This window comes from Shimwellia pseudoproteus (assembly GCF_016415625.1).
Lineage (GTDB): Bacteria > Pseudomonadota > Gammaproteobacteria > Enterobacterales > Enterobacteriaceae > Shimwellia > Shimwellia pseudoproteus.
Map to the genome: position 1 here is coordinate 1 of NZ_WBXP01000010.1, position 57,671 is coordinate 57,671.

The 57,671-nt window shown below is 57.5% G+C and carries 50 protein-coding genes, 1 tRNA gene and 2 pseudogenes (1 of these 53 running past the window's edge); 27 read left to right on the top strand and 26 right to left on the bottom strand.

The features are described from left to right. Positions 1-400: 400 nt before the first annotated feature. From F9C28_RS06350 to F9C28_RS06360, 3 genes are read left to right on the top strand one after another with little or no spacing between them, the layout of a single operon-like run. A complete protein-coding gene (locus tag F9C28_RS06350; RefSeq protein ID WP_199014486.1) occupies positions 401-1,540 on the top strand; it encodes a tyramine oxidase subunit B in 1,140 nt (379 codons plus the stop codon). A 34-nt stretch (positions 1,541-1,574) separates the two neighbouring features. Then, positions 1,575-1,991, top strand: a complete 417-nt coding sequence (locus F9C28_RS06355) for a Rid family hydrolase (protein WP_199014401.1) — start codon at positions 1,575-1,577, stop codon at positions 1,989-1,991. Positions 1,992-2,051: 60 nt separating this feature from the next. Then, positions 2,052-3,344, top strand: a complete 1,293-nt coding sequence (locus tag F9C28_RS06360; protein ID WP_199014402.1) for an NAD(P)/FAD-dependent oxidoreductase — start codon at positions 2,052-2,054, stop codon at positions 3,342-3,344. A 144-nt stretch (positions 3,345-3,488) separates the two neighbouring features. Here the strand turns inward: F9C28_RS06360 and F9C28_RS06365 are convergent, their stop codons facing one another. Beyond that, positions 3,489-4,229, bottom strand: a complete 741-nt coding sequence (locus F9C28_RS06365) for an NADPH-dependent oxidoreductase (protein WP_199014403.1) — start codon at positions 4,227-4,229, stop codon at positions 3,489-3,491. Positions 4,230-4,494: 265 nt separating this feature from the next. On the opposite strand from F9C28_RS06365, the gene F9C28_RS06370 reads away from it, so the two are divergent. The 5 genes and pseudogenes from F9C28_RS06370 (at position 4,495) to F9C28_RS06390 (ending at position 11,770) form a co-directional block, all read left to right on the top strand. Continuing rightward, positions 4,495-5,514, top strand: coding sequence for an alpha/beta fold hydrolase (locus F9C28_RS06370; protein WP_199014404.1), 1,020 nt, complete (start codon positions 4,495-4,497; stop codon positions 5,512-5,514). 90 nt (positions 5,515-5,604) lie between these two features. Continuing rightward, positions 5,605-6,498, top strand: a complete 894-nt coding sequence (locus F9C28_RS06375; protein WP_199014405.1) for a LysR family transcriptional regulator — start codon at positions 5,605-5,607, stop codon at positions 6,496-6,498. Positions 6,499-6,835: 337 nt separating this feature from the next. Then, positions 6,836-7,903 carry an HlyD family secretion protein gene (locus tag F9C28_RS06380; protein ID WP_199014406.1) on the top strand — a complete coding sequence of 356 codons (1,068 nt, stop codon included), beginning with the start codon at positions 6,836-6,838 and terminating at the stop codon, positions 7,901-7,903. Continuing rightward, entirely contained in the window at positions 7,900-10,647 is a 2,748-nt protein-coding gene (gene rbbA / locus F9C28_RS06385) for a ribosome-associated ATPase/putative transporter RbbA (protein WP_199014407.1), read from the top strand. Before F9C28_RS06380 ends, rbbA begins: the two co-directional genes overlap by 4 nt. Further along, positions 10,647-11,770 (top strand): annotated as a pseudogene (locus F9C28_RS06390) (ABC transporter permease). The gene rbbA and the pseudogene F9C28_RS06390 overlap by 1 nt, the downstream one beginning before the upstream one ends. Positions 11,771-11,796: 26 nt before the next feature. Here the strand turns inward: F9C28_RS06390 and F9C28_RS06395 are convergent. The 12 genes from F9C28_RS06395 to F9C28_RS06450 form a co-directional block, all read right to left on the bottom strand. After that, positions 11,797-11,889 carry a YoaK family small membrane protein gene (locus F9C28_RS06395; protein ID WP_199014408.1) on the bottom strand — a complete coding sequence of 31 codons (93 nt, stop codon included), beginning with the start codon at positions 11,887-11,889 and terminating at the stop codon, positions 11,797-11,799. Positions 11,890-11,998: 109 nt separating this feature from the next. Continuing rightward, complete coding sequence (locus F9C28_RS06400) at positions 11,999-12,934, bottom strand: alpha/beta hydrolase (protein ID WP_199014409.1); 936 nt, start codon at positions 12,932-12,934, stop codon at positions 11,999-12,001. 148 nt (positions 12,935-13,082) lie between these two features. Next, complete coding sequence (locus tag F9C28_RS06405) at positions 13,083-13,526, bottom strand: MarR family winged helix-turn-helix transcriptional regulator (protein WP_199014410.1); 444 nt, start codon at positions 13,524-13,526, stop codon at positions 13,083-13,085. 51 nt (positions 13,527-13,577) lie between these two features. Continuing rightward, positions 13,578-14,333, bottom strand: coding sequence for a maleate cis-trans isomerase family protein (locus F9C28_RS06410; RefSeq protein ID WP_269846414.1), 756 nt, complete (start codon positions 14,331-14,333; stop codon positions 13,578-13,580). Further along, on the bottom strand, positions 14,333-15,361 hold the full coding sequence (locus F9C28_RS06415) for a carbon-nitrogen hydrolase family protein (protein ID WP_199014411.1): 1,029 nt from the start codon (positions 15,359-15,361) through the stop codon (positions 14,333-14,335). The genes F9C28_RS06410 and F9C28_RS06415 overlap by 1 nt, the downstream gene beginning before the upstream one ends. A gap of 10 nt (positions 15,362-15,371) precedes the next feature. Then, complete coding sequence (locus F9C28_RS06420; protein WP_199014412.1) at positions 15,372-16,283, bottom strand: fumarylacetoacetate hydrolase family protein; 912 nt, start codon at positions 16,281-16,283, stop codon at positions 15,372-15,374. Next, the gene (locus F9C28_RS06425) at positions 16,283-17,413 is read right to left on the bottom strand and encodes a cupin domain-containing protein (RefSeq protein ID WP_199014413.1); all 1,131 of its coding nucleotides are present in this window, start codon (positions 17,411-17,413) and stop codon (positions 16,283-16,285) included. The genes F9C28_RS06420 and F9C28_RS06425 overlap by 1 nt, the downstream gene beginning before the upstream one ends. After that, positions 17,410-19,707, bottom strand: a complete 2,298-nt coding sequence (locus F9C28_RS06430; protein WP_199014414.1) for a bifunctional salicylyl-CoA 5-hydroxylase/oxidoreductase — start codon at positions 19,705-19,707, stop codon at positions 17,410-17,412. Before F9C28_RS06430 ends, F9C28_RS06425 begins: the two co-directional genes overlap by 4 nt. Beyond that, positions 19,704-20,129, bottom strand: coding sequence for an acyl-CoA thioesterase (locus F9C28_RS06435; RefSeq protein ID WP_199014415.1), 426 nt, complete (start codon positions 20,127-20,129; stop codon positions 19,704-19,706). Before F9C28_RS06435 ends, F9C28_RS06430 begins: the two co-directional genes overlap by 4 nt. A 9-nt stretch (positions 20,130-20,138) precedes the next feature. Beyond that, positions 20,139-21,623 carry an indolepyruvate oxidoreductase subunit beta family protein gene (locus tag F9C28_RS06440; protein ID WP_199014416.1) on the bottom strand — a complete coding sequence of 495 codons (1,485 nt, stop codon included), beginning with the start codon at positions 21,621-21,623 and terminating at the stop codon, positions 20,139-20,141. Positions 21,624-21,635: 12 nt separating this feature from the next. Continuing rightward, positions 21,636-23,813, bottom strand: a complete 2,178-nt coding sequence (locus F9C28_RS06445; protein ID WP_199014417.1) for a thiamine pyrophosphate-dependent enzyme — start codon at positions 23,811-23,813, stop codon at positions 21,636-21,638. Positions 23,814-23,981: 168 nt separating this feature from the next. After that, complete coding sequence (locus F9C28_RS06450) at positions 23,982-25,262, bottom strand: MFS transporter (protein WP_199014418.1); 1,281 nt, start codon at positions 25,260-25,262, stop codon at positions 23,982-23,984. A gap of 338 nt (positions 25,263-25,600) precedes the next feature. On the opposite strand from F9C28_RS06450, the gene F9C28_RS06455 reads away from it, so the two are divergent. Next, positions 25,601-26,608, top strand: coding sequence for an AraC family transcriptional regulator (locus F9C28_RS06455; protein WP_199014419.1), 1,008 nt, complete (start codon positions 25,601-25,603; stop codon positions 26,606-26,608). A 16-nt stretch (positions 26,609-26,624) separates the two neighbouring features. Here F9C28_RS06455 and F9C28_RS06460 read toward each other — a convergent pair whose 3' ends face one another. Together F9C28_RS06460 and F9C28_RS06465 are read right to left on the bottom strand one after the other, a co-directional pair. Then, positions 26,625-27,410 (bottom strand): cyclase family protein, encoded by a 786-nt coding sequence (locus F9C28_RS06460; protein ID WP_199014420.1) that lies wholly within the window; start codon positions 27,408-27,410, stop codon positions 26,625-26,627. A 116-nt stretch (positions 27,411-27,526) separates the two neighbouring features. Next, positions 27,527-28,003, bottom strand: a complete 477-nt coding sequence (locus tag F9C28_RS06465) for a MarR family winged helix-turn-helix transcriptional regulator (RefSeq protein WP_199014421.1) — start codon at positions 28,001-28,003, stop codon at positions 27,527-27,529. A gap of 194 nt (positions 28,004-28,197) precedes the next feature. On the opposite strand from F9C28_RS06465, the gene F9C28_RS06470 reads away from it, so the two are divergent. From F9C28_RS06470 to F9C28_RS06480, 3 genes are all read left to right on the top strand, one after another. Further along, on the top strand, positions 28,198-29,349 hold the full coding sequence (locus F9C28_RS06470) for an LLM class flavin-dependent oxidoreductase (RefSeq protein ID WP_199014422.1): 1,152 nt from the start codon (positions 28,198-28,200) through the stop codon (positions 29,347-29,349). Beyond that, positions 29,346-29,846, top strand: a complete 501-nt coding sequence (locus tag F9C28_RS06475) for a flavin reductase family protein (RefSeq protein WP_199014423.1) — start codon at positions 29,346-29,348, stop codon at positions 29,844-29,846. Before F9C28_RS06470 ends, F9C28_RS06475 begins: the two co-directional genes overlap by 4 nt. A gap of 140 nt (positions 29,847-29,986) precedes the next feature. After that, positions 29,987-30,238 (top strand): hypothetical protein, encoded by a 252-nt coding sequence (locus tag F9C28_RS06480; RefSeq protein WP_199014424.1) that lies wholly within the window; start codon positions 29,987-29,989, stop codon positions 30,236-30,238. Between the two features lie 7 nt (positions 30,239-30,245). Here F9C28_RS06480 and F9C28_RS06485 read toward each other — a convergent pair whose 3' ends face one another. Both F9C28_RS06485 and F9C28_RS06490 read right to left on the bottom strand, forming a co-directional pair. Next, positions 30,246-30,584 carry a DUF1869 domain-containing protein gene (locus F9C28_RS06485; RefSeq protein WP_199014425.1) on the bottom strand — a complete coding sequence of 113 codons (339 nt, stop codon included), beginning with the start codon at positions 30,582-30,584 and terminating at the stop codon, positions 30,246-30,248. A gap of 14 nt (positions 30,585-30,598) precedes the next feature. Beyond that, positions 30,599-30,928 (bottom strand): DUF1971 domain-containing protein, encoded by a 330-nt coding sequence (locus F9C28_RS06490; protein WP_199014426.1) that lies wholly within the window; start codon positions 30,926-30,928, stop codon positions 30,599-30,601. A gap of 416 nt (positions 30,929-31,344) precedes the next feature. Between F9C28_RS06490 and F9C28_RS06495 the strand changes: the two are divergent. The 3 genes and pseudogenes from F9C28_RS06495 to cadA form a co-directional block, all read left to right on the top strand. Beyond that, positions 31,345-32,178, top strand: a pseudogene (locus F9C28_RS06495) (class I SAM-dependent methyltransferase); the annotation flags it as partial. Between the two features lie 575 nt (positions 32,179-32,753). Continuing rightward, positions 32,754-34,061 carry a cadaverine/lysine antiporter gene (cadB, locus tag F9C28_RS06500; RefSeq protein ID WP_199014428.1) on the top strand — a complete coding sequence of 436 codons (1,308 nt, stop codon included), beginning with the start codon at positions 32,754-32,756 and terminating at the stop codon, positions 34,059-34,061. 81 nt (positions 34,062-34,142) lie between these two features. Then, positions 34,143-36,356, top strand: coding sequence for a lysine decarboxylase (gene cadA, locus F9C28_RS06505; protein ID WP_199014429.1), 2,214 nt, complete (start codon positions 34,143-34,145; stop codon positions 36,354-36,356). Positions 36,357-36,482: 126 nt separating this feature from the next. On the opposite strand, the gene F9C28_RS06510 is transcribed toward cadA, so the two are convergent. The 5 genes from F9C28_RS06510 to F9C28_RS06530 form a co-directional block, all read right to left on the bottom strand. Further along, positions 36,483-36,836 carry a YcgJ family protein gene (locus F9C28_RS06510; RefSeq protein WP_332909403.1) on the bottom strand — a complete coding sequence of 118 codons (354 nt, stop codon included), beginning with the start codon at positions 36,834-36,836 and terminating at the stop codon, positions 36,483-36,485. A 40-nt stretch (positions 36,837-36,876) separates the two neighbouring features. After that, the gene (locus F9C28_RS06515) at positions 36,877-38,730 is read right to left on the bottom strand and encodes a DUF3413 domain-containing protein (protein WP_233148951.1); all 1,854 of its coding nucleotides are present in this window, start codon (positions 38,728-38,730) and stop codon (positions 36,877-36,879) included. A gap of 323 nt (positions 38,731-39,053) precedes the next feature. After that, positions 39,054-40,256 carry an amino acid permease gene (locus tag F9C28_RS06520; protein ID WP_233148954.1) on the bottom strand — a complete coding sequence of 401 codons (1,203 nt, stop codon included), beginning with the start codon at positions 40,254-40,256 and terminating at the stop codon, positions 39,054-39,056. Positions 40,257-40,741: 485 nt separating this feature from the next. Further along, positions 40,742-41,107: a hypothetical protein gene (locus F9C28_RS06525; RefSeq protein WP_199014432.1), complete on the bottom strand. Its 366-nt coding sequence runs from the start codon at positions 41,105-41,107 to the stop codon at positions 40,742-40,744. A gap of 322 nt (positions 41,108-41,429) precedes the next feature. Further along, positions 41,430-41,506, bottom strand: a tRNA-Arg gene (locus F9C28_RS06530). A gap of 205 nt (positions 41,507-41,711) precedes the next feature. Between F9C28_RS06530 and folD the strand changes: the two genes are divergently transcribed. From folD to malI, 4 genes are all read left to right on the top strand, one after another. Beyond that, on the top strand, positions 41,712-42,578 hold the full coding sequence (gene folD / locus F9C28_RS06535) for a bifunctional methylenetetrahydrofolate dehydrogenase/methenyltetrahydrofolate cyclohydrolase FolD (protein WP_199014433.1): 867 nt from the start codon (positions 41,712-41,714) through the stop codon (positions 42,576-42,578). Position 42,579: 1 nt separating this feature from the next. Continuing rightward, positions 42,580-42,792: a ribosome-associated protein YbcJ gene (gene ybcJ / locus F9C28_RS06540; protein ID WP_199014434.1), complete on the top strand. Its 213-nt coding sequence runs from the start codon at positions 42,580-42,582 to the stop codon at positions 42,790-42,792. A 232-nt stretch (positions 42,793-43,024) separates the two neighbouring features. Beyond that, entirely contained in the window at positions 43,025-44,524 is a 1,500-nt protein-coding gene (locus F9C28_RS06545) for a PTS transporter subunit EIIC (protein WP_199014435.1), read from the top strand. 134 nt (positions 44,525-44,658) lie between these two features. Continuing rightward, positions 44,659-45,675 carry a Mal regulon transcriptional regulator MalI gene (gene malI, locus F9C28_RS06550; RefSeq protein ID WP_199014436.1) on the top strand — a complete coding sequence of 339 codons (1,017 nt, stop codon included), beginning with the start codon at positions 44,659-44,661 and terminating at the stop codon, positions 45,673-45,675. A gap of 83 nt (positions 45,676-45,758) precedes the next feature. Here malI and cysS read toward each other — a convergent pair whose 3' ends face one another. Continuing rightward, on the bottom strand, positions 45,759-47,144 hold the full coding sequence (gene cysS / locus F9C28_RS06555) for a cysteine--tRNA ligase (protein WP_199014437.1): 1,386 nt from the start codon (positions 47,142-47,144) through the stop codon (positions 45,759-45,761). 179 nt (positions 47,145-47,323) lie between these two features. Here cysS and ppiB point away from each other — a divergent pair, with 179 nt between their 5' ends. From ppiB to purK, 4 genes are all read left to right on the top strand, one after another. Continuing rightward, on the top strand, positions 47,324-47,818 hold the full coding sequence (gene ppiB, locus F9C28_RS06560; protein WP_199014438.1) for a peptidylprolyl isomerase B: 495 nt from the start codon (positions 47,324-47,326) through the stop codon (positions 47,816-47,818). A gap of 3 nt (positions 47,819-47,821) precedes the next feature. Beyond that, complete coding sequence (gene lpxH / locus F9C28_RS06565; RefSeq protein WP_199014439.1) at positions 47,822-48,544, top strand: UDP-2,3-diacylglucosamine diphosphatase; 723 nt, start codon at positions 47,822-47,824, stop codon at positions 48,542-48,544. Between the two features lie 134 nt (positions 48,545-48,678). Then, entirely contained in the window at positions 48,679-49,188 is a 510-nt protein-coding gene (purE, locus tag F9C28_RS06570) for a 5-(carboxyamino)imidazole ribonucleotide mutase (protein WP_199014440.1), read from the top strand. Continuing rightward, the gene (gene purK / locus F9C28_RS06575) at positions 49,185-50,252 is read left to right on the top strand and encodes a 5-(carboxyamino)imidazole ribonucleotide synthase (protein WP_199014441.1); all 1,068 of its coding nucleotides are present in this window, start codon (positions 49,185-49,187) and stop codon (positions 50,250-50,252) included. The genes purE and purK overlap by 4 nt, the downstream gene beginning before the upstream one ends. 72 nt (positions 50,253-50,324) lie before the next feature. On the opposite strand, the gene F9C28_RS06580 is transcribed toward purK, so the two are convergent. From F9C28_RS06580 to ybbA, 3 genes are all read right to left on the bottom strand, one after another. Next, positions 50,325-51,500 carry a porin gene (locus tag F9C28_RS06580; protein WP_199014442.1) on the bottom strand — a complete coding sequence of 392 codons (1,176 nt, stop codon included), beginning with the start codon at positions 51,498-51,500 and terminating at the stop codon, positions 50,325-50,327. A gap of 202 nt (positions 51,501-51,702) precedes the next feature. Then, positions 51,703-54,117 carry a putative ABC transporter permease subunit YbbP gene (ybbP, locus tag F9C28_RS06585; protein WP_199014443.1) on the bottom strand — a complete coding sequence of 805 codons (2,415 nt, stop codon included), beginning with the start codon at positions 54,115-54,117 and terminating at the stop codon, positions 51,703-51,705. Further along, positions 54,114-54,800 (bottom strand): putative ABC transporter ATP-binding protein YbbA, encoded by a 687-nt coding sequence (gene ybbA, locus F9C28_RS06590; protein ID WP_199014444.1) that lies wholly within the window; start codon positions 54,798-54,800, stop codon positions 54,114-54,116. Before ybbA ends, ybbP begins: the two co-directional genes overlap by 4 nt. Between ybbA and tesA the strand changes: the two genes are divergently transcribed. From tesA to F9C28_RS06610, 4 genes are all read left to right on the top strand, one after another. Beyond that, positions 54,768-55,397: a multifunctional acyl-CoA thioesterase I/protease I/lysophospholipase L1 gene (tesA, locus tag F9C28_RS06595; RefSeq protein ID WP_199014445.1), complete on the top strand. Its 630-nt coding sequence runs from the start codon at positions 54,768-54,770 to the stop codon at positions 55,395-55,397. The genes ybbA and tesA overlap by 33 nt on opposite strands. Before the next feature lie 28 nt (positions 55,398-55,425). Beyond that, entirely contained in the window at positions 55,426-56,196 is a 771-nt protein-coding gene (locus tag F9C28_RS06600) for an SDR family oxidoreductase (protein WP_199014446.1), read from the top strand. A 59-nt stretch (positions 56,197-56,255) separates the two neighbouring features. Then, positions 56,256-57,110, top strand: coding sequence for a co-chaperone YbbN (locus tag F9C28_RS06605; protein ID WP_199014447.1), 855 nt, complete (start codon positions 56,256-56,258; stop codon positions 57,108-57,110). Between the two features lie 133 nt (positions 57,111-57,243). Further along, positions 57,244-57,671, top strand: the beginning of a protein-coding gene (locus F9C28_RS06610; protein ID WP_199014448.1) for an SPFH domain-containing protein. 490 nt of this gene lie beyond the right edge of the window; only the first 428 of its 918 coding nucleotides appear in the window; the start codon lies at positions 57,244-57,246; its stop codon lies off the right edge, out of view.

A 57,671-nucleotide genomic window follows, 5' to 3' on the forward strand; every position in this document is an offset into this window, starting at 1 on the left:
TTGAACTTTTGCTTTGTCACAGGATGTCGCTACAGGGTCAGGAGTGTGGTGATCTGATCCTAATTTCGGCTAAAAGTTCGATTTATTCAACAAAGCCCCCTGGTTATTAAAAGCTACGCCATAACGCACTGTCATGATGACTAACAGTATTAACGGCAATCTATTTTCTGCCATGTCGCTTTTTTCCAATACGCCCCGGCGGCAATAACGCTATTGATTAATACAGACGCAGCAGAACGGCGATGAACATTCCAGAACAGTTATATTTCTGCTATTTCATGCGTATCGACAACGCTGAAAAATATATTTCATCGCCCTGCTGTCTATGGCAAAAAATATCGACAACAACAGCCTGCCCCTGGCCCGGCTGAGGAGCGACGTTATGTCCACAGAAACGAAAATGTCCGCGAATACCAAAATCGATTTTATCTACTTATCAGAGCCAGACATGATCCGGGCGGGCGTCACCAATATGCCCGCCTGTGTGGACGCCATGGAGGAAATGTTCGCCCTGCTCTACCACGGGGATTATCGTATGGCGGGCAGCAATAATGATTCCCACGGCGCCATGGTGACCTTCCCGGAAGCCTCCCCGTTCCCGCGGATGCCAAAACCCACCGCGGAACGCCGCCTGATGGCGATGCCCGCCTATCTGGGGGGTAATTTTCACACCACCGGCGTGAAGTGGTACGGCTCCAATATTGCCAACCGCGAGCAGGGGCTGCCGCGCTCCATCCTGATGTTTACCCTGAACGACGCCGATACCGGCGCCCCGCTGGCCCATATGTCCGCCAATTTGCTCTCCGCTTACCGTACCGGCGCGGTTCCCGGTGTCGGCGCCCGCCATCTGGCCCGTAAAGATTCCCGGGTCATCGGCCTGGTGGGCCCGGGGGTGATGGGGAAAACATCGGTAGCGGCATTTATGGCGGTATGCCCGCAGATTGACACCATCAAAGTGAAAGGCCGCGGCGCCCGTAGCCTGGATAACTTTATTACCTGGGTCAATGAAAACTACCCGCAGGTAACCACCCTCACCGTGGTTGATAGCCTGGAGGCTATCGTCCGGGATTCAGATATCGTCACCTACTGTAATTCCGGCGAATTTGGCGATCCCGCCAGCTACCCTATCGTCAAACGCGAATGGGTCAAACCGGGGGCTTTCCTCGCCATGCCCGCACTGTGCAGCATTGATGAAGGTATGGAGCAGCCCGATGTCCGCAAAGTACTGGACAATACCGGCCTCTACCAGGCCTGGTATCACGAAGTGCCTAAACCGGCCCACAAATCGATTCCAATTATCGGGGTCTATTTTATGGACATGATTGCGGCGGGTAAGCTGCGCCCGGAGGCGCTGGAGGATATTGGCAAAATTGTTGCCGGCGCCGCCCCGGGGCGCCGCCACGACGACGAAATCATCCTGATGTCCGTTGGCGGTATGCCGGTAGAGGATGTGGCCTGGGGCACCGTGGTGTACCGCAACGCTATCGCCCAGGGGATCGGCGTGAAGCTTAACCTCTGGGAGGTACCGGCACTGAGTTAACCGGCCTTTTCCCCTTTTACCTTCAGGAGCAGTGATGAACACCATAATTAAAGCCTCTACCGGCTCAGCCATTGAACAGCAAACCAGTTACTCCCGGGTGGTCGCCGTCGACAACTGGATATTTGTCTCAAATACCGCCGGGCGGGACCCGCACACCCGCCAGATCCCGGAGGATATCGCCGCCCAGACCTTACAGGTTTTCGCCAACGTGGAGCGGGCGCTAAACGGGGTGGATGCCTGCCTCGCGGATACCGTTGTCGCCCGGGTTTTTGTTCAGTTCCCGCACGATGTCAGCGCCGTGGCGGAGATCCTCGGCAGCCGCTTTCGGGGTATCGATCCGGCACTGACCCTGACCTGCCCGCCTCTGGGCGCCATGAACTACAAGGTGGAAATGGAAATTACCGCCGTACGGGGTGGCGGTCAGCGCGAAGTTATCCGCCTGACCCTGTAGTACTCGCCCTTGTGTCCGGGGCCTGGCCCCGGTTTTTCTTTCCGGTAAAAGGCGTTCGTTATGGCACCCGCAATCAAACCTGTCATCACCACAACCTCCTTCCCCACCACCCGTACCGTGGTTATCATCGGCGGCGGGATCGTCGGCTTAAGCGCGGCACTCACCCTGGCAGAACGACGTATCCCGGTGGTAGTGCTGGAAAAAGGCCGTATCGCCGGGGAGCAATCCTCGCGCAACCTTGGCTGGGTGCGTAAAACCAGCCGTCTGGCGGAGGATATTCCCCTGGCCCGGGCCGCCCAGCAGCTCTGGCAGCAGATGTCGGCCCGTACCGGGGTGGATGTCGGCTACCGCCAGGCCGGGATCATGTTCCTCGCCCGCACCCGCCAACAAATGGCGGTGCATGAAAACTGGATGCACAGCGTGTCACAGCTGGATCTTGACTCCCGGTTGCTCAGCGCCGCAGAGATAGCCCGGCTGGTTCCGGGAGGGGAAGGGAAATGGCAGGGCGGGATCTACACCCCGTCCGATGCCAGAGCCGAGCCAACCCTCGCCGCCAGCGCCATTGCCCAGGCGGCAATCGCCAAAGGCGCGCTGGTTATCGAAAACTGCGCCGTGCGCACCCTGGCCACCGAAGGGGGGCGTATTTCCGGGGTGGTCACCGAACGGGGCGAGATCCGCTGCGAACAGGTACTGTTGGCTGGGGGGATCTGGTCACGGCGTTTGCTGGGCAACCACGGCATCCGCTTACCCGCCCTGCCGCTAATATGTTCGGTCATGCGTACCGCGCCGATGGCCGGGCCAACGGATATCGCGGTTGGCGCCCCGGATTTTTCCTTCCGCCGCCACCAGAGCGGGGGCTTTATTGTCACCCAGCGCGGCGCGCTGGATGCCCCGTTAACCCTCGATAGCCTGCTGACCGGGCACCGTTATCTCGCCCAGTTGCGCCAGGGAAAGGACAATTTGCGCCTCTCTCTCGGGCGTTATTTCCTGCGCGATTTGGCCCTCTCCCGGCGCTGGAAGCCCACCAGCCGTACCCCGTTCGAGCAGGTCCGCACCATGGACCCTGAAGTCAATCACCGGCTCAATCAGGAGGCATTAACCAACCTCACTGCCGCCTGGCCAGGTTTCACCGGCTGCCGCATTGCCGAAAGCTGGGCCGGTATGATTGATGTTACCCCGGACTCAAACCCGATAATCAGCCCGGTAGCGCGCTTACCGGGCCTGACGGTGGCCAGCGGGTTTTCGGGCCACGGGTTCGGTACCTCCCCGGCAGCCGGGCAACTGGCGGCAGATCTGGTATGCGGCAGCGCGCCGCTGGTGGATCCAACCCCTTATCGCTTTGCGCGTTTTTAATCTGCCGCGGAGCGGCCCGGCCTATTTACCCGCTGGCGGTATTTATTCAGAAACCACATTAATTAACGGAATATCATTAATAAATAGCCATAGCCCCGCAGGGCTATGGCGACTAATAAATAACGACGTTAATCACCGCTGGTGTTATTTATCCAGTTTAAAACCCTGGCGTAATATTTCCGCCAGAACGTCCGGGAAATAGATGTGGCTATAGTAGCTGGCGGTATTATTCCCCCAGTCGTCACCGTCTGCGCGCTGCTGTTCCTGCCAGTGACGGGCCAGCACCTGGTTATATTCCTCAATGGCCGGAGCAATACGCTCGTCGTGGTAATACTCTTCATGGCAGAAGCTGCTCAGCGGCAGGCGCGGTTTCTGGGGCGCCGGCTGATCCACATAGCCGAGGGTCAGCCCCACCACCGGGAAGGTCAACGGCGGCAGCTTCAGCAGCTCGCTCATCCCCCGGGGGTTAGCGCGAATACCGCCAATCGGCACAATGCCCAGCCCCTGGGCCCGGGCGGCCACCATCATGGCCTCAAGCGCAATCCCGGCATCCGTCGCCCCGGCGACAATACTCTCGACGCTCAGATGGGCGAGCTGCTGCTTACCCGCCCCGCGAATAGCGATATCCGATTTATGCATATCCAGCACCACGGCAATAAATACCGGGGCCTGGGCTATCCACGGTTGGCCACCGGCCAGCGCGGCAATTTCTGCCCGGCGCCCGGCATCGCGTACCACCACCAGGGTGACCTGCTGGGAATTGACCGATGTCGGTGCCCGCCAGGCGGCGGCAATAATATTATTCAGGACGTCATCTGCAATGGGGGTAGACAGATAGTGTCTGTCACTGCGATGGGAAGTCAGCACATCAATAGTCTCTGGCATGGAAATACCCTTATTCATCGGCGCTGCCGATATCCAGTAAACCCCCACTAGAGCACGGGCCACCAGTAAATGTAAATACGTTATCCTCCGGCCAAATTAATCAAAGGCACAGATTATCAATAATTATTTTCTGGCTTCCGGGTGATTTATTTTTATCGCACAGCGGTAGTAAACTGCCAGGATAATATTATTATCGCTAATCAATATTCACCAGGTCACCCCGCGATGACGGGCATATTATTGCCCCGGACAACACAGGATATCTATGCTCACCACATCCCGCAGACTATGGTATTGCGCCGCCCTGCTGGCAGGGTTATTCACCACTGGCGCCAGCGCCGCTACCGCGCCCGCTTATGGCGTTAATCTTGAGGGCTTCACCTACCCTTACCCGCTGCACCATTTTGCCTTGCGTTCCCAGGGGACGGCGCTGCAAATGGGCTATATGGATATCGCCCCTACGGGTAGCAGCAATGGCCGGGCCGTGGTCCTGCTGCACGGCAAGAATTTCTGTGGTGCCACTTGGGTTGATACCATTACGGCCCTGGCGAAACAGGGTTACCGGGTGATTGCCCCGGACCAAATCGGCTTTTGCAGCTCGACGAAACCGGCCCACTATCAGTACAGCTTCCAGCAACTGGCCAGCAACACTCACGCCCTGCTGGACAACCTGAAGATAACCCAGGCAGCCATTATCGGGCACTCCACTGGCGGGATGCTGGCTACCCGCTATGCCCTGATGTACCCGCAGTCCGTCAGCCGCCTGGTGCTGGTTAACCCCATCGGGCTGGAAGACTGGAAAGCGCTGGGGGTCCCCTGGCGCACGGTTGATCAGTGGTACCAGCGGGAACTGCGCATCAGCGCACAACAGATCCGCGACTACGAGCAAAAAACCTATTACAGTGGCCAGTGGAAACCGGAATATGACCGCTGGGTCGATATGCTGGCCGGGCTGAACAATGGCCCCGGCAAACCGCGCGTGGCCTGGAACTCCGCCCTGATTTACGACATGATCTTTACCCAGCCAGTTTATTACGAGTTTACCCATCTGCGGGTACCCACCACCCTGATGATAGGCACCGCAGATACCACCGCCATCGGCAGTGATATTGCCCCCCCGGAGGTGAAAGCGAAACTGGGGCACTATAATATCCTGGGTAAAACCGTGGCCGGGCTTATCCCCGGTGCACAACTGGTTGAATTTCCCGGTATGGGCCACGCCCCACAAATGGAAGACCCGGAGAAATTTAACCACCGGCTGAGAAGCGTCCTGGGCCAACCGTGAATATTGCCGGCAGCCCCTGGGCGTCCGGCAGTGGTAAATTCCCGTGGTTCAATTACTATTACGTCCCCCTCAGAGTCACCGTCTTACGCTATGGCTAACCAGAACCTGAACGATTTAAATGCCTTTCTCGTGGTCGCCCGGGAAAAAAGCTTTACCAAAGCGGCAGCCCAGCTGGGTGTTTCTCAATCATCACTCAGCCATACCATGCGCAACCTGGAAACCCGCCTTGGGGTCCGGTTGCTGACCCGTACCACCCGCAGTGTGCAAACCACCGATGCCGGGCTGCACCTGCTGCAAAGCGTCGGCCCGCGCCTGGATGAGGTCAACGAAGAGCTGACCGCGCTCACCAAATTCCGCGACTGCCCAGCCGGGGCGATTCGCATTACCGCCGATGAGCATGCCGCCAACCGGATACTGTGGCCGCTGCTGGAGCCGTTTGCCCGCCAGTACCCGGACATCAGCGTGGAAGTGATTATCGAACCCGGCTTTACCGATATCGTTGCCCAGCGTTTTGACGCCGGGGTGCGGCTGTCCGGTACCGTCGAGCAGGATATGATAGCCATTCCGCTGACCAACAGCTGGCGCCCTGCCGTGGTGGCCAGCCCGGATTACCTGGCAAAATACGGCACCCCCCAGACCCCCCAGGATCTGAGTGCCCACCGCTGTATTAATATGCGCCTCGCCACCCACGGCGGGCTTTATGCCTGGGAGTTCGAGCGCGCCGGGCAAAAAAGCCGGGTGCGGGTCGAAGGTCAGATGACGTTCAACAGCGTCAGTATGATTGTCAAAGGGGCGCTCAATGGCTTTGGCATCGCCTATTTACCGGAGTGTGAGGTCCAGCAATACCTGTTCGACGGGCGCCTGGTCCAACTACTGAAAGCGTGGAGCGAGCCCTCGCCGGGGTATCAGCTGTACTACCCGAGCCGCCGCCAAAACACCCCGGCCTTTGAGCGGTTACTCCAGGCCATCAAATCCCGTCTGTGAGCCGTTAACCGGCAGATGGCTCAATCGCCCCGCCGGGCGGTTGAGCCATCTGTGTTAATCCCATGTTATTGATATGGACATCCTGGTTGAAGCTGTTAGTATTTCTTCGAAAACAGTTTACATATGCGTGTTTCATATACGGCCAGGATAGCTGTGATAACCACATTGATTGTAAGCCATACCCATCACGCTTTTCCTTGTGTCTGGCCCTTCAACGGGAGCACCAGCACGCCGTTATACCCTGTCTTTTTTTCCCACAAAAGATACCGCTTATCATGTTTTGACGCGGCGGGTGTGAGCACGCACCGTTCGGCAACAGGGACCAGGCAGAGCTATCATGGATAAACAAAAAAAACGGGCAGTATGGATAGTGATTGGATTAGCCGTCGCGGTTGCCGCCGGCGCATGGTGGGCCTTACGCCCGGCGGGCTTGCCACAGGGATTTGCCAGCAGTAATGGCCGTATAGAAGCAACAGAAGTCGATATCGCCACCAAAATTGCCGGGCGTATTGTGTCTATTGACGTCAAAGAGGGCCAGTTTGTCCATCAGGGACAGGTATTGGCCAAAATGGATACCCGGGTGCTGAATGAACAGCGCCTGGAAGCGGCCGCACAAATTAAAGAGGCCCAAAGCGCCGTCGCCGCGGCCCGTGCCCTGCTCGATCAGCGGCGCAGCGAAATGCTCGCCAATGAGGCCACCGTGCGCCAGCGCCAGGCAGAACTGAATGCCAGTGCCAAGCGCCATACCCGCTCCAACACCCTGATTCACCGGGGAGCAGTCTCTGCCCAGCAACTGGATGATGACCGCGCCGCCGCCGAAAGCGCCCGGGCCTCACTGGAGTCCGCCAACGCGGATGTTTCCGCCGCCAAAGCCGCCATTGAAGCAGCCCGCACCAATATTATCCAGGCAGAAACCCGGGTAGAAGCCGCCCAGGCCACCGAGCGCCGCATTATTGCCGACATTGACGACAGCGACCTCAAGGCCCCCCGGGATGGCCGGATACAGTACCGTATCGCCGAACCGGGTGAAGTCTTAGCCGCCGGTGGACGGGTGCTGAGTATGGTGGATCTGGCGGATGTGTATATGACCTTCTTCCTGCCTACCGAGCAGGCCGTCGTGCTGGCCCTCGGCAGTGAAGCGCGCATTATTCTGGATGCCGCCCCGACACTGACCATTCCAGCCAATATCAGTTTTGTGGCCAGCGTGGCGCAATTTACGCCAAAAACCGTAGAAACCAGCGATGAGCGGCTCAAGCTGATGTTCCGGGTAAAAGCGCGTATTCCGCCAGAGCTGCTGGCTAAGCATCTGGAATATGTCAAAACCGGGTTACCGGGCATGGCCTATGTCCGGCTGGATAACCAGCAAAGCTGGCCGGAAAACCTGACCGTGAGGCCCGGGCAATGAGCGAGCGTACACCGGACCCACACGCGCCCATCGCTATTCTGGAGGGGGTAAGCCAGCATTTTGGCCACACCACTGCCCTGCGCGATATTTCACTACAGATCCCGTCGCGCTGCATGGTGGGGTTAATCGGCCCTGACGGTGTCGGTAAATCCAGCCTGCTGTCATTGATTTCCGGGGCCAGAGCCATTGAAAGCGGTAACGTGATGGTGTTGGGGGGCGATATGCGCGATGCGGAACATCGCCGTAACGTCTGCCCCAAAATCGCCTGGATGCCCCAGGGGCTGGGGAAAAACCTCTACCACACCCTGTCGGTCTACGAGAATGTCGATTTCTTCGCCCGCCTGTTCGGCCACAATAAAGCCGAGCGCGAAGTCCGCATTAATGAACTGCTGCACAGCACCGGGCTGGCGCCGTTCCGGGATCGCCCGGCGGGGAAGCTCTCCGGCGGGATGAAGCAAAAACTCGGCTTATGCTGTGCGCTAATCCACGACCCCGAACTGCTGATCCTCGATGAGCCCACCACCGGTGTTGATCCCCTCTCCCGGGCGCAGTTCTGGGACCTGATCGACAGTATCCGGGCCCGCCAGACCAACATGAGCGTCCTGGTGGCAACCGCCTATATGGAAGAGGCGGAACGCTTCGACTGGCTGGTGGCGATGAATGCCAGCGAGGTACTGGCCACCGGCAGTGCCGAACAGCTACGCACCCGCACCGGCAGCCAAACCCTCGAACAGGCTTTTATTGCCCTGCTGCCCGCCGAACAGCGGGACGCCCACCACCCGGTGGTTATCCCCCCCCGGGATGAACAACCGGACGACATCGCCATTGAAGCCCGGGGGCTGACCATGCGCTTCGGGGACTTTATCGCCGTCGATCACGTGAACTTCCGCATCCCCCGGGGGGAAATTTTTGGCTTCCTCGGCTCTAACGGTTGCGGTAAGTCCACCACCATGAAAATGCTCACCGGCCTGCTCCCCGCCAGTGAAGGCGAGGCCTGGCTATTTGGCCAGCCGGTAAACTCCGGGGATCTCGATACCCGCCGCCGGGTGGGCTATATGTCCCAGGCATTTTCGCTCTATAGCGAACTGACCGTGCGCCAGAACCTTGAGCTGCACGCCCGGCTATTTCAGATCCCCGAAGGGGAGATACCCGGCCGGGTGGCAGAAATGAGCCAGCGTTTTATGCTGGCCAGCGTCGAGGACAGCCTGCCAGATGCTCTGCCCCTCGGGATCCGCCAGCGGCTCTCCCTGGCGGTGGCGGTGATCCACCGCCCGGAAATGTTGATCCTTGATGAACCCACTTCCGGGGTCGATCCGGTGGCCAGGGACATGTTCTGGCAACTGATGGTCGATCTGTCGCGCCAGGATCGGGTGACGATTTTTATCTCCACCCACTTTATGAATGAGGCGGAGCGCTGCGATCGGATCTCGCTGATGCACGCCGGTAAAGTGCTGGCCAGCGATACCCCGGCGAATCTGGTGGCCCAGCGCGGCAGTGACACCCTCGAGGAGGCGTTTATTGCCTGGCTCCAGGAAGCCGCCGATACCCCGGCCCCCGACCCCGAGGCGCCGGTGATAACCCACCCTGAAAGTCATACCCCGGCGGCCCCTCGCCAGTCATTCAGCCTGCGGCGCCTGTTCAGCTACAGCCGCCGGGAAACCCTGGAATTACGCCGGGACCCGGTGCGATCGACCCTCGCCCTGCTCGGCACGGTGATCCTGATGTTTATTATGGGCTACGGGATCAGCATGAATGTTGAGGATCTGCGCTTTGCGGTGCTCGATCGCGATCAAACCATCAGCAGCCAGCGCTGGATCGAGAACCTCACCGGATCGCGCTATTTTATCGAGCAGCCGCCCATCACCAGTTATGACGAGCTGGATCGCCGGATGCGCGACGGTGAGCTGGCGGTGGCCATTGAGATCCCGCCAAACTTTGGCCGGGACGTGGCCCGCGGCCGCCCGGTAGATATTGGCGTCTGGGTAGACGGCGCGATGCCCAGCCGGGCGGAAACCGTACGCGGCTACGTCCAGGCCATGCACCAGGGATGGCAACAGGAGATGCTGGCCCGCCATAAAGATCCGGTCAGCCGCAGTGCGTTACTCAATATTGAAACCCGCTACCGCTATAACCCGGATGTCAAAAGCCTGCCCGCGATTGTGCCGGCGGTGATCCCGCTGTTGTTGATGATGATCCCGTCGATGCTCAGCGCCCTGAGCGTGGTGCGGGAAAAAGAGCTGGGGTCAATCATTAACCTTTACGTGACCCCCACCACCCGCAGCGAATTTATGCTCGGCAAGCAGTTGCCCTATATTGCGCTGGGGATGTTTAACTTCCTGTTGCTCTGCGCCCTGTCGGTCTTTGTCTTCGGGGTGCCCCATAAAGGCAGCTTCCTGACCCTGCTCCTGGCGGCGCTGGTGTATGTGACCATCGCCACCGGCATGGGGTTGCTTATCTCCACCTTTATGAAGAGCCAGATAGCGGCGGTATTTGGTACCGCGATAATCACCCTGATCCCGGCGACCCAGTTCTCCGGCATGATTGATCCGGTCAGCTCACTGGAAGGGCCCGGGCGGTTTATCGGCCAGATCTACCCCACCAGCCATTTCCTGACCATCACCCGGGGGACATTCTCAAAAGCGCTGGATCTTGGGGATCTGTGGCATTCGTTTATTCCGCTGCTGATAGCTATCCCGATAGTGCTGGGGCTGAGCATCATGCTGCTGAAGAAACAGGAGGGGTAATGCGCACACTGAGTAATATTTATAATCTGGGCATCAAAGAGCTGCGCAGCCTGTTGTGTGACAAAGGGATGCTGGTGCTCATCGCGTTTAGTTTTACCTTCTCGGTCTATTCATCGGCAACGGCCATGCCCGGCACCCTGCATTTGGCGCCGATCGCCGTGGCCGATCTCGACCAGTCCCAGCTCTCTACGCGGATCATTAACGCCTTCTTTCGCCCGTGGTTTTTACCCCCGGCGCTGATTACCGCCGATGAAATGGACGCCGGGCTGGATGCCGGGGACTATACCTTTGCGGTGAATATCCCGCCGAATTTTCAGCGCGATGTACTGGCCGGTCGCCAGCCGGAAATCCAGGTAAATGTCGACGCCACCCGCATGAGCCAGGCATTTACCGGCAACGGTTATATTCAGAACATTATCACCGGGGAGGTGAACAGTTTTATTCAGCGTTACCAGAGCAGCGGAGCGTCACCGGTGGATCTGGCGGTGCGGATGCGCTTTAACCCCAATCTGGAACAAAAGTGGTTTGGTGGGGTGATGGCAATCATCAATAACATCACCATGCTGGCCATTGTGTTAACCGGCTCCGCACTGATCCGCGAGCGGGAACACGGCACCGTGGAGCATCTGCTGGTGATGCCGATTACCCCGTTTGAGATAATGCTGGCCAAGATCTGGTCGATGGGACTCGTGGTGCTGGTGGTGTCAGGCTTGTCGCTGGTGTTTATGGTGCAGGGGGTATTACAGGTGCCGATAGAAGGCTCGGTGCCGCTGTTTATGGTGGGGGTTGCCCTGAGTCTGTTTGCCACGACCTCAATTGGCATTTTTATGGGCACTATCGCCCGCTCGATGCCACAACTGGGGTTACTGATGATCCTGGTGCTGTTGCCGCTGCAAATGCTGTCCGGTGGTTCCACCCCCGGGAGAGTATGCCGCAACTGGTTCAGGATATTATGCTGACCATGCCGACAACGCATTTTGTTAGCCTGGCGCAGGCTATTCTCTACCGGGGCGCGAATTTCGCCATTGTCTGGCCGCAGTTTGTCACCCTGCTGGTGATTGGCGCGGTGTTTTTTGCCATTGCGCTGCTGCGTTTTCGTAAAACCATCGGCACCATGGCGTAACACCGGCGGCGGCATCACCACAGACGTCAGGCCGTGGCGTAGCCACCGGCAATAAACCAGGTAATAAAACCGACAGCAACGAAAAATATCGCCACCGGGAACAGAATGCCAATCCGCATATTTTTCACCTTATCAGAAGAGGTACGCCCCGGTGAGCCATCACCGTCCGGGGCGTATATTACCGTGCCGATCGCGCTTTACCAGCGAAAATAGCGCTGAACCGTTTCGTTATTGGTTAACGATAGCGGTGCCCGGGGTCGGTAACGGCGCCGGGGATGGCGTGAGCGGCACGACCCCGGCAACATCCAGCATCGCCCCCTCGGCGGAGGTCGGGAACATCGTCCCGTGGGACAACCCCGGGTAATTAATCAGCGTGAAGGTTTTCCCCGCCTCCCTGAGCTGGCTAACAATTTGCGCGGTGGTACGCCAGCGAACCCCTACCGGGATCCCCCGGCCCCTTTGGACTTCGGCGCCTTCCATCAGAAACAGCCGGGCGGACGGATCCGCAGCCGGCTGCTGGCGTAGCTGATCAACCTGGCGAAAGTTCCCCTGCCAAAATGACGGGCTGGCGCTGTAGTAACGGGTAAAACACTTACTGTGCAGCCAGGCATCCAGCACCAGCAGCCCACCATAGGAATGGCCCCAGATCCCGCGCCGCGCCGGGTTAACCACAATCCCCTGCTCCGCCCCGGGAATAATACTATCCCTGAGCAGGGCCAGAAACTCACGGCTGCCGCCGTAGACCCTATCGCGCTGCTCACCGGGGGTGTCAATACTGCCCGGCGGGGTGTAATCGTAGCTGCGCCCTTTTCTATCGAACGGCAGGTTACCCCGGTAGCCCACGGCGACAATCACCGGCGGGGTCCCCTGGCTCAGGCGGCCTAATAGTGGGTCATCCAGGTGGCTCATCACGGCATTGCCGTCCAGCAGGTACAGCACCGGATAGCCACCGGGCACCGCTTTACGCGGGGTACCAATCCACACCTGATAATGACGCTTGCCGTCTGCTGAGCTGAATTGCCGGGTAGTAAAGTGATACCAGGCCGAGCCGGTATCGGCAATATTCTTCCCCAGCGGGGTCATATCAGGCCGGGCGCTGGCGGGGGCAATGGAGAATATGGCGGGAACAAGACATAGCATAAGCAGGCAAATAAGGTAACGCATGGTGGCTGGGCTTCCTGTGGTCCAGAAAATAAATGAGACGCATTTTCATATTTGCCCAGATGGTAATATAGCCAGCCGCCGCGGACTACTGGTTTTTACGCCCTGGCGCCCTCAATATCGGCAGCTATCGCCGCCTTAATAACCAGCGCTAATGCGCACTGTAGCGCTGGATCAGCGCCCGCAGCGTGCGCTTCAGTAACTGGCTGCGCGCCTCTCCCAGCTGTGCCAGGACACTGGCCTCAAAGCGCGCCGCCTCGGTATTTAATGCCTGAACCAGTTGCTGGCCGGCGGCGGTAATCACCACCCGGCTTAAACGACGATCGCCGCCGCAGTCGTTACAGCGCGCCACCTGGTGCTGCTTTTCCAGCCGGTGCAATAGCCGGGTAATGGTGGGCTGCTTACTGACGGTTTTCAGGGCCAGCTCGCTCACGCTGGTGGGGCCGTTGGCCTCCAGCACCGACAGCACCCGCCACTCCAGTACCGACAGCCCCCGGGATTCCACCTCAGCGTGGAACTCCGATGAGACCACCAGCCACGCCTGCCCTAACAGGGCAGGTAAATAGCCATTAATAAACGCCGGAGAGTCTGCCATCGACGTATCCTGTGCTGATTGTCTGTATTGTGCCCGGTAATATCCCTGTACTCAGTAGCGGCCGGACAGTAATGACCCAAAGCCCGGCACCCGGGTATCGAGCCGCAGCCGGTTGAGCATCATCCAGGTGGTGGCCACCGACGACGAGATAACCGGCAGCCCGATGCGATCTTCAATCAACTGGATAGATCCCAGGGACGGCATCTGCACACAGGCAGAGGCCACTACCACGTCGACATTGGTGTTCAGTTTTTTGGTGATCTCCACCGGCGCTAGCGGATCCCGGCGGCCCACCGCCAGGTTATCCGGGATCTCCAGCGAGATGCTGTCCACCACTTCAATCCCTTCGTTTTCAATATAATCGATAACCAGCTGGGTGAGCGGCTTCATATAGGGGGTCAGCAGGGATACCCGCTTTGCCCCCAGGGCCTGTAAGCCCTCCACCAGCGCCCCGGCGCTGGTGATAACCGGGGCGGGATGGCCATTCTCCAGGGTACGGGCATGCAGCCGCTCTTCCGATACCCGGTGGTAGCCTTTGCCCATGCTCATGATAGCCACCAGGCAAGCATAGCCCAGCACATCCACTGCCGCATCGGACAGCTCCAGGGCACAGCGGTCGCTGTCGGCATCCATGGCGGACAGCTCCTCTTTGGTGACCTGCTTCATCCGCATCCGGCTGGAATGAAAGCTAAAACGCTCTGGAGCAATGGCCTCTCTGGCACGCAGGATAGCCGGGATCTCGGTCTCCATGGTGGTATTAGACGACGGCACAATTTGCCCGATGCGAAAGGTACGTGAACGCTGCATTATAATTGCTCCTCGAACGGGTCTGCCGTCTCATTTAACGCCGTGATATCCGCCGCGCTGTCCGGGGTATCGCTAAAAGTCACCGGGTTGATGGCGCGCCGGTTCACCTGCAAATCAAAGATATCGAAACGGTTGTAGTGGCCGGTAATGTCGTGCATCTGGCGCGGCTGAATACAGCGGTTAAGATCTATCTCCCCGTAGACAATGCCTTCGCGGTCGATCAGCGGCTCTCCCACCACCCGGCCATCCGGGCCGATAATCCCGGAAAACGCGCTATTGGGGCGGGCCAGCAGCGCCCGGGCTTCCGGGTGGCTATCGGCTATTGCCGCAATAATCTCCTCGCTGATGGTAGAGCACGCCACCACGGTAAATACCTTACCCTCAAAGCAGTGGGCCGATGCCCGCAGGCGGATCGCCTCCGCCATGTCGTAATCTTTCGGGGCCACCGGCAGCGAAATATAACTCGCCACGTGGACCAGCTCCCCCTGGGCCAGCAGCGCGAAACGCGCCAGGGTATTGGTATTCTCACCACAGGCCAGTGATCCCAGCGGGCCAATGCTGGTGTTATGCACCCGCAGGGAAGAGGCATCCCCGTTGGCCCAGGTCAGTTTTTCGGCCCAGGTGGGCACCAGTTTGCGGTGCCGGCCAATGATCTTGCCTTCATCGTTGATGGTCACCAGGGTGTTATACAGGGTGGCAATGCTCTGCGGGTGGCGCTCATTGACCCCGATAACCACATTCACCCGGTGGCGGGCGGCGGCCTGGGCTATTTTGCGAATTTCCGGCCCCGGAACTTCAATGGCGCTGCGGCACAGCTTTTCAAACCACGGGCTGCCTTCCACCGGGTTCATTACCCAGCTCCAGTAGGGGTAACCGGCGATAAACACCTCCGGGAAGGCCACCAGCCGCGCCCCGTTACCGGCCGCATCGCCAATCAGGCGGCAGGCTTTATCCACGGTGGCATCGGTATCAAGGAACACCGGGGCGGCCTGCACCGCCGCTGCGGTAAACGTCGCTAATTCCAGCATGTTGCGCTCCTTATACCGCCACAACCGGGTGGCGTAAGCTGCCGATGCACTCAACATCGGCATCAATAATATCCCCCGGCCAGACCCACTCCTGGGGGGAGCGCCCGGCCCCGACCCCTTCCGGGGTGCCGGTGGCAATAATATCCCCCGGTTCGAGGGTGATCCCTTTACTGATGTCGGCAATCAGCGTCGGGATATTGAACAGCATGTGGCGGGTATTGGAGCTCTGCTTGGTGACCCCGTTCACCCGCAGGCTAAGGTTCAGGTTATGGGGATCGGCGATTTCGTCGGCGGTCACAATACAGGGGCCGAACGGGGCGTAGGTATCCTGGCCTTTCGAGTAGATCCACTGCCCGGCGCGGCGGCAGTCCCGGGCGCTCATGTCGATAATCACGCTGTAGCCAAACACATAGTTCAGCGCCTGTGCTTCGGTTACCCGTTTCGCCCGGGTGCCGATAATCACCGCCAGTTCGACTTCCCAGTCCAGTTGCTGGGTAATGGCGCCGTTATGTTCAATGGCGTCATCCGGGCCTATCACCGAGGTTGGCGGCTTGGAGAAGATAACCGGCTCTTTAGGCAGGTCTTTGGCGGTGTCCAGGGTTCTGCTGGACTCCGCCACGTGTTCAACGTAGTTGAGGCCGATACCAAAAATATTTTTCCGCGGCCGGGGAATGGGGGCCAGCACCTTGACGTTGACCAGCGGCTGGGCACAGCCCACCGGCCAGTTACCTTCATAAGACTGTAACAGGGCACTGCCTGCGGTAACCGCCAGCGGGCCGAGATCGATAAAATCCAGCATATTGTCCGGCAGCGTGCTGCCGTGATGCTCAGCCAGCGCCGCCAGATCGACCACATAATCCCCCACCACGGCCCCCAGACGGCCAGCCCCGGTCACTTCATTACGGTAAGTAATTAAACGCATTATGCTTTCCCCTCGGATAAAATAACTTGATGGCCGCCGTTCTCCAGCAGCGCGTCTTCGTAATACAGGCTCAGTGACTGCATCACCGGCAGATCGTTAAAACAGAACAGGCAGGCATCATCATGCTGAGACAGGTTGACGTGTTCGTGGAACGCCCAGGACGGCACACAGAAAATGTCCCGCTCCCGCCAGTCAAAACGCTGGCCGTCAATAACCGAATACCCTTCCCCTTTGGCCACCTGATAAATAAAGCTGCCGGTGTGGCGGTGGGCCTTCCCCACAAACCCCGGGCGCAGGCGCTGCATACTGGCGCCAATGGTGGGCATTACGTGGCCGCCGGTAACCGGGTTGGTGTAGTGCATCAGCAGGTCATCATAGGGGGTGCCTTCACAGGCCTGGGCGGCCCGGCACAGCGCCTCATAAGTTGGCCCCCACTGATATTTAAACAGCGGTGAATAGGGTTTATCCCAGCCCACATGATGAGGGCGCAGGGCCGCGGCCCCCCATAGCGCCACGCTGTCATCCACCGGGGCGGTTACCGGCTGGCGTAAATCCGGGTGTACTTTATAGAACCCGGCCTCCAGCGCATTCACCAGCGGAATATCCAGCCCGTCCTGCCAGATACAGGTCGCGCCGTCAGCCTCGACACCGTGTTCATGCCAGGTGCCGTTTGGGGTCAGGACAAAGTCGTTCGCCTCAAGGGGCATTTTGTGGCCATCAACGATGGTGTACGCCCCCCGGCCCTCCATAATAAAGCGCAGTGCCGAGGCCGAATGCGCATGGGCAGAGGCTGCCTCCCCGGGGTGCATCACCTGTAAACCGGAATAGAGCCAGCCCACCGCTGCCGCCACCTCCTGGCGCCCGGGGTTATTAAGGTAAATCACCCGCCGCCCGGCTTTCTCCGGGGTCACTAACGCCACGGAGCGCAGTACATGTTCACGCAGCTCCCGGTAGCGCCACAGCACCGGCACAGAGGCAGATTTAGGCTGCCAGGGTTCGATTTTGTTGGCCACGGTCCACAGCGCCCCGGTATTCAGGGCCGTAAGTTGCTGGTAATAGGCCACCAGTTCCGGGGTATCCGCCACGTCTGCGCGCCCGGCAATATCTTCCCGATAGTTATCATGTTTCATGGTTGTCTCCCCTGTGAAGGTAACGCCCGCTGCATCACGTCCCGGCCATAGTGATACGCCGGATGCCAGGCAATCTGCGTCCAGCCGTGGCGGGCGCACTCCCGCAGCAGCCAGTGCGCGTCCGCCAGCATTGGCCGGCCAATGGCGCATAAATCCGCCCGGCCAGCGGCAATAATGCCGTTCACCTGGTCCGCCTCGCTGATGGCCCCCACCGCCATGGTGGCAATACCGGCTTCATTGCGCAGCCGATCCGCCATCGGGGTCTGGAACATCCGGCCATAGACCGGTTTCTGATCCACCGACACCTCCCCGGATGAACAGGTGATAATGTCTGCCCCGGCCCCCCGGAACTGGCGGGCCATCTCCACCGCGTCATCCACCGTGGTGCCGCCGTCGACCCAGTCGGTGGTGGACAACCGGACGGATATCGGTAAATGCGCGGGCCAGACGGCGCGCACCGCCCGGAATACCGCCAGCGGGAAGCGCAGCCGGTTCTCCAGGCTGCCGCCGTACTCGTCCCGGCGCTGGTTGGTCAGCGGCGAAATAAACGCCGACAGCAGGAAACCGTGGCCGGCCTGTAACTCCAGCCAGTCAAACCCGGCGTCGATGGCCCGCCGGGTGGCGGCCACATACTCAGCGCAAATCGCCGCCAGTTGTTGCGCCGTGGCGGCGGCCGGGGTCGACGATACCCCCGGGATATAGGGCAGTGCCGAAGCAGACACCAGCGGCCAGTTATCTTGTATCAGCGGCATATCCGGGTTATCCGGCCCGCACTGGATTGAGCCCCGCCGCCCCGCGTGGCCCAGCTGAACGCCAATTTTTGCCTGGCTGTGGCGGTGGACTGCATCGGTAATCTGCCGCCAGGCGCTGGCCTGCTGATCATTCCACAGCCCCGGGCAGCCAGGGGTCACCCGCCCACCGGGTGAGATGGCGGTCATCTCGGTGAGCACCAGTCCGGCACCGCCGACCGCCCGGCTGACAAGGTGCATCTGGTGGAAACTGCCGGGCACACCGTCCGTGGCCTGGTAGAGCAAGACCGGGGAGACCACCACCCGGTTGGCCAGGGTGATGTCGCGCAGGCGGTACCGGGTCAGCAGGGGCGGCAGATTCGCCTGCCCCGCCAGCCACTGCTCATAACCCGCCAGCCAGCGGGGATCGCGCAGGCGCAAGTTCTCGTGGGAGATTCGCTGGGAACGGGTCAGCAGCGAATAGGCAAACTGCGGGGGCGCGAGGTTTTCATAGCGCGTGATATTTTCAAACCACTCGGTGGAGTTACGCGCCGCATTCTGGATCTTGAGCACCTCCACGCTACGCACCGCTTGGTAGTGCTCCAGCCCCTGGCGCACATCCCCGCCGTACTGTTTCAGGCTGCGGGCCAGCTCAATGGCATCTTCCAGGGCCAGTTTGGTGCCGGAGCCAATCGAGAAGTGCGCCGAGTGGGCCGCGTCCCCCATTAGGACAATCGGTACCTTTTTGTGGTGCTGGGTGGTCCAGTGTACCCAGTGGTGGCAAATCACCCGCGGGAAGCGGATCCAGATGGCGGCCCCGCGTAAGTGGGCGGCATTGGACATCAGGGGCTCCCCCTCCAGCCAGGGGGCGAACAGCTGCTCACAATAGGCGATACTCTCTTGCTGGCTCATGGTATCCAGCCCGGCGGCCTGCCAGGTCTGTTCGGTGGTTTCAACAATAAAGGTCGATAACCCCGGTTCAAACTGATAGGCATGGACCTGGAACCAGCCGTGGGGAGACTCGGCAAACAGGAAGGTAAAGGCGTCAAACACTTTGCGGGTGCCCAGCCAGACAAAACGGCACTGGCGCTGATCGATATCCGGCTGGAAAATGTCCTGATACCGGGTACGGACCCGGCTGTGGATCCCATCCGACGCGATAACCAGATCAGCCTGATAGCGCGCCGCCAGCGCGTGTTCATCCTCCACCAGGGTGTCAAAGACCAGCTCAACCCCGAGGCTCTGGCAGCGCTCCTGCAAAATATTAAGCAGCTTTTTACGCCCGATGCCGATAAACCCGTGGCCGCCACTGCGGTTGACGGTGCCTTTAAAATGGATGTCGATATTGTCCCAGCGGCTGAACTGGCTGGTTATCTGCGCTGCACTGACCGGGTCCGCCTGGCGTAAGTTCTCGAGGGTGGCGTCGGAAAACACCACCCCCCAGCCGAAAGTGTCGAACGGGCGGTTACGCTCCACCACCACGATGTGGTTCGCCGGGTTCTGTAACTTCATCAACAGCGCGAAGTAGAGCCCTGCCGGCCCACCGCCAATACAGACAATATTCATGGCACGTCTCCTGATGCTTGCAGGGCAGCGAGCAGCGCTGCCGGGATATCAATGGCGCGATGGGTGGTCAGCGAGGTGGTCACCAGGGTCTGGTTTACCTGCATCCGCAACTCCCCCTCCAGGCTGGTACAGCGCAGCGCCAGCTTCACAGAGCGGCTACCGATATGGGTCACCGTGAGTTGCAGCACGACGTCGTCCCCCATACGGCTGACGGCGTTAAAATCCGCCTCCAGATGCACGGTCGGCAGGCCGAAGCGCTGTTCACCGATGTAACCGGCAAAACCACCGGGGATTAAGGCATCCACCCACTGCTCCAGCAAATCGTTGAACATCACGAAATACTGGGGGTAAAACACTATCCCGGCAGGATCACATTCCGAGAAGCGAATGCGATGCGGACGGGTAAACGTGATGGCACTCATAAATGCTCCTCAGTTCAGGGCCAGGCGCTGCTGGCATTCGCGCAATTTGTTGCCGTGTTCATCGGCCAGGGCCGCATCGCGCAGCTCACGCAGGCTGGCCGGTGCCAGGTGGCGCTCATGGCGCTTCACAATATCAATCAGGATTTGGTAGTTCCGCAGGCCCCGGGCATGGGTATCCCCGTAGCCCTTCACCAGCCGCTGGCACTGGACAATCTCCAGCGCCAGGGCCGGGTTAAACGCCGCCGCCCGCGCGATATAGTGCAGCCACTGGGTGATGCGGGTGGTCTCCAGCTGGTAACGCAGGGTCAGCCGCCGCCAGCGCCGCCAGCGGGACAGTGACCAGAGCAATAAATAGCCGCCCAGGGAGCTGGTGGTTATCACCCGGCCTTTACGGGTGGCGCTGCGCAACAGACGGTGCACCATGCCCGGTTTTTGCAGCCAGCGGCCCAGTGCCGCGGGCAGGGTTTCACACACCTCGTCGAGGCGCGGATGCATATATTCATTAATACTGAGCAGTTGCCGGTCCTGGAGGTGCACCTCTTCCCGCACCCGCTCAAAACGACTGGCGCGAATTTTCAGATCCGCCACCCGAATGGTGTCCTCCCAGGACATCCACAGGGCCAGATGGCGGGCGGCTTCACGCAATAACACCTCGTTGTCGCAACCGGGCAACTGGGCGAGGCCGTTCAGCCGGTCGAGGTACAGCGCCCCGTAGGCCACGTCCTGATAGTCCAGCATCCGGCGCACCCCTTCGATGGCTATCCCGTGGGCAGACGCGGGCAGCTCCTGGGGGATGCGCGCCAGCAGGGCCGCTACCCGGGCACTGGCCGGGGCCGGTTGCGCCGGTTGCGCCACCACCGGCGCCGCCTCTTCCAGGCGGGCGTTTTGTGCCCCGAGGGCGAACGCCGCCAGGCTCGGTTTGACCCCCACACCGCCCCGGATAATGGTGTCGGTGAACTGGCTTTCACTAAAGGGCAGCACCCCGGTGCCATACAGCGCCCCGAACAGTACCGCGCTGATGACGCTCCCGGCCTGTTCTGCCGCCCGGGACATATCGAAACGGATAAACTGCTTAGCCGCGCTGCTGGCGTGGCGGAGTAATGTGTCGTTATCCACCCGGCCATCCCCCATGGCGGTCTTCTCGCCAATGGCGTATACCCGGTGGGTTGAGGTGATAAGCGTGGTGCGGTCCGGGGTTACCAGGCCGCGCTGTACCGCGCGCCCGGCTTCCATCAGTTCGGAGGCCAGCACCACATCGACATCGCCGGGCATCGGCATTAGCGCCAGCACTGGCTGCTGTTGCCCTCCCTGGGCGGGGAACAGCTCCACATAATAGATGGTGGCACCGGTACGCTGGGCCACGCCGGGGACGGATGTTGTCTGGGCAACATAGCCGCTCTCTTCCCCCAGGCTGACTATCCAGTCCGCCAGCACGCCGCCGCCTTCGCCGCCCATGGCGAGAATGGCAATTTTTATCGGTTGTACTACCGGCATAATCGGCTCCCCTTAAAAGCTGTCGCGGGCGATACGGCGGGCATCACGCCGTTGCAGCCAGTTAATTAATGGGCGGCGCAGGGCCTCCAGCAGGCGCTCGCCCCGCCCCGGATGGGTAACAATCCGCGCCCGGTAAAATGACGGGCACAGTACCGCCGCGTGGGAGACTTCCCCGCACAGCCCGCAGCCCACGCAGGTGTTTATCACCGTGGCGACCGGATCAGTACGCAGCGCATCCGGGTTGGGTTTAATCGACAGCGATGGGCAGCCGGACAAACGGATGCAGGAGTGGTCCCCGGTGCAGGTATCAGGATCGACCCCGAAACGCTCGCGCACCACTCGCTGGCCTTTCTCCAGCGCTTTACGGGTGGTTTGCTTCTCCCGCCGCTGGCGGTTGAGCATGCATTCGCTTTGGGCTATCAGGACCTTTGGCCCGGGGGTATCGGTGGTTAATGCCTCCCGCAGGGTGGTGGTCATCGCGTTCAGGTCATAGGTGCGGCGAATGGTTTTGACCCATTTCACCCCCACCCCTTTCACCGCCTGTTCAATGTCATGGCCGGTGCTGCGGGTGGCGTTCTTTGCGGTGGAGGACATAATGTCCTGGCCGCCGGTGGCGGAGGTGTAGCTGTTGTCCACCACAATGGTCAGGTTGTTGCTCTGGTTGAATACGCTGTTGGCAATGCCGCTGGTCAGCCCGTTATGCCAGAAGCCGCCATCCCCCATGACCGCAATCGCCCGCTTGCCGTGTCGGGTGTTCAGCGCTGCCGATCCGGCGCCCCCCAGCCCGTACCCCATGGTGGTATTGCCGAGGTTAAAAGGCGGCAGAATGGAAAATAAATGGCAGCCGATATCGGCACTGATGTGGTGAGGCCCAAGCTCCCGCTCTACCAGTTTCATGGCGGTAAAGATTGGCCGCTCCGGGCAGCCGGTACAGAACCCCGGCGGCCGGGCGTGTACCGCGGTGTCGAGGGCGGGCTCAGCGGCGGCGTTGATCACGTCCGGTACCACGTTAGCCAGCGGAATACGCAACTGGCCCGTGGCGGCCCCCGGCTGCGGGGCCAGTATCCCGTAACGCTCTAAAAATGCCCGCACGCCGGACAGCACCGTGGCGGTGTTGTAGTCACCGGCCAGCGGCAGTAAATCCTTACCGTGCAGGGCACAGTCCAGACCATTGTGGCGCAAAATGGTGGCGATATTCTGTTCAACAAAGTTGGGCTGGCCCTCTTCCAGCACCAGTACTGCGCGCTTATTGGCGCAAAAACGGATCAGTTCATCATCCACCAGCGGATAGGCCACGTTCATCACGTAAAGCGGAATGCGGCTGTTGCCAAACACATCCGCCAGCCCCAGCTGGTTTAGCGCCCGGATCAGGGTGTTGTAGTTGCCGCCCTGCAACGCGATGCCAACATCGGCGCTGTCCTCGGCAAAAAACTCATTCAGCCCGCGTTCGCGAATAAACCGCAGGGCGGCCGGCCAGCGCTGGTTCACTTTTTCTTTTTCGTGCAGGAAGCTGGCCGGGGGCAACACAATACGGTTGATATCCCGCTGGGGGTTTTCCAGGGCATCCTGCACGGTAAATGTCGGGGCGCGGTTGGCGCTGGTAACAAACTGCCCGTGGACGTGGCATGAGCGAATGCGCATTTGCAGCATCACCGGGGTATTACTGGCTTCGGAGAGTTCAAAGCCGTCTTTCACCGCCTGAACAATCGAGGGCAGGTTTAGTCGCGGGTCCAGTAGCCACATCTGGGATTTCATGGCAAAAGCGTGGCTGCGCTCCTGCATAATTGACGAACCTTCACCGTAATCCTCACCCACGATGATAAGCGCCCCGCCCATCACCCCACCGGAGGCGAGGTTCGACAGGGCATCAGACGCAACGTTGGTGCCGACGGTGGCTTTAAAGGTTACCGCGCCGCGCAGCGGGTAATTGACGGATGCCGCCAGCGTTGCGGCGGCGGTGGCCTCGCTGGCGCTGTTTTCAAAACGGATCCCGTACTGGTCAAGGATCGGCTGGGCGTCCGCCAGCACATCCATCAAATGGGAAATCGGTGCCCCCTGATACCCGGCCACATAGGCGACGCCGGATTCGAGCAGTGCTTTGGTGACGGCCAGGATACCCTCACCACTAAATACCTCACCCGCGGGCAAGGTCAGCTTTTTAACTTCTTCTGCAAACGAACGCTCAGCCATCGTAACCTCACATTGCTTCATTTTTTACTCTGCCGGTATTACTTGTATGCAAGGCGGCCGGGGGCAGCAATCCATGATTAGTCATGGAATTGTCATTTATGCGTAAGATGGATAAGCACTGCACGGGAAGGATAAATCCCCGCAGCCACAAGGCTGCGGAGGGTGAAATTAACGGCGCGGCAACAGCAGAACCGCCAGGGTCGCCACCAGCGCCACCAGTGCAAAAGCGGCAAAGTTCGAGGAGAGCGCCAGCCCGCTGCTGGCGATCCACGCCCCGAACAGCGGCCCGCTCATGGCGCCAATGCGGGCAAGGCTCAGGGCCCAGCCGGTGGCCGACGCCCGGCAGGCCCCCGGGTACCAGGTCGCCAGGTAACCGGTCAGGATAAGTGACGCCGAGATACTGCCCAGCCCGGCCAGCGCGGTGAGTAATATATTTACCGCCAGCGAATGGGGGAACATCAGCGCACCTATCCCGGCGGCCCCGGCCAGGAACGACAGCGCCACCGCGCGCCGGGCCCCGATCCGGTCGGCAATTCGCCCAAGGCACAGCCCCCCCACCGCAGAGGCAAGGCTAAAGACCACCAGAAACAGCAGGCTCGGCCCGAGGGCATAACCGCTTTTGCGCATAATGCTCGGCAGCCAGGTGTTCAGGCCATAAACCAGCAACATGCCGCAAAACAGCGCCACCCAGAAGCAGAGCGTTGCCCGTAAATAGTGGCGGCCAAACAGCAGCCCGAGGGTATGTCGCCCGCCCGGCTGCTGGGGTTTATCCGTTGCCGGGGGCGGCAGCGGTACCCCCAACTGTGCCGCCAGTTGGCAGGCCGCCTCATGGCGCCCCCGGCTGACCAGATATTCCAGGGACTCCGGAAGCAAGCGAGACAAGGGCCACAGCATCAGCAGCGGCAGTGCCCCCACGCCAATAACGCTGCGCCAGCCAAGGTGCGGAATAAGCCACATCGCCCCAAGGGCGGCGCACAAGATCCCCAGGGAGTAGCCGGAATACATAATGCCGTAGTGGTAGCTCCGCCGGTCGGGAGGTGAATATTCGACGGTCAGGGCGGCCGCCATCGGGATAACCCCACCCAGCCCCACGCCACCGGCCAGCCGCGCCAGGCCAAACAGCCAGGGGGTCGGCGCCCAGGCGGTGGCCAGCATCGCCAGGGAAAACAGCCCGACACAGAGCAGTAACATGGGCCGCCGCCCGAGGCGTTCACTCAGCGAACCGGCGAGAAATGCCCCAAAAAACATCCCCACCAGGGCGTAACTGCTCAGGGCCCCGAGTTGCAGCGGGGATAATCCCCAGCGGCTATCTTCCGCCATGCTGGAGAGCACCGCTCCCATGACACCCACATCGTAGCCTTCGAATAAGATACTTAGCCAGCAGGCCAGCAGCACCCGCCGGGTCACCGCGTAAGGGCGCACCGCATTTCTGGTTATTACAATTGTCATTACTGGCTCCGGTTAATTGACGCCTTATCAGCCTTAGAAAAAACCACTAAAAGGATCAACAACAGCCGGTTTCCCAGGGGGTATATCTGCATAAAGCGGATAACGACGGCATAAAATGGTGCAAAACCCCCGCCAGCTATCAGCGCACCATACCGATCAATCTCTCGTTATTGGTTTCTCGTCTGACAAAAATGGCCAAACCCGGTTAACGTATATTTCGTTGCATGATTGATCATGCATTGTTATCGATATGTTGATTGAAGCAACGCGGATGCGTATGACGGCGGTAAATCAACAGACAGGACGTCCCCCCTACTGGATGAGATGAGGAGTCTGTTATGTTGATCAATGAAATCGCCTCACCCCGGCTGTCCGCCGCCCTGAGCCATCTCAACGCTTCGGCGAACTTGTTATTTACCTCGGCCAGCCTTGAGCAAGCCGGGGCGGTGGTCGGGCGGATCTTTAAACCCTGCCAGGTTGATCTGGTCGATCGCGGGGCCCGGGCCGATGTCCGTATGCACCATATTCCGATGGGGGAGATCTCCCTTAACCGGCTGCGCTATAGCTGCCGGGTGGATATTGCCCCCAGCTTGCTGAAAGACTTTTTCCTGATACAGATGCCGCTGCACGGTAGCGCGACAGTGGTCAGCCGCGGGCAGAGCCTGTGTTCAACCCCCCGGCTGGCCACGGTGATAAGCCCAGATGACGTGACCCAGATGCGCTGGGAGGCCGGGAACGATCAGTGCCTGCTGCGGATTTCCCGCACATTGCTGGAAAATACCCTGATGGGCCACCTCGGCCAGCCGCTCACTGAACCGCTGCGTTTTGAGCAGGGGTTTCAGTGGCAGGAAAACGCCGCCTGGTGTGCGCTGATCGGCTATTTACTGGAGTGCGCCAGCCAGGGGCTGGATCTGGAGAAGCACCACCTGATCCGCCAGCAAATCGGCCAACTGGTGGCCACCACCCTGCTGCACAGCCATCCCCATAACTACCAGCAGCCCAGTGGCCAGAAACGCGCGGCCATTCGGCCAACCCACGTGCGCCGGGTGCAGGAATATATTGATAGCCACGCCCATGCGCCTTTGACCGCTGAAATGCTGGCGGAAATTGGCGGGGTCAGCCTGCGGGGCCTGTATGCGGGATTTAAAAATTTCCTCGGGGTCAGCCCGATGCAGTATCTGCGCGATGTGCGGATGGATCGGGTGCGGGCGGAGCTGTTATCCGGGGAAATAGACAATGTGACCGGGGTGGCGCTGCGCTGGGGATTTGCCCATATGGGGCGCTTCAGCGCCGAGTATAAATCCCGTTTTGGCGAGTCGCCCAGCCAGAGTATGCGCAAGCGCTAACCGGCCGGGCGTGAGGTTATTCGCTAATTAATGCCAATACCCGCAGTGGGCTGCCGGAGCCCGCGGCGATTTTCAGCGGTGCGGCGATAATCAGCGCACCGCGGGTGGGCAGTTGGTCGAGATTGGTCAGACACTGTAACCCGTATTTATTGGCACCGTGCATCAGGGTGTGGCACGGGTAGGCCAGCGGCCAGGCGTAGGACTGCCCGGCATCGGTGTTGATGGTCTCCACCCCGAAACCGCGCACGTTACGCTGGTTGATCAGCCATTCCACCGTCTCCTGAGCCGGGCCAGGGGTATGGGCACCATCGGCATGCATATTGAGGAACGCCTCCGCGTCACCGGCCTTTTTCGACCAGTCGGTACGAAATAGCAGCCAGGCGCCTTCCGGGATCCGGCCATGTTGCTGCTCCCAGCTTTCCAGATAATCGACACTCAGGATCCAGTCCGGGTTGTCTGCCACCTCGCGGCTGGCATCCACCACCACCGCCGGGCCGATAAACACGCTGGGGTCAATGGTATCCACCGTATTGGCCGGGTACTCACGGCCGCTTATCCAGTGGGCGGGGGCATCAAAATGGGTGCCGGTATGCTCGCTACAACTGAAATTATTCCAGTACCAGCCCGGGCCCTGTTGGTCATAACAAGAGATGGTCTCTTTGCGAAAGCCCCATGCCTGGCCAAACTGCGGCGGCAGTTGTAGTGTGGGAAACTGTTCACTCAGGGTTTGGGTTAAATCAATAATCCGGATTGCCCCCCGGGCAAGGCCGTCAGACAGTGCTGCCAGAATTGTGGTATTCATCAGTGGTCACCTGTTGCTGGTGTTTCGTGTGATTAACAAACCGCTGACAGTGTAATACGGTGCCGCAGGCTGACTATCCGTTTACTGAGGTGGCTATCCGAAAAGCGAAGAAATCCTTATTCGCGCCCTTCACGGGTTAGCTGGTGCTTAAAATGGCCCAGCAGCGGATATAACTGGGACTTCTCCTGCGCCGGAATGTTTGCCATCAGGGTATTAAGCCAGTGCTGGTGCGCTTCGGCCATCAAGTCAAACTGCTGTTTGCCCACCCGGGTGAGCCGCACCCGGCAGGCGCGCCGATCGCTGGGATCGTAAACCCGCTCGGCCATTCCTTCTTTTTCGAGGCTGTCTGCCAGGCCGGTAATATTCCCCCCGGTGACCAGCATCAAACGGGAAAGCTCCCCCATTTTGATCCCTTCCGGAAAGCGGTCCAGCTGCGCCAGCATGTCAAAACGCGGTAAGGTGCTGCCAAATTGCTCACGCATACGCTGTCGCAGCTCGGTTTCGATGATATTGACGCAGGACAGTAACCGCAGCCATAGCTTGACATCAAGCACGTCCGCCGCAGAGGGTGTAACAAATGATGTTGATTTCATTGAAAAATACCTCCTTTAGCATCGCCAGGTTCCACTGTGGGTCATCACTATTTGCTCTGTGACATCTCTCACAGCTGTGTAATTATTAAGCACGTGATGCTGGACAAATTTACTTTAAACCTAAAATATTCAGGTGTGAAATAACTTTTCATGGCCGACGATATATGACGTTAACTTCCTGACAGGAGCCAGCTATGGCGGACATTAAAGCAAATCGTATGTTTAATAATAATAAATTTAAACTTGGTTTTTTTGCCGCCAACTGCTCCGGCGGGATGGCGGTTACTCAACTGGCCGAACGCTGGGATAACTCCTGGGAAAATAACCTTAAAATGGCCCAACTGGCGGATGAAGCCGGGCTGGAATTTCTGCTGCCCATCGCCCGCTGGATTGGTTACGGCGGCGCCACCAATTTCCACGGCAATGTACTGGAGACCACCACCTGGGCCGCCGCGCTGCTGGCGGCCACCCGCTATATCAGCGTGTTCTCAACGGTGCATACCTCGTTTAACCACCCGGTGGTGGTGGCCAAACAACTGGCCACCATGGATCAGATTGGCCAGGGGCGCGCCGGGTTAAACGTGGTATGCGGCTGGAACCGCCCGGAATATGAAGCGCTGGGCGGGGATTTGCCCTATGACCATGTTAGCCGCTACGCCTATGGCCAGGAGTGGTTTGATGTTATCCAGAAACTGTGGCAGGAAGAGAAACCCTTTGACTGGGAAGGCCACTATTTCAAACTGAAAGAGACTTACAGCCTGCCGCACCCGCTGCGTAAATCAGTACCAATCTTTAACGCCGCCGGCTCCAGTGAGGGGCGTGAATTTGCGGTACGCAATGCCGATTTCCTGTTCACTTCCGCTATTAGCCTGGCCCGCTCTGAACAGGAAATCGCCGGGATTAAGAAACAGGCGGCCAACGTGATACGCCGCCACCCGCTTGATATTCTGACCTTTTCTTATGTGGTGTGCTGCCCGACCCGCAGCGAAGCAGAAGAATACCAGCATTACTATTCCCAGCAGCACGCAGACTGGGCGGCGGTAGATAATATTATTCGCCTGATGTTTGAAAATGCCGAGTCCTTCCCGAAAGATCAGCTGCAACTGATCCGTGACCGTTTCTCTGCCGGGCACGGCGGCTTTCCGCTGGTAGGGACCCCGGACGACGTAGCGGACGGGATAGCCCGGTTACACCAGGCGGGTTTCTCCGGCTCAACGCTGTCGTTCGTCAACTACGCGCAGGACTTTCCGTATTTCCGCGACGAGGTGCTGCCGCGCCTGGAAGCCCGCGGGCTGCGTGAGCCGTTCCGCCCGGACGCCGCCCAGCGGCCAGGAGAAGCAGCATGACCGCCCCTCTGTCGGCACAAACCTTCACCCACGGAATGCGCCAGCTAACCCTGCCGGTGGCGGTGATCACCGTCCATTCCGGTGGCCAGCGTAATGGGCTTACTGCCTCGTCATTTTGCTCGGTTAGCACCCAGCCACCGCGGGTGCTGGTGTGTATCGGCAAACAGTCCAGCACCCACAGCCAGCTGGCGGTGGGTGAAGGGATTGGGGTCAATGTGCTGGCGGCGGATCAGCAGGACATCGCGATGGGGTTTGCCAGTAAATCGGTGCACGGTGAACAGCGTTTTGAGCAAGGATGCTGGCGCCCGCTGATCACCGGGGCCCCGATGCTGGAGGGCAGCGCGGTCAGCTTTGACTGTGTTATCGATAGCATTATTGATGATACCACCCACAGTATTGTCACCGCGACCGTGGTCGGAATGACCCACAGCGACCAGCCGTGCCTGCTGTATCACAATGGCGCGGCGGTGGCGATGCCTACCGCCCAACCGGCCTGATAACCCCAGGGGCGGCGCCCGGCGTGGCCCCTGGATTCGTCTTGTTGCCCCACCCCCGCAAATCAACCCGCGCTAGATCCCTTCGCAACGGTTATGTTATAACATCGGCAATCACTTCTTTTTATTGCGCGGCAATCACCATGAAAATACATAACCTGGCGGTGCTGTCTTTGACGCTCTGCTCCACCGGCGCCCTGGCCTTTCAGTCCAAACCCTTGCCGGGCCACCATACGCCGGCAGTACAAACCCGGGCACTGGAGGACAATATCGCCAGCCAGTTCTACAGCCACCAGGGGACACCCGGGCAGGCAACGCCGCTGGGCACCTGCCCGGCAACCCCGGTTCCCGGCTGTAACTGTGCGCTCTGTTCTCAGCTACGCAACCGCGGATAATAACGGCCTACCAGCCACAGACATTCGCGTCCTCTTCAGACTCGTAGCCGCGCACGATGTTAATCAGATCTTTCACGCTGTCCGCCCCGACAGTGGGGTCATTTAGCTGGCTCAGATGGGTAAAGTCTTTATCCACGGAGACGCCGTTGTTTTTATTGGTGACCGTCATCACGACGCCATCATCATTGCGGCTCTCGGGGGTTAATACCGCCAGCAACGCGTTAACGGCAGCCATCGCCTGTTGCGGGATTAATAGCGCCATCGGTTTCAGGTAGATATTTTCACTCACCTGGTGGGTACGGTTATTGGTTATAGCTAGCGCATAGCCCTGGTTTTCACTGGTCATGGGCAGTTCTCCTGTTATTCCATCAGAATGCGGGGATCAACAAAAAAATCCACGTTAAATACCGTGTCATCGCTCAGTGCTTCGATACGGTGCCATTTTTCCGGCGGGAAAACGCCGAATTCCCCCGCGTTAATTGTCAGGGTTTCCACCGGTGCCGGGCTGGTTTCATCGGCATAGCCGTAATAACGAATGCCGCCCTGCATCACGCTTAATCGCGGGTAGACCCCCTGGCGGGTGCCGGCATCCAGGTGGCGTTGCCAGATCCCCGCAGGGGCGGTGTCTTTTGTCCAGAACGGGGTGGCTTTGGTGTGAATAAAATGAGCGGGAATAATAATGCGTTGCATCAGCGAACCTCATCTGTGCACCAGAGTAATTTATCAGTGGTGATAATGGATATGTTGCATATGATATACCTCTTTAACGTATTGTGAATGCCTTCAAAGGGGTAGCTCGCCCGGCTTATTTCATTGCAGAATAATAATAGCCCTGCCTTAGAATCCTACGGTCATTATTCTGTCTGATCCCGTGGCGTTATTAGCGTGAGAAAATTCTGCCCGCCACGCCCGATAAAAAGCGCGATAGAAAGAGCCGCCGCGTTGGTGGTAAAGAAGGCAATAAAAAGCAATAAATCGCCCAACGCGGAAACATCTTTTTTTACTCACGCCGTATATTATCGTACTGAGGGCGCAGAACACTGACCCCCGGCGAGGGGTAGCGCAGTGTGATACCCGCGTGTCAAAGACATACACAAGGAGCGTTTATGGATATCAGCAGTATGATTACTTTTACCCCCCTTGCTGAGCCGCAAGAGGATGACCACAAGCTCCCCTGGGATGAAGCTAACTTCAGCCAGCGCATGCTACATCAGCATCTGTCTCAGGATAATGACTGGGCCAGCCGTCGCCAGCCGGTGATTGATCAGCATATTACCTGGATTAGTAGCCAGTTACCGCCCGAGGCGCGGATCCTTGATCTGGGCTGCGGGCCAGGCTTATATACCCTGCCCCTTGCCCGCATGGGATACCAGTGTACCGGGGTGGATTTCTCACCAGCGTCAATCGCTTATGCCCGGCGCCAGGAACGTCATGAGGCGCTGGACATTACTTATGTCCACCAGGATATGCGCCACTTTTCCCCGGCGCAGCCGTTCGATTTCATCATGATGACCTTCGGGGAGTTAAACACCTTCAGCGTGGCGGAAGTGCGCCACCTGCTGCGCCAGTGTGCCCAGTGGCTGGTGCCGGGCGGCAAGCTGCTTATCGAAGTGCATACCTTTGATGAAGTGAAGCGCCAGGGCCAGGCCGCCCCCGGCTGGCAGCGTTGCCCCCAGGGGCTGTTTCTGGCAGAGCCTCACCTGCTGCTGACAGAAAATGAGTGGGATGACGCCACCAGCACCAGTCTGACCCGCTACTGGGCCATTGACCATAATGGCAAAGTGACCCGTTTCGGCAGCCAGATGAGCGCCTGGCAAGAGCAAACCGGCGTCCAGTGGCTGGAGGAGAGCGGCTTCCACGACATTCAGCGCTTGCCGGTGAGTGCCTGGTCCGTCAGCGATACCTTTGCCGGGAAGCTTTATCCGCTATTAGCCACCCGCACTTAACCCCAGCGCGACCCGCTAATACGGGATCGCGCTTATCAATAATCGCCTGGGGGCGCCCCGGGACATATAAGCGCCAGTTCGGCGCTTATCCCCGGAAATATGTATATATCCACATACTGTTATATCTATGACGCATTTATCAATAAGTGTAATAAATAATAATAGTCACCAAACTTTTGCCCTGATGTGTTGCTCTATTTCGGTGCAATTTAAATTCCACACTAATTATGTGCAATGAATTCAACCAGCTAAAAACCCCCTACCATAATTTGTAGTTATTTAAATTTGACATTAACGATCCTGTTTTTAAGGCTGAAAATGCGTTATCCAAAAAATGCCACAATAACAAAATAAAAATTACCAACCGTTTGATTTACAAGACTAACGCAACAACCACATTAACTGCGCGCTCTTTAATATCTTGATTTATATGATTTTTACTGATTAGCTTAATTTTTTAAATGAGTCAGCAACTTTTGCCATCATATCTATACTTAAGGCGAATCTGGCATTACGTGGGCAAGAAAATATCCCGCATTAAATCATGTATTTTTCAGGAGTGGTAGCTCATGGCTGACGTCAAAAAAATAGGCCTAATTGCGTGTACGGGTGTGGTAGCCGGGAACATGATGGGGAGCGGCATTGCGCTATTACCCGCCAACCTGGCCAGTATCGGTTCAATTGCTATTTACGGCTGGATAATTGCGCTTATTGGGGCAATTTCTCTGGCGTATGTTTACGCGCGTTTGGCGACCAAAAACCCTCAGGAAGGGGGGCCAATTGCCTACGCAGGGGAAGTTAGCCCGGCCTTCGGTTTTCAGACTGGGGTACTTTATTATCACGCTAACTGGATCGGTAACCTCGCTATCGGGATCACTGCCGTTTCCTATCTCTCTACCTTTTTCCCTATTCTCAACAACCCTATTCCCGCCGGGATTGCCTGTATTGCTATCGTCTGGATCTTTACCTTCGTTAACATGCTGGGCGGTACCTGGGTAAGCCGGCTGACCACCATCGGCCTGGTGCTGGTGCTTATCCCGGTTGTCGGTACCGCTATCGCGGGCTGGTACTGGTTCAGCCCGGAAACCTATATGGCGAACTGGAACACCTCTGGCCAGGGCAGCTATAAAGCGATTATCAGCAGTATTTTGCTCTGCCTGTGGGCGTTTATCGGGGTGGAATCCGCAGCGGTAAGTACCGGTATGGTGGAAAACCCACAACGTACCGTCCCGCTGGCCACTATGATGGGGACCTTCCTGGCCGGTATCGTATATATCGCCGCCACGCAGGTTATTGCCGGTATGTTCCCGGCCCACGTGATGGCCTCTTCCGGCGCGCCGTTTGCGGTGAGTGCGTCAACCATGGTGGGTGGCTGGGCAGCGGCGGCGGTTTCCGCGTTTACCGCCTTTGCCTGTCTGACCTCTCTGGGGTCCTGGATGATGCTGGTAGGCCAGGCCGGTGCCCGTGCGGCCCACGACGGTAACTTCCCGAAAGTCTATGGCGAGATGGATAAGAACGGCATTCCGAAGAAAGGCCTGTTCCTGGCATCCATCAAAATGACCATTCTGATGGTGTTGATAACGGTAATGAACGCCAGCAGCGGTAACGCCTCTGACCTGTTCGGTGAATTGACCGGTATTGCGGTGCTGCTGACGATGTTGCCGTACTTCTACTCCTGTATTGACCTTATCCGTTTTGACGGCGTGAACCTGAAAAATATTCTCAGCCTGATTGCGTCCATCTTCGGCTGCGTCTTCTGCTTTATTGCACTGATGGGGGCGAACTCCTTCGAACTGGCAGGTACCTTTATTATCAGCCTGATTATCCTGATGTTCTACTGCCGCAAAATTGGCGCCAAAGCCCCGGTATCTAACTGATAGATCAAATCCTATTTGGTTCTGTTTTCCCCGCATCCCTTCCCCGGGATGCGGGTTCCAAAAACCTGGAGAAGTGTATACATGAATATCATTGCCATCATGAATGACGTGACCGCCTACTTTAAGGAGGAAGCGCTTCGCGAATTACACCTGGAGTTGGAAAAAGAAGGCTTCCGTATTGCTTATCCCCAGGGTAAAGCGGATCTGTTAAAACTGATTGAGAATAACGCTCGCCTGTGCGGTGTGATTTTTGACTGGGATACCTTCAGCCTTGAATTGTGCGCCGAAATCAGTCAGTTAAACAAACGCATGCCGGTTTACGCATTCGCCAATAATTATTCCAGCCTTGATGTCAAACTGAGCGACCTGCAGCTTAATGTGCGGTTCTTCGAATATGCCCTGGGTACCGCGGGCGATATCGCGGTGAAAATTCGCCAGAGCACCGATCACTATATCGACACGATCCTGCCGCCGCTGACCAAAGCGCTGTTCAAATACGTCAAAGAAGAGAAATACACCTTCTGTACCCCCGGTCATATGGGCGGTACCGCTTTTCAGAAAAGCCCGGTGGGGACGCTGTTTTATGATTTCTACGGCGAAAACACCATGCGTTCCGATATTTCTATCTCGGTAACCGAGCTGGGTTCACTGCTGGACCACAGCGGCCCCCACAAAGAAGCCGAAGAGTATATCGCCCGTACCTTTAACGCCGAACGCAGCTATATCGTCACCAACGGCACCTCTACCGCCAACAAAATCGTCGGGATGTACTCCTCCCCTGCCGGGGCAACGATTATGATCGACCGTAACTGTCATAAATCGCTGACCCACCTGATGATGATGAGTAACGTGATCCCGATTTATTTCCGTCCGACCCGTAACGCCTACGGTATTCTGGGCGGGATCCCGAAAAAAGAATTTACCCGTGAAAGCATCGAAGAGCGGGTAAAAAACACCCCGAATGCCACCTGGCCGGTCCATGCCGTTATTACCAACTCCACTTACGACGGCCTGCTCTATAACACCGACTACATCAAACAAACCCTGGATGTGAAATCCATCCACTTTGACTCCGCCTGGGTGCCATACACCAACTTCAGCCCTATCTATAAAGGCCTGTGCGGGATGAGCGGTGATCGTGTGCCGGGTAAAGTCATTTATGAAACCCAGTCCACCCATAAATTGCTGGCGGCGTTCTCTCAGGCATCGATGATCCACGTTAAAGGGGATATCAACGAAGAAACCTTTAACGAAGCCTATATGATGCACACCTCCACATCACCGCATTACGGGATTGTGGCCTCCACCGAAATGTCTGCCGCCATGATGCGCGGTGTCACCGGTAAGCGTTTGATTAATGACTCTATTGATGGGGCAGTCCGCTTCCGTAAAGAGATTCGTCATCTGAAAGCCGAATCCGAAGGCTGGTTCTTCGACGTCTGGCAGCCGGACAACATTGACGATCTGGCATGCTGGCCGCTGAACCCGCGTAACAAATGGCATGGCTTCGCCGATATGGACGAAGACCATATGTATTTGGACCCGATCAAAGTTACCCTGCTGACCCCGGGGCTGAGCCCGGATGGCGAGCTGGAGGCCAGCGGTATTCCGGCGTCTATCGTCTCGAAATATCTGGACGAGCACGGCATTATCGTTGAGAAAACCGGCCCGTATAACCTGTTGTTCCTGTTCAGTATCGGCATCGACAAGACCAAAGCACTCAGCCTGCTGCGTGCCCTGACTGACTTCAAACGGGTTTATGACCTCAACCTGAAAGTGCAGAGTGTTCTGCCGTCGCTGTATAACGAAGCGCCGGAGTTCTATAAAAATATGCGCATTCAGGAGCTGGCCCAGGGTATCCATGACCTGACCATCCACCACAATCTGCCGGACCTGATGTACCGCGCCTTTGAGGTGCTGCCGGAAATGGTGATGACCCCGCACGATGCCTTCCAGGAAGAAGTGCGTGGCAATATCGAAACCTGCGAGCTGGACGATCTGCTGGGCAAAGTGAACGCCAACATGATCCTGCCTTACCCTCCGGGTGTGCCGGTAGTTATGCCGGGTGAGAAACTGACTGAGCAGAGCCTGCCGGTGCTGAACTTCCTGCAGATGCTGTGTGAAATCGGCGAACATTATCCGGGCTTCGAAACCGATATTCACGGTTTACACCGCAACAATGAAACCGGTAAATACGAAGTGGTGGTACTCAAGGAACACGCGGCGAGCACCGGGGATAAACCGAGCGATACCGTGAAGAAAGCCGCCGGGAAAAAACCCTCTGCCGAGGAGTAACTCTGGCTTACCTCACAAGGTAACAGCATAACGTAATCTTATGCCGGCCATAATGGCCGGCATTTTTTTAGCGTTATTGCGGGTCGCTAACCGGCCGGGAATATCCCCACCATAGCCCAACCCCACTTAGCGCCCGGCGCCAAATAACAGTTCAGTATAGTGCTGATTTATCGCCCCGCTGCGCTGGCCGTCCGCGGCGAAGTAGCGATCGTCCCGGCACAGTTGCTCGTTCACATCACAAAACAGCCCGCCCGCGAAGGTAAAAGCGCGGTGATCAAAATCCCCCATTGTCGCCAGCTTATCTCCGCGCTGCGGGCCCAGATAGTGCCGGGTCAGCGCCGGGGAAATACCGTGCCTGTCGGCGCAGATCCATGAATCACACAACACCCCCGGGGCGGGGGAATACGGGGCCCTCACCTCCCCCGCTATCGCTGGCGCCGCCAGCAAAGATGCTATCAGTAACACTCCTGTTTTGCCCACCCTGTCCTCCTTCGTTGCCCGCTCTTCCTTTACATCCAGCTTAGCGGAAAAAGCGCGACATCTCTTCCATGGCCTGGCGCAGTGCGTTTTGATCGGCATCGCGGCCGAGGGGCTGTAGCGCTGGCGTCAGGTTAGTTTGCATACCGTCCGGGGTGACCACATCCAGCTCATCCGGGGAAACAATCGCATAATTGTAGTAACTGCCGACAATCAGATGGCGCGGCCCCGGGGCCGGTGAAAATAAGTCCCGGCCCACGCTGTAATCATTTACCGGCGTGGTGACCCCCAGTGCCCGGGTCATCAGGGTGGGCACGATATCCAGATGTGACGTGCGGTAATCAATGGTGCGCGGGGCCATGCCCGGCCAGCGGATAAACAGCGGAACATGCACCTGGGCCTGGCTAAAGTTACTGCCGTGTCCCCAGTAGTTCTGGTGGTTATCGTTAAACTCTTCCCCGTGATCGGTGGTGATCACCACGATGGTGTTATCGTCCAGCCCCTGGCGTTTCAGGTTGTCCAGCACCTGGTTTATCAGGCCGTCGTCATACAACAGCACGTCCCGGTAGCGATTATGGTAGGGGGTCGGGTCGAAGGTATTGCTCAGCATAATGTGATCGACCCGGTCCCAGTATGGCCGGAACGGGGTGGGCATCGTCTCCGGGTGTAAATCGTAACCGTGTACCGCATCGTAGAACAGGAAGCCAAAAAAGGGCCGCTGGTGATCCCGGGTATCGAGGAAGTGGATAAAATCATCGGTAATCCGCTGATCCCGGGCCGCCTGGTTTTCCCCCGGGGTGGTAACCTGCAAATTAGCAATCCGCGAGAAGACCGTACGATCGAAGGGCGGGTGGTCCAGGGCGGCAGAGCCGTGGATCGAGAACTGGTAGTTATTGTCCGCCAGTTGCTGCATCAGCGCCGGCCGGCGGCCGCTGCTTTTCGCCGCCGTAAAGTAAGTGGCCGGGATGCTGTAAAACAGGCTAAAAATCCCCGCCTGGGTGGAGTTACCGCCACTTTGGTGCTGGGTAAAGGTCAGCGCCTGACGGGCGAAGTCCATGATATGCGGGGCCGTCGCCGGGGAGGCATCATCAAACCGCCAGGCATCGATCATCACAAACAGGATATTCATCGGCTGCGCCGGGGGATGAGACACCAGCGGGGAGAGCGGATAGTGAAAATGCCCGCTCGGGACGCTATCAAGCTTTTCCGCTTCCCGGCGTTTTGCTGCTACTTGAGCTGCATCCACCAGCCCCCAGCGGATCAGGGTATCTTTCGCCGTCAGCGGGTAATAGAGAGGGAACGTATCGGTGTAATTGGGGATAACCCGCTGGTAATTGGCATCCTCCCAGGCATGGATCCCCTGGCTGCCGCACAGCGCGGCGATTATGGCACCATAGCCCAGTACGACATAGCGCCTGCGAAACCACGTCCGGCCGGCCAGCCAGCCCATCACCAGTAATACCAGCGCCAGTACCGCGGCCACCAGGGCCGCAATCAGCCAGGTCACCCAGGAAAAGGCGATAGTATCGCCACCGTGGAAAAACAGCGTAAAGACGAAGCCGTTGATATGGAAGCGATACTGGTCAAACACCCGGGTGTCGACCACCAGCATCACCGCAATCCCCAGCGCCAGCAGCCCACAGACGCTGCGGCTTAGCCAGCGGGGTAGCGCCAGTGTTAACTCGCTAACAATCAACCCCAGAATCGCAAACAGCCCAAACCAGCCGATCTGGGTTAATACCAGATAGCCAGCCGCCAGATGGTTACCCGGGGGAATAGTCAGCCACGGCCAGTACCCCAGCCCCAGCACCATAAACACGCCGCCAGCCAGCAGCCAATAACGTAACGCCCAGCGCTGGTTCGCGCCTATCCGGGTCAGAAAAGGGGGATTCCACATAATGATGTTTTTACACTGCAGGAAAACAGCACGGCACCGTCGAACAACGGGCAAAGTAAACGCCGCACAGGGCGCGATAATAAAGGTACCGCCGCTGCGGTTAACAATTACAGAACACGATAATTGTTAACCCGGGTATTTTCCAGACAATAATGTCTGCAAATGTATCAAGCTATGAATTATAAACCACTTGATAGCCATAATTCAGGCTAATTTAAGCCGTTAGCAGTCGCGCGGCCCGGGGTCCCGTGGCTGATGGGCGTAAGCCATAAAAAAGACCCGACCAGAAGGCGGGCCTTTTTACCGCTACTGCCACCCCCGTTTTAGAGAATAGCGTACAGCAGCGCAGATACCGTTGCGATACCGCTGATCATCACCACCAGCGCGGTAAAGCCACGCAGGGATTTCAGGGCGTCGCGGGTGAAAATCAGCCAAGTGGGGATAACGAACAGGAAGATAGCAATCAGCGGACCACACAGGGTCTCAATCATGTTGATAACGTCCGGGTTCAGGTAGGTGACGACAGGGGTCACCATAAACATCAGCACCGACACCACCAGCTTCAGCGGCTTGACTCGGCTGGCGCTTCTTACCCCGAACATATCAGCAGCCAGCACACTGAAGGTTTCAGCCACTGGCATAGAAACCCCGAGGAAGGATTTAACCATCCCGACAATGGCAATAAACGGCGCGAGGTAAAGCAGGAACCCCATATGACCGCTGCCGCCAATCACCGACAGTACGTTCAGGTTTTGTGCTTTGGCCATCAGGAAGGTTTCCCGGGGGGTGCTCAGGATGCAGCTCAGCACAAAAAAGATAATGCTGAAAAAAATCAGCCCATAAGCCCGGCGGATCACCCGTACCGATTGCGGCTCGCCACCGGCGCCCGGCTCACGATACCAGGAAGACAGCGCCGGGATCAGCGGTGCCGAACATAATGAAAAGGCGATCAGCGGCAGTGTCAGCCAAATCCCTTTCAGTGACTCCCCAAGCGATGACCCGTGGGTTTGCTGCCAGGCCTGCGTCAGGTTGTTGATGTCCCAGGCAGGGATTTGCGAGGCGGCAATCAAAATTATTGCCACGGCAAACGGCAGCGCCAGCGCACTCATGGTGCCCACTACTTTGTCACGGCCCTTGCTGAGCACCAGATGGAGCAAGAACAACACCACCAGTGTCAGTGTGGCGCGGTTGATCCCGGTGATATGCAGGCGATCGGATAAAAAATGGCTGAGCGCATTGACCAGCGAAACCGCATAGATAAGCGTAACCGGATAGTGGGCCACGCAGAAAAACAGTTTCATCGCCTGGCGCCCTTTGGGGCCAAAAAACGAGCCAAACAGCGGCAATGAGTGATCCTGGGTCTGGGCATCGCGCATAAAGACCCGGCAGATCAGCACATGGGGCACCAGAGATAGCGGGAAACCAAGAATAAGTAGCAGAATAAATACTAGCGGACCGCGCGTGCCGATTTCTACCGGCAGGAAAAGGGTCCCTGCCCCCACGGTTGCACCATATACGCCCATCATCCAGATGGTGTCTTTGGTCGTCCATTGCGGACGTTGTATCTCATTTATCTTGGTCATATTGCTCTTTAACTGGCTCGAAAACGACGAACGGAAAGATGGAAATATCAGAGTTATTCACGCGAAGGGTAAAAAGGAATGGGAGTGAACGGCTGTTATTATTGAATAAAAATTCATCTTTTGGCGATCTTACTAATAACTACCAGGCCTGGCAAGGCATGGCCACCCTTTTTCAGGAAAAGGGGTTATTATGGCGGCTAATTTTACATCCCCGCCCCGCTACGCCACAGCTGAGTAAAATAAATGTAACGTGATATCAACCTAATAACCCAGGCCGCCGGCAATATAATAACCCGTGGCGCCGGCCCGAATATCGTTACGCATCATCACCGCCCGGCAGCGTAAACACACCGGGAGCAACATGCCGCGCAACACCGCTGCTGTTTAGCCAGGATAATCCAACGGTGCCGACACAATAATCCGCATCATTAGCGCCACTCGAAGGAGACGCTTTCCCGGTCAAACACCACCAGGGCTTCCACCCACTCTTTGCCTTCAAGGAGCGCTTCAATGCATCTTGCCGGGTAGGCGTCATCCGCCGGATTGAAGTCCTCATAATCGGAATGGGGTGTCAGTTTTACATCGTGATAGGCACATAAAACAGTGCTGCCCGGTTCGGTCATATCGGGAAATTTAGCGCACAGTAAGCGGGCCTGGAAAAATTTGTCCGGTAATCCTTCCGCCATGCTTTCCGCTGCCCACTGAATAAGCTTGTCATGGCAGTATTCGTGTGGCAAAGCACCAATTCCACGTGTATTAATCGTATTTTCTACTCTATTCAATGTGTTCAGCATATTAATCATCCTTTTGCATACTTTTATATACAACGTGCGACAGGAAGATAAATCTATTCCACACTTCTTAAGGAGATCTTAACGAGATCTGTGATCCGTATTGGTACCTTAAAGTATTAGCGTAATATGTGATGTAATACCATGAATACTGACAATAGCTGACAATTTTGTCGGTGTGATGGCAGTAATGTTTAAGTTAAATACCGGTGAAATTATACGGTTTATAAGGCGTAACTACACACATGCGGCGTGGCTATATTTCACGGAAATTCCACAGAAAAAATGGCATGTTAACGCAAGCGGTGAGGGGGGAGATTGTCGATGGTGCACCCTACTGGATTCGAACCAGTGACCCACGGCTTAGAAGGCCGTTGCTCTATCCAACTGAGCTAAGGGTGCGTTGCAAAACAGAAAACACTGCATAATGTATGTTACACAGAGCGGATTGCGATTATACGGAGCGGGACACTGCAGTCAATGGCTTTTCAACCGGATGCGGAACAATTGTACTTAACCTGACAAACGTGACTGACAGCGCAGCCGGCTTCTGACACAATAGTCACATCCCCTTTTCTTCTCTATGACAGATGGAATCCTCTCTCTGATGGCAGCAAAGATTATTGACGGTAAAACGATTGCGCAGCAGGTCCGCTCTGAGGTTGCTGAGAAAGTACGGGCGCGGGTAGCGGCCGGAAAACGGGCCCCTGGACTGGCCGTTGTCCTGGTGGGAGAAAACCCCGCCTCCCAGATTTATGTCGGCAGCAAACGTAAAGCCTGCGAAGAAGTGGGTTTCGTCTCCCGCTCTTATGACCTCCCGGATACCACCAGCGAAGCTGAGCTGCTGGGCCTGATAGACACCCTGAATGCGGATAACACCATTGACGGTATTTTAGTGCAGCTGCCGCTGCCGGCCGGTATCGACAATGTCAAAGTACTGGAGCGGATTGACCCGGATAAAGACGTCGACGGTTTCCACCCGTATAACGTGGGCCGCCTGTGCCAGCGCGCACCGCGCCTGCGCCCCTGCACACCGCGGGGTATTGTTACCCTGCTGGAGCGTTATAACATCGACACCTATGGCCTGAATGCCGTGGTGATTGGCGCCTCGAATATCGTCGGCCGCCCGATGAGCATGGAGCTACTGCTGGCGGGCTGCACCACCACCGTCACCCACCGCTTCACCAAAAATCTGCGCCACCATGTAGAACACGCCGATCTGCTGATCGTGGCGGTTGGCAAACCGGGCTTTATTCCCGGTGAATGGATCAAAGAAGGCGCGATTGTTATTGATGTCGGGATCAATCGCCTGGAGAATGGCAAGGTAGTCGGGGACGTGGTATTTGACGATGCCGCCGCGCGTGCCTCCTACATCACACCGGTGCCTGGTGGTGTTGGCCCAATGACGGTCGCCACCCTGATCCAGAACACCTTGCAAGCTTGCGAAGAATATCATGACATTGAGGAGGCCTGAGATGGCAACATTTTCTCTGGGTAAACATCCGCACGTAGAACTGTGCGATCTGCTGAAACTGGAAGGCTGGAGCGAAAGCGGAGCCCAGGCAAAAATCGCCATCGGCGAAGGCGAAGTCCAGGTGGACGGCGTAACGGAAACCCGCAAACGCTGCAAAATTGTGGCGGGCCAAACCGTCACATTTGCTGGCCAGAGCGTTACCGTTACGGCCTGATCCCCTCACCCGCAGGTGCCTGCCTGCGGGTCTGATTCGCCAAATCCCCTGCTGTTGCAATGGTTAATTTTCGATCAACCTCTAAGAATCACCCTTTCCTCTGACCAAATGTAAAAATAACGTTGATCCTGGTAACGGCTTATTCCAGGATAAGTAGAACGTTCTACTAGAACGTTCTACTTACAAGAATGCGCCCAGTAAGCGCAACGTTCATGGCCCTATTCGGGAAGGCATGAGTCTGCTATCAGGTGTTGTAAAATCACTCTCCAAACTGTCTATGATTGGCCGCGCGCTCATGCTGCCTATCTCGTTACTGCCGGCCGCGGGGCTGCTGCTGGCCTTTGGCGATAAATTCCATCTGCCGTTGATGATGAATGCCGGCGGTGTCATTTTCGACAACTTACCCATGCTGTTTGCCATTGGCTCGGCGGTGGGGCTGGCGTCCGAATCCGGGATTGCGGCGCTGTCTGCCGCGGTATCGGTGTTTGTCACCAACATCACCATTAGCACCGTGCTGGGCATCACCCCGGACATGGCCTCCCAGGGCGGGAAATACGCCATGGTGGTCGGGATCCCCACGTTACAGATGGGCGTCTTCGGCGGATTAATCTGCGGGATCCTTGCGGCCTGGTGTTATAACCGTTTCCACGCCATGCAGTTGCCGGAGTTCCTCGGGTTCTTCTCCGGTAAGCGCTTTGTGGCCATCGCCACGGCATTACTGTCCTTTATTCTTGGCCTGCTGCTGCCCTATGTCTGGCAGCATATCCAGGCCGGTATTGATGCGCTGTCGGTGGTGATCAATGGCGATAACCAGGCGGCGTCTACCTTTATCTTTGGCCTGGTGGAACGGGCACTGATCCCCCTCGGGCTGCACCATATCTGGTACCCGTCATTCTGGTACTCCTTTGGGGATTACACCACCCAGGCCGGCCAGGTTATCCACGGCGATCAGACTATCTGGTTCAAAATGCTGGAAGAAGGGGTGAAATCCTTCAGTAGCGACAGCTACCAAAACGCCGGTAAATTTATGCAGGGGGAATTCCCGCTGATGCTGTTTGCCCTGCCTGCGGCTTGCCTGGCGATGTACCACGAAGCCCACAGCAAAAATAAAAAAATCGCCTTCGGGATCCTGTTTTCTGCCGCGCTGACCTGCTTCCTGACCGGGATCACCGAGCCGGTCGAGTTCACCTTTATTTTTGTGGCGCCGATCCTCTACGTATTTAATGCGATCATGGCGGGGCTGGCCTACATGACCATGTATTTGTTACATGCCCATATCGCCAAGTCATTCTCTGCCGGGCTGATTGACTATATCTCCTTTGGGATCCTGCCATCGTTTAACGGCTACCAGACCAACTTCCTTAATGCGGCTATTGTCGGCATCCCGATGGCGATTATTTACTACTTCACCTTCCGGTTTGTGATCCGCCGCTTCGATGTCAAAACACCGGGGCGTACCGATGTCACAACCGACGCCAGCGATAAAACGGATACCGAACTGGCCGGGGAAATTATCGCCCTGCTGGGCGGTGCCCAAAATATTGATTCCGTAGGGGCCTGCATCACCCGTTTGCGCCTGGAAGTGGACAAAAGCGATAAGGTCAATAAAGAGGGTCTTAACAGCCTCGGTGCCAGAGGGGTCGTTTTCGTGGGTGATAAAGGCATCCAGGTTATTTTTGGTGCCCGGGCGCAGTTTATCGCCCAAACCATGTCCACGATGATTGGCAAATAAGTCTAAAAATGTCAGGCTGGCGTGTGCTGCCCTGACTGGGGGCGGCACACGCTTTGCCCGCACAGGGATTGCCTGAACGGCGATTTATCTGCACGGCTGTGGGTTGGACGCCGTTATTTTTTCAGGGAGTCAGGTTGAAGAAAGTCAGTATTATTGATGTTGCAAAACATGCGGGTGTCTCGGTATCGACTGTCTCCCTGGTCTTGCGTCAGAAAGGGAAAATCTCGGCGACAACTATCGATAAAGTGAACCAGTCGATTTCCGATCTGGGGTATGTGCACAACCTGGCCGCGGCCAATCTGCGCGCCAGTACCTCAAACCTGATTGGCCTGATCCTGTGTGACTTCAGCGACAACTTTACCCTCAAGGTGATGGCCAGCGTGGTCCAGAATCTGGAAAGCAGCGGTTTTATGGTGTTCCTCGGCCAGCCGGGGCGCAACGGCGAGTTCCTCGAACGCTGCCTGACCTCCTTCAAACAACAAGGGGTGGCGGGGGTTATCTACCTTGATGCCGATAATACCCGCAGCCAGTTACCTGAAAAGCTCCGCCACTGCCCGTTTCCACTGGTGGTGGTCTCCCAGTCATTACTGGAGGCACCGTGCTATCTGGTGGTGCGCGATAATCGCCAGGCCGCCAGCCTGGCAACCCGCTACCTGATTGAGCGCGGGCACCGCAACATTGGCTATATTGGCGGGAAAGATAATGACATTATTCGCCAGCAGCGCCTGCTGGGGTTTCGCAGTACCCTGACACAATTTGGTATCCCCTGGCGGGATGCGGTGGTACCGGCCTGTAGTGATGATACCCGGGCCGCCAGCCAGGCCACCCGGGGGCTGCTGGAGAATAACAGCACCATCACCGCCCTGCTCTGCCATTCGCCAGACGCTATGATAGGCTCTATCGCCGGTATCCATCAGGTGGGGCGTACCGTGGGGAAAGATGTGTTCCTCACCCAGCAAGTGGCGCTGATAGGTTTTGACGATATGCTCAGCGTCAATCTCACCTCGCCATCCTTTACCTATGTATCATCCGCCAGCGAAGAAACCGGCCGCCAGGCAGTGGCGCTGCTGCTGCGCAAGCTAGAAACACCGGCGCTGGCGCTACAACGCATTACCTTATCGGGGCAACTGGTGGCCAGAGAGTCGGCCTGAAGGGCAAAGCATGAAGGCGTACAACCAGGGAAGTAACCGGACCAGCCCGGGGGGCCTATCCGGTTATGTATTGCGTAACGTTATTACTTACGGCGCCAGGTAGTCCCCTGCGGGCCATCTTCCAGCACAATCCCCATCTCATTTAAGCGATCGCGGGCGGCATCGGCAGCAGCCCAGTCTTTCGCTTTACGGGCATCCAGCCGCTGCTGGATCAGGGCGTCGATTTCAGCCACTTCGCCATCATCGGCCTGGGCACCGCTTTGCAGGAACGTTTCCGGATCTTGCTCCAGCAGGCCCAGCACGCCAGCCAGCTTGCGCATATGCGCCGCCATCTGGTTGGCTAACGCCATGTCTTCGCCCTTCAGACGGTTCACTTCCCGGGCCATATCAAACAGCGCGGAATAGGCCTCCGGGGTATTGAAGTCATCATCCATGGCTTCGCGGAAGCGGGCTTCAAACGCCTCGCCCCCGGCCGGGGTGGCGGTGTTATCGGTACCGCGCAGCGCCGTGTAGAGCCGCTCCAGCGCAGAGCGGGCCTGTTTCAGGTTCTCTTCGCTGTAGTTCAGTTGGCTGCGGTAGTGGCCGGACATCAGGAAGTAACGGATGGTTTCCGCATCGTAATACTTGAGCACGTCGCGCACGGTAAAAAAGTTACCGAGGGATTTGGACATCTTTTCCCGGTCAACCATCACCATGCCGGAGTGCATCCAGTAGTTAACGTACTCACCGCCGTGGGCGCAGGTGGACTGGGCAATTTCGTTCTCGTGGTGCGGGAACATCAGATCAGAACCGCCGCCGTGGATATCAAAGTGATTACCCAGCTGTTTGCAGTTCATCGCCGAACATTCAACGTGCCAGCCAGGACGGCCTTCACCCCAGGGGGATGACCAGCTTGGTTCACCCGGTTTGGACATTTTCCAGAGCACAAAATCCATCGGGTTACGTTTCACGTCCGCCACTTCCACCCGAGCCCCGGCCTGGAGCTGCTCCAGATCCTGGCGGGATAATACGCCGTAGGTTGGGTCGGTCGGCACGGAGAACATCACATCGCCATTGTCCGCCACATAGGCGTGACCGCGGGAAATCAGTTGTTCGGTGATCTCGATGATTTCATGAATATGGTGGGTGGCGCGGGGTTCACTGTCCGGGGGCAAAATATTCAGCGCCGCAAAATCAGCGTGCATTTCGCCAATCATCCGGTCCACCAGATCGGTAAACGACTCACCGTTCTCGTGGGCGCGTTTGATAATTTTGTCGTCAATGTCGGTAATGTTGCGCACATATTTAAGTTTATAGCCGAGGAAGCGCAAATAGCGGGTTACCACATCGAAAGCAACAAAAGTACGCCCGTGGCCGATATGACAGAGATCATAGACGGTGATACCACACACGTACATACCGACTTCTCCGGCATGAATGGGTTTAAATTCTTCTTTCTGGCGGCTGAGTGTATTGAAGATTTTTAACATCAGAGTGTTCCGTGTCTGTGTGTGGTCATAAAAAAATTTAAGCAGTTATCTTAACCCATAATTCTGTTTCCCGGCCATGTTTTGCAAGATGATCCCGGCAGCCAAGTTGTGTTATAAAACCAGTTACACTGGCCTGCTGTTACGGGCCTGGGCAATTGTTAACCCAACAGGATGCAAACATGGTTACTTTTCACACCAACCACGGCGATATCGTGATCAAAACTTTCGATAAAGAAGCGCCGGTTACCGTCAAAAACTTCCTGGGTTACTGCCGCGAAGGTTTTTACGACAACACCATTTTCCACCGTGTGATCAACGGCTTTATGATCCAGGGTGGCGGTTTTGAACCCGGGATGAAACAGAAAACGACCAAAGACGCTATCCAGAACGAAGCCAACAATGGTCTGAAAAACACCCGCGGTACCCTGGCAATGGCCCGTACCCAGGCGCCGCACTCCGCAACAGCCCAATTCTTCATCAATGTGGTTGATAACGACTTCCTGAACTTCAGCGGTGAAAACCTGCAGGGTTGGGGTTACTGTGTCTTCGCCGAAGTGGTTGAAGGCATGGACGTTGTTGACAACATCAAAGCGGTCTCTACCGGCCGCAGCGGCATGCACCAGGATGTGCCGAAAGATGACGTCATCATCAAAAGCGTTACCATCAGCGAATAAGCTGTGTCCACGCTGTTTATTGCAGACTTACATCTGTGTGAAGAAGAACCGGCGATCACCGCCGGTTTTCTGCGTTTTCTGGCCGGGCGCGCCCGGGAAGCTGACGCGTTGTACATCCTTGGCGATCTGTTCGAAGCGTGGATTGGCGATGATAACCTCACCCCGCTCCACCAGACCGTGGCCAGCGCCATCCGCCAGCTCGTTGACCACGGGGTACCCTGCTACTTTATTCACGGCAATCGCGATTTCCTGATAGGCAAACGCTTCGCCCGGGAGAGCGGCATGATCCTGCTGCCGGAAGTGCAGCATTTGACGCTGTATAGCCGTGATCTGTTGATCATGCACGGTGACACACTGTGCACCGACGATGCCGGCTACCAGGCATTTCGTAAAAAGGTCCATACCCGCTGGGTCCAGTGGCTGTTTCTGGCGCTACCGCTGTTTGTCCGCCGCCGTATCGCGGCCCGTATGCGCGCCGACAGCCAGGCCGCCAACAGCCAGAAATCGGTCGCCATCATGGATGTTAATCCACAGGCCGTGGTCGCAGTGATGGAGGCCTACCGGGTACAGTGGTTAATCCACGGTCATACCCATCGCCCGGAAATCCATACTCTGGAGGCCAACGGCAAGCCCGCATGGCGTGCGGTATTAGGCGCCTGGCACCACGAGGGATCGCTTATCGAAGTCACCCCGCAAAACACCACCCTGCAATTTTTTCCATTTTAAGCGCTATAGCGTTTTTTTGCGCTATTTCTCGCCGCGCAACCGTTTTCCCTGGCCGTTTTACATGCTATTCTCATGCCCTCTTAAAACGACGCCCACGTTGTTTTGCTTGCACATCCACAGGAGTTTTAAGACCCATGTCTTCCAGCCAGATCCCGGTTCGTATTGCCATTGTCATGGGCTCCAGAAGTGACTGGGCCACCATGCAATTTGCCGCAGAAATCCTCGATATGCTCGATGTCCCGTACCACACTGAGGTGGTTTCAGCCCACCGCACCCCGGACAAGCTATTCAGCTTTGCCGAACAGGCACAGGATAATGGGTATCAGGTGATTATTGCCGGTGCCGGTGGCGCCGCCCACCTGCCGGGTATGATTGCAGCAAAAACCCTGGTGCCGGTACTGGGTGTGCCAGTACAAAGCGCCGCCCTGAGCGGGGTGGACAGCCTGTACTCTATTGTACAAATGCCGCGCGGGATCCCGGTGGGCACCCTGGCCATCGGTAAAGCCGGCGCCGCCAACGCGGCCCTGCTGGCGGCCCAGATTATCGCCACCCACGACAGCGCGCTGCTGGCGCGCCTCAGCGCATGGCGCCAGAAACAGACTGATGAGGTGCTGGAGAATCCAGATCCGCGGGGTGACGCATGATGCAGGTCTGCGTACTGGGTAACGGCCAGTTGGGCCGGATGCTGCGCCAGGCGGGCGAACCGCTGGGGATAACCGTCTACCCTGTTGGGCTGGATGCAGAACCCCAGGGGGTGCCGTTTCAGCACAGTGTTATCACGGCTGAAATCGAACGCTGGCCGGAAACCGCCCTCACCCGGGAACTGGCGCGCCACAACGCGTTTGTAAACCGCGATGTCTTCCCGATCATTGCCGATCGCCTGACCCAGAAACAGCTGTTCGATAAGCTGGCGCTGGCGACGGCCCCCTGGCAGTTACTGGCGGATGCGGCCCAGTGGCCCGCTATTTTCGCCCGCCTGGGCGATCTGGCTATCGTGAAGCGCCGCACCGGCGGCTATGATGGCCGCGGTCAGTGGCGGCTACGCAGTGCCGAGACGGCGCAACTCCCCGCGGCGTGTTATGGCGAGTGTATCGTTGAACAGGGAATTAACTTCTCCGGGGAAGTCTCACTGGTTGGCGCCCGTGGCCGTGACGGCAGCACGGTGTTCTATCCGCTGACCCACAACCTGCATCAGGAGGGGATCTTGCGTACCAGCGTGGTGTTCCCTCAGGCCGATCTGGCATTACAAGAGCAGGCTGAATCCATGCTCAGCGCCATTATGCACGAACTGGAATATGTGGGCGTTATGGCGATGGAGTGCTTTATCACCCCCGGGGGGCTACTGATTAACGAGCTGGCGCCCCGAGTGCATAACAGCGGGCACTGGACCCAAAACGGCGCCTCGATCAGCCAGTTTGAGCTGCACTTGCGGGCTATTCTCGATTTACCCCTGCCGCCACCAGTGGTGAATGGCGCGTCGGTGATGGTGAACCTGATTGGCACCGATCTGAACTACGACTGGCTGAAACTGCCGCTGGTGCGGCTCCACTGGTATGACAAAGACGTCCGTCCCGGTCGTAAAGTGGGCCATCTTAACCTCAACGATCAGGATACCGATAGGCTAAGTGCCACTCTGGAGGCGCTGACCCCGCTACTGCCGGTGGAATACCACAGCGGTATTCAGTGGGCACAGCACAAGCTTAACTAACCGGAAAGCGGGCCTGACGGGCCGGGAATACTATGTGGAGAATTTCCCCCGCCGTAGCGGGGGAAAGGGACATCAGAAGTCGTAACGTACACGAACGACGTTCATGTCACCCTGATCGTCGGTGCTGGAGGTAAAGACGTGTTCGTAATCGACGCGGAAGCCGTAATCCAGCTGGAAGGAGATACCCAGCCCGTTATCGATACGTTTGTAGTTGCTGCCGCTCAGGTATTCCAGACGGTCACCCATGAAGTAAGGCTGGATGCTCTTAACCATGTATTTGCCAATCGGGAATTTATAACCTGCGAAGTATTCAACGCCCCATGCATCACCGGCAAAGTAGTTGTTCGGTGATTTTGAGCTAGATTTGGAGACCAGATAGTTCTGGTAGTAACCACCGCCCGCAGACAGTGTCCAGTTATCCGGGGTCCAGCTTAATGCTGTACCGTAGATGCTCTGGTTGTAGGTTTTACCTTCTGAACGGGCACTGTTCTGGTATACCACGGCGCGGGTCAGGTTCCACGCGGTACCCCAGGTCAGGTCTTCAGTGATGTGGTAGTCCACACCCAGTGAGCCGCCGCCTTTACGTTTGTAGCTGTAACCGCTGTAGTTACCGTTGCTGTTGACACGGTACGGTTCATCTTCAAACAGGTAGCCGGCATACACATCGGCGTCGCCGAAGGTATTTTTGTATTTCAGCATGCTGCGGGAACGGTAAGAACCATCATAGTTACCGTTGATACCATTACCTGGTGCCTGGGCTAACATATCGTAATCCCAGATATCAGTTTTGGCCCCGATAACATCGTAGTAAATACTGTTTTGTTTACCGTAGGTCAGTGTACCGTAGGTGGCGCTTTTCAGCCCGGTATACAACATACGACGGTCAGTATTAGTAGAGCCTTTGGCGTAGTGATTATCCCAGTTGAAAAGTGCAGGAATATTCACACCCAGTTCGTAGTAGCTGATCCAGCTGATGTCATCGAACAGATAGTAATCAGCGGAGAATCGGAAACGGGTACCGCCATCAAAAACATTGCGTTTGTATGAACCTTTGTCTCCATCGCCGGTCATATTGTTTATCTGCGGACGAATAGAACCGCCCACTTTAAAGTCAAGACGGCTGAGGGGATCGCCCGCCTGCGGATCCTGCTTAATCAGGGTAATTTCCGCCTGGGACGCAAAAGAAACAGAACCAAGTACCACTGCCGCGCCGATTGCTTTCGCCAGCGCGTTTATTTTAATTGTCATTATTAATCCTTAGTGTCCTGCTAACTATTAGCCAAGGCATGTTACCGTGCTTTTATGACGGTTTTGGTTACAAAATTATCAATAAGTGCCGTTAAAAAATACTTAATTTGTTACAAGGTGTTTCACCAAAACACCCACTGGCCATCAAAATGTCAGTTTCTGTCAATGTTACTGAATATTAATCCTTTGAATAATTAGGGAATTAACTTGCATATTTCCGATGCAATGCCTTGCCTTTCAGTAGCCTAATTCCCAGCCATCCCCCACAGAATGACAATAACGTTATGCCACTAATTGGTAACACCACCCACAATTGCCAGTCTGGCTGCCAGGGGAAATCAAACACCCGGGTTTGCAACAGCGCCAGCGCCGTCTCCGCCCCCAGCGCCGCCACAACCCCGGACACCGCCCCCAGTAAGGCAAACTCATTCCACAGGGTATAGCGCAGTAAGCGCCGGGTCGCCCCAAGGGTGCGGTAAACCACCAGTTCCTGGTAACGCTGGCGCATCCCTACCTGGATTTGTGCCAGCAGTAATAAAATGCCGCAGGCCGTAACCAGCACCACCATCACCTCCAGCGCCCGGCTGACCTGGCTCAGCACCTGGCCTACCTGGCGCAATATCACCCCAATATCCAGCATGCTCACGGTGGGAAACGCCCGGTTGATCGCCGTCAGGGTGGACTCTGGCCCCTGCCAGCGGAAACTGGTCAGCCAGGTTTGCGGCTGCTGCTCCAGTTCCCCCCGGGGGAAGATAAAATAGAAGTTAGGCCGCAAGCTTTCCCAGTCCACTTTACGCAGGCTGCTGACGGTGGCGCTAAACACCCGGGTGTCTCCGGTAAAAGTCAGTCGATCGCCCAGTTTCACCCCCAGGCGGCTGGCAACGCCCTGGTCAACAGAGACCTCCCCTTCCCGGGGAGGCCAGTGCCCCGCCAGCACCGGATTATGGTTCGGCTGCCCGGACTGCCAGGTCAGATTTAGCTCGCGGTTTAGCGCCTCGTCTTTATTACCGGCCGTGCTTTCGCCATTAATATCCGTCAGCCGGGCGCGCACTACCGGGTACCAGGCATCGGGAATGATCTGGCGCTCTACCAGAAAATCCTTTATCGGCTGTACCTGTTGTGGGGCGATATTGAGTAAGAAATAGTTCGGGCTTTCCGGCGGCAGTTGCTGCTGCCAGCGTTCCAGCAAATCACCTCGCAATACCAGCAACAGCGCCAGCAGCATAAATGACAGCGAAAACGCCGCCAGCTGGCTAAGGGTGGCCCAGGGCTGGCGCAGCAGGCGGTTAATCGCCAGCCTGAACGGTAATGCGTGAATGGCGGAGTGACGCAAAATAAACAGCAGCCCCCACCCCAGGACGCCACATAACAGGGCCATCGCCAGTGCCCCCCCGAGCACTGACCACAACAGCGCACTGCCCCCCATTAATGCGGCCAGCAGCGCCACAATCAGCCCGGTCATTACCGGCAGATAGATAGACAACGGCCATACCCGGGCGGCCGCATCACGGCGCAACACCCGCACGGGCTGGGTAGCCAGCAGCAGACGGTAAGGCCGCAGCCCCACCAGCAGCGAAATCACCACCAGCGCCCCCAGGGACCAGAACCAGGGCCAGACGCTGGCCGCCGGTAATGCCGCCGGTAGCACCGGTTTTAATGCCCGCAGCAGCAGCGCCTCAAAGAGCTTGCCGGTTATCCCCCCGGCAACGGCGGACATCAACAGCAACATCAGCCACTGGCCGACTATCAATTTACCTAACGCCCGGCGGCCCGCGCCGAGGGTTTTAAGAATGGCAATCATGTCATAGCGGCTACGGCAGTAGTGGCTCATCGCCACGGCAACCGCCGCCACGGACAGCAGCAGCGTCAGTAAGGCAGACAGCAGTAAAAACTGGCGTGAACGCTCAAGGGATTTGCTGAGTGCGCCGTCATCCTGCTCTGGGCTTATCCAGCGCTGTTCCGGGCTAAGCTGCGGCACAATGGCAGATTCCAGCCGGGCTAACGCGCGATCATCCCCGGCGAATTTATAACGCCAGCTCACCCGGCTGCCGGGCTGGACCGCGTGGGTTGCGGCAACATCCGCCATGTTCATTAGCAGGCGTGGGGCTATCTGGAAAGGGGTAAACCCGCTGTCCGGCTCCTGAATCACCTCCCCCGCCACCCGCAGGGTAGTATCACCCACCTCGAGCGTATCCCCCACTTTCAGCTGGAGTAACGCCATCAGTCTCGGGGCCAGTAACACCGTCCCCCGGGCCGGGGACAACCCCGCCGGGCGGGTTTGCAACACCCCATACAGCGGGTAGTGATCATCCACCGCTTTGACATCCGCCAGTTGCGGGGTGTCGCCAGAAAAAGTCATGGTGGCGAAGTCAAGCTGCGGGCTGACCCGCACCCCGAGGGCCGCCGCCTGAGCCAGCCAGCTCTCCGGCACCGCAGAGGCGGAGCGCAGCACCCGATCAGCAGCCATATACTCCCGGCTTTGCTGGCTGAGGCCTTTTTCCATTCGGTCGCTAATATTCCCCAGCGCCAGCACACAGGCCACCGCCAGACTCAGGGCCAGCCAGACAATTAACAGCGACGGTGAGCGCCACTCGCGCCAGAACCAGCGGGCAATCATGATTCCTCCCACAGTTTGCCGTCTTGCAGCCGCAAACGCCGGTCACAGCGCGCGGCCAGCTGCGTATCGTGGGTCACCAGAATCAGCGTGGTACCGTGTTCACGGTTCAGGGTAAACAGCAGATCGGCAATTTTATCCCCGGTCTGGCGATCCAGATTACCGGTGGGTTCATCGGCAAATAAAATTTCCGGGCTACCGCTAAAGGCCCTGGCGAGGGCGACCCGCTGCTGCTCACCGCCGGAGAGCTGCGCCGGTAAATGGTACAACCGCTTTCCAAGGCCAAGCTGCTCCAGCATCGCCCGGGACTGCGCGCGGCTGGCGCCGCTGCTCTCACCGCGTAACAGGCCGGGAAGTTCCACATTTTCCAGGGCATTCAGGGTGGGTACCAGCATAAAAGACTGAAAAACAAACCCCACATGGCGGGCCCGTAATCTGGCCCGGGCTTCTTCATCCAGCCGGTTCAGGGACTGGCCCAGCAGGATAACATCCCCGTCACTGCCGTCATCCAGCCCGGCAAGGATCGCCAGTAGCGTTGATTTGCCGGAACCGGATTCGCCTATCAGGGCAATGGTTTGTGCTGGTTTGACAAGCAGGTCAACTCCGGTAAGGATGGAAAGCGCCTGTTCACCCTGACCGACGGATTTTTTCAGATGATGCACTTCAAGAATATGTTGCGCTGGCATGTGCCTTTCCTGTTGCTGGTGCTGATGATATGTCGCACTGCCGCCGCAGATACCCTGCTGGTTCTGGGGGACAGCCTGAGTGCGGGTTACCGAATGCCGGCAGCCTCCGCCTGGCCTGCACTGCTGGATAAACAGTGGGAAAAGCGCCAGACCCGGGTAATTAATGGCAGTATCAGCGGTGATACTGCGGCCCAGGGGCTGGCCCGTTTACCCGCCTTACTGGCCGAGCATAAACCGCGTTGGGTCGTTATCGAACTGGGGGGCAACGACGGTTTACGCGGCTTTCCACCCGCCGGCATCGCCAGTGCCCTTAATCAGGTGATTGGCGACATTAAAGCGGCCAACGCCCAGCCGATACTGATGCAGATCCGCCTGCCGGCGAACTACGGCCGGCGTTACAATGAGAGTTTCAGCGCGATTTACGCTACCCTGGCGACCAGTAATAATGTGCCGCTACTGCCATTTTTTATGGAAGAGGTGTACCTCAAGCCGGAGTGGATGCAAGACGATGGCATCCACCCTAATGCATCTGCCCAGCCGTTTATTGCCGACTGGATGGCCCGGCACCTCAATCCGTTAGTTAATCACGACTCTTGATAAACCGGGACGATTAGCACGCAAAGTTATGCAAAAAAACATATTAATAACAGGTTGTTCTAGTGGTATCGGCGAAGCCAGCGCCGCCCGGCTGCACGCCCTCGGGTTTTCTATTTTAGCGGCCTGCCGCAAACCCGCCGATGTTGCGCGCATGGATGCCCTGGGCTACACCGGTATCTTGCTTGATCTGGACGACGCCGCCAGCGTTACCCAGGCCGCAGCCCGGGTGCGGGAGATAACCGGCGATCGGCTCTACGGCCTGTTTAATAATGGCGGTTATGGGGTCTATGGGCCACTGGAAACCATCAGCCGCCGCCAACTGGAGCAGCAATTTTCAACTAACTTTTTCGGCGCCCACCAGCTCACCATGCTGCTGTTGCCCGCCATGCGGCCCCACGGCGAAGGGCGCATTGTGATGACCAGCTCCGTAATGGGGATAATCTCAACCCCGGGGCGCGGCGCGTATGCCGCCAGTAAATATGCGCTGGAGGCCTGGTCAGACGCCCTGCGCCTTGAGCTGCGCCACAGCGGTATCCAGATAAGCCTGATTGAGCCGGGGCCTATCCGCACCCGGTTTACCGACAACGTCAACCAGACCCAAACCGATAAACCGGTAGAAAACCCGGGGATTGCGGCGCGTTTTACCCTGCAACCGGAAGATGTCGCCAGGAAAGTCGCCGCGGCATTCACCGCCCCCCGGGCCAGGATCCGCTATCCTGTGACCCTGGTAACCCACACGGTCCGTCTCCTTAAGCGGCTGCTGCCGGACCGCTGGATGGATAAAATATTGAGTCACTGAGTTGAAGCGGGCCGGCACTGCCCCCATCTGCTTAACAAACCTGTCTAAGAGGGCGACGCATGTCTGCACAAACAATTATTACGATTACCGAAGAGAACCTGAACCAGACACTTGATCAGTCCGTCACGGTACCGGTCCTGTTTTACTTCTGGTCAGAACGTAGCCAGCATTGCCAGGAACTGACCCCGCTGCTGGAGCAACTGGCAAATCAGTACCACAGTCAATTTGTTCTGGCAAAAGTGGATTGCGACACCCAGCAAATGGTGGCCTCCCAGTTTGGCCTGCGGGCGATCCCGACAATCTACCTGTTCCAGAATGGCCAACCGGTAGATGGCTTCCAGGGCCCGCAGCCGGAAGAAGCTATCCGCGCCCTGCTGGATAAATACCTCCCCCGGGAAGAAGAGCTCAAAGCACAACAGGCTTCCGCCCTGATGGCAGAAGGCAAATTTGCTGATGCCCTGCCGTTACTGAAAGAGGCCAACCAGCTGGCGCCGAAAGACAGCGAAATCACCCTGCTGCTGGCAGAGACGCTTATCGAACTGAACCGCAGTGATGACGCAGAAACCACCCTGAAAACGATTCCGTTGCAGGATCAGGACTCCCGCTATCAGGGCCTGGTATCCCGTATCGACCTGCTGAAACAGGCTGCCGATACCCCGGAAATTCAGGAGCTGCAGCAAAAAGCCCAGCACAACCCGGACGATGTCCAGATTGCCACCCAACTGGCCCTGCAATTACATCAGGTTGGCCGTAACGAAGAGGCGCTGGCCTTGCTGTTCACCCATCTGCAAAAAGATCTCGGCGCGGCTGATGGCCAGGCGCGTAAGACCTTCCAGGAGATCTTGTCTGCCATGGGTACCGGTGATGCGCTGGCGTCCCGTTATCGCCGCCAGTTGTATTCACTGCTTTACTGATTTTTTCTGCGTCCTCAGCACGTCCTGTCATACTTCAGCGGAAAGCCCTGTTGCTTTCCGCTTATCCCGCTAGAATAACTGCACAGTGCAGGCCCTGGTTACCGGTGCCCGTTATCAATACAGGAGGTATTTGATGCTGACAGTGATCCCCATTCTTATCTTTGTGGCCCTGATGATTGTTGCTGCCGGGGTGAAAATTGTCCCCCAGGGCTATCAGTGGACCGTTGAGCGCTTTGGCCGCTACACCAAAACCCTGATGCCCGGCCTTAGCCTGGTGGTGCCCTTTATGGACCGCATCGGGCGAAAAATTAATATGATGGAACAGGTGCTGGACATCCCTTCCCAGGAGGTTATCTCCAAGGATAACGCCAACGTCACCATTGATGCGGTGTGCTTTATTCAGGTGATTGATCCCGCCCGGGCCGCCTATGAGGTCAGCAACCTCGAACAGGCGATTGTCAACCTGTCGATGACCAATATCAGGACCGTGCTGGGCTCCATGGAGCTGGATGAAATGCTCTCCCAGCGCGATAACATCAACTCACGCCTGCTGCATATTGT

Coding starts and splice junctions, on each gene's coding strand:
- F9C28_RS06350 (WP_199014486.1), top strand. CDS start 401: ATGTCCGCGAATACCAAAATCGATTTTATCTACTTATCAGAGCCAGAC.
- F9C28_RS06355 (WP_199014401.1), top strand. CDS start 1,575: ATGAACACCATAATTAAAGCCTCTACCGGCTCAGCCATTGAACAGCAA.
- F9C28_RS06360 (WP_199014402.1), top strand. CDS start 2,052: ATGGCACCCGCAATCAAACCTGTCATCACCACAACCTCCTTCCCCACC.
- F9C28_RS06365 (WP_199014403.1), bottom strand. CDS start 4,229: ATGCCAGAGACTATTGATGTGCTGACTTCCCATCGCAGTGACAGACAC.
- F9C28_RS06370 (WP_199014404.1), top strand. CDS start 4,495: ATGCTCACCACATCCCGCAGACTATGGTATTGCGCCGCCCTGCTGGCA.
- F9C28_RS06375 (WP_199014405.1), top strand. CDS start 5,605: ATGGCTAACCAGAACCTGAACGATTTAAATGCCTTTCTCGTGGTCGCC.
- F9C28_RS06380 (WP_199014406.1), top strand. CDS start 6,836: ATGGATAAACAAAAAAAACGGGCAGTATGGATAGTGATTGGATTAGCC.
- rbbA (WP_199014407.1), top strand. CDS start 7,900: ATGAGCGAGCGTACACCGGACCCACACGCGCCCATCGCTATTCTGGAG.
- F9C28_RS06395 (WP_199014408.1), bottom strand. CDS start 11,889: ATGCGGATTGGCATTCTGTTCCCGGTGGCGATATTTTTCGTTGCTGTC.
- F9C28_RS06400 (WP_199014409.1), bottom strand. CDS start 12,934: ATGCGTTACCTTATTTGCCTGCTTATGCTATGTCTTGTTCCCGCCATA.
- F9C28_RS06405 (WP_199014410.1), bottom strand. CDS start 13,526: ATGGCAGACTCTCCGGCGTTTATTAATGGCTATTTACCTGCCCTGTTA.
- F9C28_RS06410 (WP_269846414.1), bottom strand. CDS start 14,333: ATGCAGCGTTCACGTACCTTTCGCATCGGGCAAATTGTGCCGTCGTCT.
- F9C28_RS06415 (WP_199014411.1), bottom strand. CDS start 15,361: ATGCTGGAATTAGCGACGTTTACCGCAGCGGCGGTGCAGGCCGCCCCG.
- F9C28_RS06420 (WP_199014412.1), bottom strand. CDS start 16,283: ATGCGTTTAATTACTTACCGTAATGAAGTGACCGGGGCTGGCCGTCTG.
- F9C28_RS06425 (WP_199014413.1), bottom strand. CDS start 17,413: ATGAAACATGATAACTATCGGGAAGATATTGCCGGGCGCGCAGACGTG.
- F9C28_RS06430 (WP_199014414.1), bottom strand. CDS start 19,707: ATGAATATTGTCTGTATTGGCGGTGGGCCGGCAGGGCTCTACTTCGCG.
- F9C28_RS06435 (WP_199014415.1), bottom strand. CDS start 20,129: ATGAGTGCCATCACGTTTACCCGTCCGCATCGCATTCGCTTCTCGGAA.
- F9C28_RS06440 (WP_199014416.1), bottom strand. CDS start 21,623: ATGCCGGTAGTACAACCGATAAAAATTGCCATTCTCGCCATGGGCGGC.
- F9C28_RS06445 (WP_199014417.1), bottom strand. CDS start 23,813: ATGGCTGAGCGTTCGTTTGCAGAAGAAGTTAAAAAGCTGACCTTGCCC.
- F9C28_RS06450 (WP_199014418.1), bottom strand. CDS start 25,262: ATGACAATTGTAATAACCAGAAATGCGGTGCGCCCTTACGCGGTGACC.
- F9C28_RS06455 (WP_199014419.1), top strand. CDS start 25,601: ATGTTGATCAATGAAATCGCCTCACCCCGGCTGTCCGCCGCCCTGAGC.
- F9C28_RS06460 (WP_199014420.1), bottom strand. CDS start 27,410: ATGAATACCACAATTCTGGCAGCACTGTCTGACGGCCTTGCCCGGGGG.
- F9C28_RS06465 (WP_199014421.1), bottom strand. CDS start 28,003: ATGAAATCAACATCATTTGTTACACCCTCTGCGGCGGACGTGCTTGAT.
- F9C28_RS06470 (WP_199014422.1), top strand. CDS start 28,198: ATGGCGGACATTAAAGCAAATCGTATGTTTAATAATAATAAATTTAAA.
- F9C28_RS06475 (WP_199014423.1), top strand. CDS start 29,346: ATGACCGCCCCTCTGTCGGCACAAACCTTCACCCACGGAATGCGCCAG.
- F9C28_RS06480 (WP_199014424.1), top strand. CDS start 29,987: ATGAAAATACATAACCTGGCGGTGCTGTCTTTGACGCTCTGCTCCACC.
- F9C28_RS06485 (WP_199014425.1), bottom strand. CDS start 30,584: ATGACCAGTGAAAACCAGGGCTATGCGCTAGCTATAACCAATAACCGT.
- F9C28_RS06490 (WP_199014426.1), bottom strand. CDS start 30,928: ATGCAACGCATTATTATTCCCGCTCATTTTATTCACACCAAAGCCACC.
- cadB (WP_199014428.1), top strand. CDS start 32,754: ATGGCTGACGTCAAAAAAATAGGCCTAATTGCGTGTACGGGTGTGGTA.
- cadA (WP_199014429.1), top strand. CDS start 34,143: ATGAATATCATTGCCATCATGAATGACGTGACCGCCTACTTTAAGGAG.
- F9C28_RS06515 (WP_233148951.1), bottom strand. CDS start 38,730: ATGTGGAATCCCCCTTTTCTGACCCGGATAGGCGCGAACCAGCGCTGG.
- F9C28_RS06520 (WP_233148954.1), bottom strand. CDS start 40,256: ATGATGGGCGTATATGGTGCAACCGTGGGGGCAGGGACCCTTTTCCTG.
- F9C28_RS06525 (WP_199014432.1), bottom strand. CDS start 41,107: ATGCTGAACACATTGAATAGAGTAGAAAATACGATTAATACACGTGGA.
- folD (WP_199014433.1), top strand. CDS start 41,712: ATGGCAGCAAAGATTATTGACGGTAAAACGATTGCGCAGCAGGTCCGC.
- ybcJ (WP_199014434.1), top strand. CDS start 42,580: ATGGCAACATTTTCTCTGGGTAAACATCCGCACGTAGAACTGTGCGAT.
- F9C28_RS06545 (WP_199014435.1), top strand. CDS start 43,025: ATGAGTCTGCTATCAGGTGTTGTAAAATCACTCTCCAAACTGTCTATG.
- cysS (WP_199014437.1), bottom strand. CDS start 47,144: ATGTTAAAAATCTTCAATACACTCAGCCGCCAGAAAGAAGAATTTAAA.
- ppiB (WP_199014438.1), top strand. CDS start 47,324: ATGGTTACTTTTCACACCAACCACGGCGATATCGTGATCAAAACTTTC.
- purE (WP_199014440.1), top strand. CDS start 48,679: ATGTCTTCCAGCCAGATCCCGGTTCGTATTGCCATTGTCATGGGCTCC.
- purK (WP_199014441.1), top strand. CDS start 49,185: ATGATGCAGGTCTGCGTACTGGGTAACGGCCAGTTGGGCCGGATGCTG.
- F9C28_RS06580 (WP_199014442.1), bottom strand. CDS start 51,500: ATGACAATTAAAATAAACGCGCTGGCGAAAGCAATCGGCGCGGCAGTG.
- ybbP (WP_199014443.1), bottom strand. CDS start 54,117: ATGATTGCCCGCTGGTTCTGGCGCGAGTGGCGCTCACCGTCGCTGTTA.
- tesA (WP_199014445.1), top strand. CDS start 54,768: ATGATGCACTTCAAGAATATGTTGCGCTGGCATGTGCCTTTCCTGTTG.
- ybbA (WP_199014444.1), bottom strand. CDS start 54,800: ATGCCAGCGCAACATATTCTTGAAGTGCATCATCTGAAAAAATCCGTC.
- F9C28_RS06600 (WP_199014446.1), top strand. CDS start 55,426: ATGCAAAAAAACATATTAATAACAGGTTGTTCTAGTGGTATCGGCGAA.
- F9C28_RS06605 (WP_199014447.1), top strand. CDS start 56,256: ATGTCTGCACAAACAATTATTACGATTACCGAAGAGAACCTGAACCAG.